Source organism: Hyalangium gracile (genome assembly GCF_020103725.1).
Lineage (GTDB): Bacteria > Myxococcota > Myxococcia > Myxococcales > Myxococcaceae > Hyalangium > Hyalangium gracile.
On record NZ_JAHXBG010000003.1, the window covers coordinates 287,137 to 344,807 of the forward strand.

Sequence of the window (57,671 nt, forward strand, 5' to 3'; positions counted from 1 at the left end):
CGGCCGGCTCCGGCAACGAGCCCGTCGGGTTGTGCGGGAAGTTCACCACCATCAGCCGCGTGTTCGGCCGGAGCGCCCGGCGCACGGCGTCCATATCCAGCGCCCAGCCGTCCTCCTCGCGCAGCGGCAGAAGCGTCACCTCCGCCCCCGTCGCCCGCGCCACCTCATATAAGGACTGGTAGCCCGGCCACGTCACCACCGCGTGGTCCCCCGCCCCCAGCAGCACGTTCACCAGGACGAACACCGCCTCCTCCGCGCCGGCGAACGTCAGCACCTGCTCGGCGGCCACCCCCGGGTAGAGCCCCGCGATGGCCTCGCGCAGGGCCGGCAGGCCGGTGGACTCGGTGTAGCCGAGCGTCAGTGACTCCCAGCGCGCCCGGGCCTCGGGGTCCGCCAGCGCCAGCAGGTCCGCCATGCGCCAGCCCTCGATGTCCGAGGTGCACAGCAGGTAGGGCGCGGAGAACTCCCACCGCGCGAAGTACCGCTCCAGCTTGAAGTCAGGGATGCGCACGTCCGGGCCTCCTGCGCCCTCAAGCCTGCTCGGCTGCTCGGGCGCTTCCTCTCCCCCTCCACCCAGGCAGGCGAGCCCATCCTGGCGCCGGCATGGGGGACGCCGGCCCCCGATGCATAGCTTGAGTCACATCCGGTCCAACGTCTTTTCGCGGAGCGTTCCCATGGCCTTGGATGATGAGCACTACGTCCCCCTCACGCTGCTCGATCCGGATGGGGGCTGGATCAACTCCCCTGTCCACGTCTCGCAGCTGCACGGTCGCCCGGTCCTCCTCCACTTCTGGTCCATGGACTGCGAGTCCTGCGTGGGCCAGCTCGCCCAGGTCCAGGAGTGGATACGCGACTACGGCCCCCGGGGGCTCGTGGTCATCGGCGTGGACGTGACGCACTCGGAGGCCGAGCTGAGGGACACCAACGCCGTGGAGGCCTTCGCGCGCCGCTACGGGCTGCGCCACCCCATCGCGGTGGATGATGGCTCCATGGCCCAGGCCTACGGCGTGGACTCGCACCCCGGCTACCTGGTCTTCGACACGCAGGGCATCCTCCGGCTGAACGCCTTCACGCCCGAGCAGCTGCGCGATGTCCGGATGATTCTCGAGCGCCTCACCGGGCCCGACGCGAACACCGGAGCGTTCGCCCCCTGAGCCGCAGCCACCACCCGCACACCCTCACGGAGCCTGACCCATGGCCGAGCGCCACACCAAGGAGTCCACCGGTTTCACCCTGGGCACACTGACCGCGGCCGGAATCGGCGCCGCGCTCGGCCTCCGGGCCCTGCTGCGCCCGCGGATGAGCTTCAAGGACAAGACGGTGCTCATCACCGGCGGCTCGCGAGGCCTGGGCCTCATCCTCGCCCGCGACTTCGCGAAGGAAGGGGCGCGGGTGGCCATCTGCGGCCGGGACGAGGCCACGCTCGAGCGGGCGCTGGCGGACCTGGAGCGCCTGGGCGCGGAGGTGCTCGCGGTCCCCTGCGACGTGAAGGACCCGGTGCAGGTGGAGGCCATGGTCGCCGCGGTGCACGAGCGCTTCGGCGCGGTGGATGTGCTGGTGAACAACGCCGGCATCATCCAGACGGGCCCGCTCGAGTCCATGACGATGGAGGACTTCAAGGAGGCCATCGAGACGCACCTGTGGGCCCCGCTGTACGCCACGCTGGCGGTGCTGCCGGAGATGAAGCGGCGCGGCGAGGGCCGCATCGTCAACATCTCCTCCATCGGCGGGAAGCTCGGCGTGCCGCACATGGTGCCCTACAGCGCCAGCAAGTTCGCGCTGGTGGGCCTGTCGGACGGCATGCGCGCGGAGCTGGCGCAGGACGGCATCCTGGTGACGACGGTGTGTCCCGGCCTGATGCGCACCGGCAGCCCGCCCAACGCCACCTTCAAGGGTGACCACGAGAAGGAGTACGCGTGGTTCTTCGTGAGCGACTCGCTGCCCGGCTTCTCCATGAACGCCGAGCGCGCGGCGCGGAAGATCGTCGAGGCGTGCCGACGCGGAGACGCCGAGGTGCTCGTCGGCCTGCCGGCGAAGCTCGGGGTGCTGGCGCGCGCGCTCGCGCCCAACCTCACCGCGTCCCTGCTGGCGTACGTGAACCGGTGGCTGCCGCAGGAGAGCTCCCAGGAGCGCTTCACCGGTAGCCAGAGCGAGACGCCGCTCACGCGCTCGTGGCTCACGGAGCTGTCTCGCCGGGCCGCCGAGCGCAACAACGAGACGGAGGTCTCCATCCACTGAGTGTTCCAGGGAGCCCCGACCCTCGGGACTTCCCGTCCTCTCGCGATCGGTGAGCCGCCTCCCTGGAGGTAAACGCTGCGCGGCCGGGTCCCCTTGGGCTATGGCTGCCGGCGGCCTAGCAGGGAGGCACCCATGAAGATCGGCATCATCGGTTCAGGACACATCGGCGACACGGCAGCGCGTCTCTTCGTCCAGGCGGGCCACGAGGTGGCGCTCAGCAACTCGCGGGGTCCGCAGTCACTGAAGGAGCGGGTCCAGCAGCTCGGGCCCCAGGCGCGCGCCACCACCGTGGAGGAGGCGGCCGCGTTCGGCGAGGTGGTGCTCGTCGCGATCCCCCTCAAGGCCTATGGCTCGCTGCCGCGCGCCCAGCTCGCCGGGAAGATCGTCATCGACGCGATGAACTACTACTCGCAGCGCGATGGCGAGCTCGACTTCCAGGGCCACACCTCGAGCGAGTTCATCGCCCGGTACCTGTCCGGCGCTCGGCTGGTGAAGGCGTTCAACACCATGTGGTTCAAGACGCTGGGCGAGGACGGCAAGCCAGGCGCCCCGCTGGACGAGCGCCTGGTGCTGTTCATCGCCGGCGATGACGCCGAGGCCAAGCAGGCCGTGTCCAGGCTCATCGAGCAGGTCGGCTTCGCGGCGGTGGACACGGGCACGCTGGCGGTGGGCGGCAAGCACCAGCAGCCGGGCGCTGCCGTCTACAACCGGCCCATGCGGCCGCCCCAGGCCCGCGAGGTGCTCGCCACGCTGTAGCGCCTCGCGGCCCGGCGGTCCGCTTCATCTACCTAATAGAGGTGGCGCGGTGCGGCTCCGCGCCACCTCGGCCTTCGTCAGCCGAAGATGATCTGGCAGACGTTGCTGCAGGCGTCGTTGTTGTTGGTGTTGCCGTCGTCGCAGTCCTCGCCACCCTCCGGCTGGACGACGCCGTCACCACAGCGCGGCCCATAGATGCAGCCCGGGGCGCACTGGCCGTAGCCACCGGTGTTCGTCCCGTTGTCGCACTGCTCGGGCGCCTGGACGATGCCGTCGCCGCAGGTGTTCTTGCACTCGGTGCGGCGGGTGACGAAGTTGGTGAGGGTGAGCTTGTAGTTGGACTGCGTGGTGTGGCGCTCGGCCTGGAACACCACGGCCTCGTAGACCTTGCCCACCGTGAGCCCCAGGTCCGCCCGCTGCGACAGCGTGACGCTGCCCGTCTGCGCCCCGTGGACACCGCCGAGGTCCACGGCCAGCTTCTTGTTGATGAACACCCAGACGTCATCGTCGCCGATGAACTCCAGCACCTCGGTGCCCTTGTACTCGAACCAGTAGCGCACCTCGCTGGTGAAGCTGAAGTTGTGGTTGTTGGTGAGGCGCTTCTCGTGCCCGGAGGCCACCCAGCCCAGGTTGTCGAGCGGGAAGAAGTTGTTGTTCGAGAACTGGTACGCGCCGCCGCTCTGCTGCCGGTCCAGCCTCAGCGTGGAGACGACGGTCTTGTTGACGTTCTGCGTGTCCACGTACCACTGCGCGAAGGACGCCGCGCTCGTGATGGTGCCGGTGCTGGAGCGAGCCAGGACCGGCTTGCCGTTCGCGCCGAGCTGGGTATTGACCGCGCCTCGATCATCGCCGCCCTTGGAGTTGAAGTCCGGGTGCACGAGGTTGTTACCGGTCACCTGGCTGTCCTGGCCGATGAAGTCCCGGTACACGATGGGGATCTCGACGAAGGCCGGCGGCTGCTCCTCGATCGTCTGACAGCTGAAGCCCGGCTCGTACTTGCACGTGGGCGAGCAGCCATCGTTGGGGCGCAGGTTGCCGTCGTCGCACTGCTCCGTGGTGTCACCGGGCAGGATCACCCCGTCTCCACACACCGCCGTGCAGGTGCCATCGTTGCAGACGGGCTCACGGACGCACAGCGGCGAGCAGCCATCGCCCATGTTGTTGTTGCCGTCGTCGCACTGCTCGGTCCCCTCCACCACGGTGTCGCCGCAGGTGGTGGTGACACAGGGCGAGCCGGGGGTCTCGCACTTGTAGCCGCGCTCCAGACGGCAGGTGGCGCTGCACCCATCTCCGGCGGTAGGCGGGTTGTCCCCGTCCTCGCAGTCCTCGTCACCGGCGATGATGCCGTCGCCGCACCTGGCGGCGTTGCAGCGGCCTCCGCCGGGCGGACACGTCCAGCCCGCCTCGATGGTGCACGTCGCGCTGCAGCCGTCGTTGGAGGTGGTGTTGCGATCGTCGCACGCCTCCGTCGACCCGGTGCGCCCGTCGCCGCACACGTTGCGGATGCACGATGCGCCCGCCGTGTCGCAGAACCAGCCGGACTCGATGGCCTTGCAGTCCGCCGCGCAGCCGTCGCCGCCGTTCTTGTTGCCGTCATCACAGGCCTCGCCGGCCTGGATCGCCCGGTCACCACACCCCAGGGGAATGGGCCCGCCATCCGGATTGCCGTTCGGGCCGCCATCCGGATTGCCGTTCGGCCCACCATCCGGGTTCCCGTTCGGCCCGCCATCCGCGCCGCTTCCCGGATCCAGATGAGGCCCGTCGGGAGGATCTCCCACGCAGCCCACCAGTGTAATGAGAAGAGAAGTCAGAATCAGTTTTGAGAGAGCAGATCGAGGGGACTTTCCAGGCATGGGGCCGATCGTGGAAGTCGGAAGCAGCGGAGTCAATCCGCACATGGATCCGTTTCATGGAGCCCTCGTGGGTCCGTGTCCTGGGATGTGGGTCCCTCCAGGGGAAACCCTGCGGCCCGAGGCGGAGACGCTAGGCTCCCGTCCATGAGTGCTTGTCCTTTCTGCCAGGAGCGGATGCGCGCCAGCTTTCTCAACGGGCTTGCGCGTGAGGACTGCGAGGCATGTGGCGCCGTCTGGCTCGAGAGTGAGTTCGTCGCGAAGGTGATGGGCCGCGCGGGCTCGGAGGCGCTGCCGCGGCGCGCGAAGGGGCAGCCCGGGGAGTGCAAGGGCTGCAGCGCCCGGCTCCAGTACGTGCCGAGCTGTCCCGAGTGCGGCCGCACGGCGCCCACGTGCCCTCGGTGTGGCAGCGCGCCGCTGGCCGTCCTGGAGGCGTTCGGCATCAAGCTGGACGTGTGCGGCGGGTGCGGCGGCGTGGCGCTGGATGCCGGCGAGCTGGAGCAGCTCCACGAGACCGCCGCGGTCCACCGAGACGACGGGCTGGACCCGAGCCCCCAGGTCCAACCCGCCGCGCCCTCTCGCTGCGCCACATGCGAGCGCCACCTCAGGCCCGAGCACGCCTTCGTCTGGGAGGGACGGGCCTACTGCGGAAGCTGTGCTCCCGCGGACGCAGCGCCCTTCACCGCGGAGCTGACGAAGGCGCGCCCCAGCGAGCAGTCGAACGTCGGTGGAGACCGGCTCGGCGACACCGCCACCGAGTCCGCCCTGGTGTGGCTGTTCTCCAGGCTCTTCCGCTGAGGAGCCGCCGCTACTTCTCGTCCTCTTCCTGCGCGGCGAGCGGGTACACCGTCACCACCTGCGTGTCCTTCTCGGGCGTGCTCCGCGCCGCCTCCAGCTCCTCGGGGTTGCGCGGGGCGCGCTCGGAGAAGTTGTCGTTGTGCAGGCTGCGCTGGCGCTGCTCGCTCGTGCCTCCGTAGCCCTCTCGAAGCTTCGGTTCCTTCACCATGGTGCCTCCCTCCTTCCCTGTCTGTCCGTTAACGGTTGGGACGACCGGGAGTCGCAGCAAGCAGGGAAGCCCCTCGGGCGTGACGATTCGAGGCGCGGCGGGCGCCTGTCCGCCTCCTCGCCGAGCGACGGGCGAGGAGGCCGCTGGCCCCTCCACGAGCCTCAGTCCAGCTCCGACATCTCCGCGCGCCAGTGGCCCCGGTGCTCGAAGGCGCGGGCGAGCTGCTCGCGCAGGGCGGCGAGGATCTTCGTGTTGCCCTCCTGCGCGTAGCCCTTCAGGGACTCCTGGCACGCCGGCACGCGGGACAGGAACTCCTTGAGCGCCTCCAGCGTGAGCTGCTTCGTGTACATCCCGTACCCGAGCTTCTCCAGGTAGAGCGCGTTGATCACCTGCTCGAACTGCCCCTCCACCGGGATGGAGAGCAGGGGCTTGCGCAGGTACACCGCCTCGCTCATCAGCGTGTAGCCGCCGCCGGCCACCACCGCCCGCGCCGTGCGCAGGTCATCGATGAAGCCCTTCTCGCTGAAGGGCCGGTACATCAAGTTGCCGTCCACCACGTCCTGGGTGATGTCCCGGCGCAGGCCGTAGATGCGGCACGGCAGCCCGCTCTGCTCGAGGATGGCCGGCAGCTGCGTGTTCGTCGTGGACGTCTGGTACACCAGCAGGTGCTCGCCGGGCTCGGACCTGGCCTCGAGGATCTCCGGCCGGAGGATGGAGGGCGCCAGCGTGGTGCGCTCCTTGCGCACCGGCGGATAGAAGAACGTGGTGACGAGGTAGTGGAACGCCCCCGGCAGCTTCGCCTTCACGATGGCCCGCGTGGCCTCGTAGGCGTCCTCCCAGCCCGCCAGCAGCTCCGGCTCGTGTTTGCAGCGGTTGATGATCTGCATGTTGTCCACGCTGATCACCGGCAGCCGGTGCATCTTGCCGAACATGTAGCTGAAGGACTCGAAGTCGCTGACCACCACGTCCGGCTCGAACTTCTCCACCAGCTCGAAGTACTGACGGATGTTCTGCGGCCAGCCCGTCACCGCGCCCTGCAGGTTCTGCAGGAGCGTCTGCCACTTGCTCACCGAGTTGCCTTCGTAGGCCAGGGTGTAGCCCCAGATGCCGTGCACGTTCTGGAAGCGCTTGGAGAGGTAGTCACGCGCCCGGCCGGAGACGACGATGTGGACCTCGTGCTCCCTGGTCAGTTCCTCCAGGAGCACCCGCGAGCGCGTCGCATGTCCCATGCCCTCGCCAACGACACCGTACAGGATTCGCATGGCCCGACAGCATACGGCAGGTTGTGGCGCTCGTGGCCGAGCGGTGATAGCTCCCAGGCATGAGCTCCGCTCCGGACAGCGCCAGCCAGCCCCCTGGCTCCTTCCTGGGCCGCGCCGCCTTCCTCGGGCTCGCGTCCGGCATGGTCATTGGTGGCTTCTGGCTGCTGGCCCTGGGACTGCGCGGTCTCTTCTTCCCGCTGGACTGCCTGGGCCTCAGCAAGAACGAGTGCGATCTGCAGAGCGAGGCCCTGGTCCACGTCGGCCGCGTGCAGACGCTGTGCGGCGGAGCCCTCATCGCCCTGGCGCTCGCCCTCTACGTCCTGCTGCGCCCCTACCTCGGCCCGCGCGCCGCTCGGCCCACCCAGCCCTGAGCCTGCTCGCCCCGAGAGCCGCTGGCCCCGGAGCCTGCGAGCGAGCGGCCGACATGGCGCGGTGGCGTAAGGAAAGCTAATTACCCCTAGCCTAATGCTCGCCCTTCGGTATAGGAGGCGCCCTTATGCAGCTTGAATCCCTGAAGATGTTCTGTGACGTGGTGGAGACGGGCTCGTTCTCGCGCGCCGCGCAGCTCAACCACGTGACGCAGTCGGCGGTGAGCCAGCAGATCCGCGCGCTCGAGAACCGGTACGAGCAGAAGCTCCTGTCGCGCAGCGCGCGCCAGGTGACGCCCACCCCCGCGGGCGAGCGCCTGTTCCGGGGCTGCAAGGAGATCCTCGCCCGCTTCGCCGAGGTGGAGGCGGAGATCCGCGAGCAGTCCACCGAGGTGCAGGGCACCTCCACCGTGTCCACCATCTACTCGGTGGGCCTGCACGAGCTGCAGAGCGTGCAGAAGCAGCTTCTCAAGACGCACCCCAAGGTGAACATGCGCCTGAACTACCGGCGCAATGATCAGGTGTACGACGACGTCATCCTCGGGGCGGCGGAGATCGGCATCGTCGCCTACCCGCAGCCGCGCGCGGGCGTGGACATCCTCCCCTTCCGCGACGACAAGCTGGCGATCGTGTGCGCGCCCGGCCACTCCTTCGCCAGCAAGGCGAAGGTGAGCCTCACCGCCCTGTCCGGCGTGCCCTTCATCGCCTTCGATCGCGAGGCCCCCACGCGCAAGGCGCTGGACCGGCTCTTCCGCGAGAAGAACCTGGACCTCAACCCGGTGATGGAGATGGACAACGTCGAGACCATCAAGCGCGCGGTGGAGATGGGGCTCGGGGTGGCCATCCTCCCGCTGTCCACCTGCCACGCGGAGGTGGCGGTGGGCTCGCTGGTGGTGAAGCCGTTCGCGGAGGGGCCCGTGTCCCGGCCCATCGGCCTGCTCATCCGCAAGGGCAAGTACCTGGACCGCGCGTCCGCGGCGGTGCTCGACGCCTTCAAGCTGGCGGCGCAGATCGAGGAGTAGCCCCCACCGGGGCCGGGAGCCCGGAGCCGCTCACTCCCGGAAGATGGCCACGAAGGGCGTGCCGTCCTCGCCCATGTAGCCGCGATACATGCCGGGGGAGTTGAAGGGCATGGCCACGTTGCCGTGCGCGTCCATGGCGATGACGCCGCCCTCCCCGCCGGCCTTCACCAGCACGTCCATCACCACGGCGTGGGCGGACTCCAGCAGCGGCAGCTGCTGGTACTCCATGCGAGCGCAGATGTCGCGCGCCACGGTGTAGCGGATGAAGTACTCGCCGTGCCCCGTGGACGAGACGGCGCAGCGCGCGCTGGCGTAGGTGCCGGCGCCGATGATGGGCGCGTCCCCCACGCGGCCATAGCGCTTGTTCGTCATGCCGCCCGTGGAGGTGCCCGCCGCCAGGTTGCCCTCCTGATCGAGCGCCACCGCGCCCACCGTGCCGAACTTCTCCTCTCCGGTGGCCGGATCCCGGCTCGGCCCCAGGGTGGAGGGCGGCTGGCCCTGGGAGGCCTTCTCCTTCTCCAGCGCCCTCTGGAGCTGCTCCCATCGCTCCTCGGTGCGGAAGTACTCGGGCGGCACCAGCTCCACGCCCTGCTCCCTGGCGAAGGCCTCCGCGCCCTCTCCCACCATCATCACGTGCGGCGAGTTCTCCATCACCTTGCGCGCCAGCGCGATGGGGTTCTTCACGTGATGGAGCCCCGCGACAGCGCCCGCCCGCAACGTCCTGCCGTCCATGATGGAGGCGTCCAGCTCGTTCCTGCCCTCGTGGCTGAAGACGGCGCCCTTGCCGGCGTTGAAGAGGGGCGAGTCCTCCAGGATGCGGATGGCGGCGCCCACCGCATCCAGGCTGGAGCCGCCTCGCGCGAGGACGGCGTGCCCGGCCTGGAGCGCCTCGGTGAGCTTCGCGCGGTAGGCAGCCTCCTTCTCGGCCGAGAGCGTCTCCCGGCGGATGACGCCGGCGCCTCCGTGGATGACGATGCCCCACTGGAGCTTGCGCGGCGCAGGTGCCTCGAGCGCCAGGGCCGCCTCGTCCCTCTCGGCGGCCTGCCGGGAGGCGCACCCCAGCAGCGGCAGCAGGACCATGAGCACGCCGAGCACGCGCGTGCGACAGAGTGATACAGACAGAGCAGGCATGTAGGGGTTATCCCACTCCACACATCCCCTGGCAGCCGAAATCACATCCAGGTGTCGCGGGACCTTGCGGTTGCTGGCCCAAGCGTCCGCTCCTGACCATGAGAGAAATCCTGCGTTGCAATGGCAGCGCAAAACCTCTCGCCGTCCTCCAGACCACTTGCGTGGTGATATCTCGTTTATGGATCATGATTTATCTGCGACACCGGGTTGCAGTCCATCCAGCGAGCACATCTTCAGATCATGGCAACTCATCCATCCCGTGAGCTGGATTCGCCCTCCCCCGGGGCGCAGCCCGCGCCCCGCGAAGAGAACTCGTGGCTCCTGAGACGGCTGGACTCGCTGCTCTCGCCGGAGCTGCGCAGGGCCTCGCCCACGGCTCTCGTCCGTCACCGCTTCCTCGTGGGGGCCGCCAGCTTCCTGCTGTTCTTCACCCTGGTGTACCTGCTGTCCGCCCTGGTCACGCCCTCCAAGGCGGTGCCGCCGCTCCTGGCCACCATGGGCTACCTCGCCACCCTGGTCGTGGCCCGCGGGGCGCGCACGCTCGTGGCCCCGGCGATGGTCCTCGTGGTGACGCTCGGGATCGGCATGGTGGGCTCCGTGTTCATGACCCTGTCTCCGAACGCCAGCGTGCACGCCACGACCATGCTGCTGCCCGCGCTGGCGGCGTACCTGCTCGGGCCCCGCCTGGGCCTGCTCATGACCGGGGTCTTCATCCTGGCCCTGATGGTGTGCTTCCCGCTCTACCTCCTGCACCAGGGCATCGCCTATGCGGCGGCGCCCACGCACATCGGGCCCTCGCACTTCTTCGGCGGGCTGGCCTTCCTGGGCGCCTGGTGGCTGGGCTCGCTCAACAGCACCGCTCGGGACGCGGCACAGCACTCGCTGGAGAGCACGCTGAGGGTGCTCCGTGAGAGCGAGGGCAAGCTGAGCAGCGTCATCGAGAGCACCGATGACGTGGTGATCTCGCTGGACGCCCAGGGGCGGGTGATCACCGCCAACTCCTCGGCGCAGCGCATGTATCAGCAGCGCCTGGGCACGCCGCTCCACCCGGGGCAGCCGCTGCTGCCGAGCGGACATGAGCGCGCCAGGCTCTGGGAGCTGCGCCTCTCCCAGGTGATGCAGGGCGAGCGCCTGCGCGTCGAGGAGGAGCACCTCATCGGCGAGCGCCGCGTGGCGCTGGACATCAGCCTCAGCCCCATCCTGGGCGAGGAAGGCCGGCCCGTGGGGATGACCATCTTCGGCCGTGACATCACCACCCGGAAGGAGGCCGAGGCGCGCCTGGGCGAGATGCACCGCACGCTGGTGGATGTCTCCCGTCAGGCGGGCATGGCGGAGGTGGCCACCGGCGTGCTCCACAACGTGGGCAACACCCTCAACAGCGTCAACATCTCCGCCTCCCTCCTCACCGACCAGCTGCGCAAGTCCCGGCTCACCAACCTGGCCAAGGCCATCCAGCTGCTGCGCGAGAACACCGCCGACTTCACCGCCTTCCTCACGCGGGACCCCCAGGGCCGCAAGCTGCCCCACTACCTCATCGCCTTGTCGGATCAGCTCCAGGAGGAGCGCGAGTCCATGATCCACGAGATGGCCTCGCTGAGCGAGAGCGTGGACCACATCAAGTCCATCGTCAGCATGCAGCAGAAGCACGCGCGCGCCGCCGGCGCGGTGGAGGAGGTGGCCGTGCCTCGGCTCATCGACGAGGCGCTGCGCCTGCACGCGGTGTCCTTCGAGCGCCACGGCATCCGCATCGAGCGCGACTACGCCCAGGTCCCCTCCATCTCCGTGGATCGCCACAAGCTGCTGCAGATCCTCATCAACCTGCTGAGCAACGCGCGCCATGCGCTGATGGACAGCCCCCAGCAGGACAAGCGGCTGACCATCCACGTGCGGCGGGAGCCCGAGGGCGAACGGATGCTCATCCAGGTGGAGGACAACGGCGTCGGCATCTCCCCGGAGCACCTGCCCCAGCTGTTCACCCAGGGCTTCACCACCAAGAAGGAAGGGCACGGCTTCGGCCTGCACATCAGCGCCCTGGCCGCCACGGAGATGAAGGGCCGGCTCTTCTGCGAGAGTCCGGGCCCAGGCCAGGGCGCCACCTTCACGCTCGAGCTGCCACTGGAGACCTCTTGAAGCCGAAGGCTGCGCCGCCCACCGTCAGTACAGCTTGCGCAGGCGGGCGGCGAAGAAGCCATCCCAGCCCTCGGGCCCCGGCAGGGTGCGCAGCGAGGCCTGGTTCATGGGCAGCTTCACCCCGGGCAGCACCGGCGGCTCCGCCGTCCACTCGGGGTGGCTGCGCAGGAACATCTCCACCTGGTCCTGCCCCTCCTGCGGCTCCGTGGTGCACACGGCGTACACCAGCAGCCCTCCAGGCGGCACCACCTCCTGGCAGTTCTCCAGGATGCGGCGCTGGAGCGAGGCCAGCCGGCCGATGTCCTCCTCCTTGCGGCGGTAGCGCAGCTCCGGGTGGCGCCGCAGCGTGCCCAGCCCGGAGCACGGCGCGTCCACCAGCACCGCGTGGAACTCGCCCAGGTCCTCCGGCAGCGGCACCGTGGCGTCATGCGCCACCGCCCGCAGCCGCCCGGTGAGCCCCAGCCGCTTCGCCTCGGCCTCGATCTTCGGCAGCTTGTTGGCGTGCAGGTCCGTGGCCACCACCTCGTGCGCCTCGGCCAGGTGGCACGCCTTGCCGCCCGGCGCCGCGCAGGCGTCCAGCACGCGCGCCGTCTCCGGGATCGCTCCGTACACGCCCACCAGCTGCGCCGCCTCGTCCTGCACCTGCCAGAGCCCCTCGGAGTAGCCGTACACCTCCTCGAGGCGCCCCACCGGCGGAAGGATGATGCCCACCGGGGACATCGCCGTGGGCTGGGCGTCCAGCCCCACCTCGCGCAGCTGCGTCAGCAGGGCCTCGCGCGTCACCTTCGACGTGTTGGCGCGCACGACGATGGGCGGCGTCTGGTTGTCCGCCACGAGCATCGCCTCGGCGCGCTCGCGGCCGAAGTGGCGCAGCCACCGCTCCACCAGCCAGCGGGGGTGGCTCTCCCGGACGGAGAGGTACTCGGCGACGTCGCTCTCCGGCGGCAGCGGCTGGCCCGGCAGCTCCGCCAGCTTGCGCAGGATGGCGTTGACGAAGCCCGCCGCGCGCGCGACGCCCAGGTCCTTGAGGGCCTGCACCGTCTCGGCCACGGCCGCCCGGGCGGGCACCCGCGTGTGGAAGAGCTGGTAGGCCCCCACCCGCAGGGCGGCGAGCACCCGGTCCTCCATGGAGTCCAGCTTCCGGTCCGCGAACCGGGAGATGGCGTAGTCCAGCGAGAGCTGCCGCCGCGCGGCGCCGTAGGCCAGCTCCGTGGCGAGCGCCGTGTCGCGGGGATCCTTCAGCGGCCTCTCCGACAGCATCGTGTCGAGGACGACGTTGAGGTAGGCCTCGGTGGCGCGCACGCGCGCGAGCACCTGGATGGCGAGGGCTCGAGCGCTCATCCTTCGAGCTGGGTCATCATGTCCACCAGCTGCTCATCCGTGAGGCGGCTCGCGGGCAGGGTGGAGAGGGTGAGGGTCTGCAGGCTGTCCTCGAGCATGTCCCGGTAGCCGCTCTCGGCGGGAGCACCTCGCTGCACCTCCAGGTACTGCGTGCGCGCCCAGGTGGCCAGCCCGCTCGGGGTCAGCTTGCCGGAGAGCCGGTCGGCGATCTTCTGGCGGACCAGCTCGCGGGAGAGCAGGTTGGCCGCGGGCGTCTCCTTCGAGCCGCGCCCCAGGGTCTTCTCGCCCTTGGCGGGCTTGTCTGCCGCCTGGGACTTGCGGCCCAGCGTCTTGGCCACCCCGCCCGCCTCCGCCGTGCGTGCCAAGGCCCGGGCGGGCGCGACCACCAGCCCGTCCGACTTGCGCCCCAGCGTCTTGGAGGGAGCCTGCTCCTCGGGCTCGTCGGAGGCGTCCGCCTTGCGGCCGATCGTCTTCGCCTTCCCAGGCGCCGAGGCCTTCGCGCGCTCGCGGCCGGAGGCGGCCTCGCCCTGGGCGAGGCGATCGATCGCCTGGAGGTAGGCGTCGAAGCCCTTGCCGGAGAGCTGCGCCTGGCACACGTCCTTCAGCACGGACTGCTTCGCGCGCGCGCCGTCCAGGTGGACCTCGATGGCGGGCACGCCCACGGCCTCGAGGGCATCCCTCAGCGCGTACGAGCCGAAGAGCCCCGCGGGGTTCACCACCACGCCGGCGATGTTCCGCCGCTCGGCCTGGAGGGTGTCGATGAGCACGCCCTCGTGGTTGGACTGGACGATCTTCAGCTCGAGGCCGTGGCTGGAGGCCCGGGCGCGAAGCGCGCTGTCGAGGTCCTCGAACCGTCCGCCCGTGGTGCCCTCCCGCTCCCCGAGCAGGTTCAGGTTCGGCCCGTGCAGCACCAGCAGTCTCATCGCCATCCGCGCTTCTCCTCTCTTCACTCCAACACCCCTCAGCCCTTGCTCTCGACCGGAGCCGAGAACGGCTGGCTCCCCGGCGCCAGCTTATGGCCGGAGAGGAAATCGCCGGCGCTCATCACCCGCCTGCCCTCCGGCTGGACGTCCAGGAGCACGAGCGAGCCCTCGCCACAAGCCACCTCGAGCCCACCCGGGCCCGCCGCCAGGATGGAGCCAGGAGCTCCCCGCCCGGTGCCCAGCTTCGTCCGGTGCACCTTGAGCCGCGTCCCATTGAGCCCGGTGTAGGCGCCGGGCCAGGGCGTGAAGGCGCGCACCCGCCGCTCCAGCTCCGCCGCGGGGCGGGTGAAGTCCAGCAGCCCGTCCTCCTTCTGGATGATGGGCGCCAGCACCACGCCCTCGGAGGGCTGCGGCACGGGCTTCAGCTCCCCACGCAGATAGGCGGGGAGCGACTCGCGGAGGATCTCCCCGCCGAGCCGGGAGAGCTTCTCGTGGAGGCTGGCGCTCGTGTCGTCCGGGGCGATGGGCAGGCGCTTCATCGCGATCACCGGTCCGGTGTCGAGCCCCTCGTCCATGCGCATGAGGGCCACGCCCGTCTCGGAGTCCCCGTGGGCGATGGCCCACTGGATGGGAGCGGCGCCGCGGAAGCGCGGCAGCAGCGAGGCGTGCACGTTGACGCTGCCGTGGGGCGCCACCTCCAGCACGTCCTTGGGGAGGATCTTCCCGTAAGCCGTCACCACGCACACGTCGGGCGACAGCTTGCGCAGCTCCTCGGAGAACGGCGGGGTGCGCAGCTTCTGCGGCTGGAGCACCGTCACGCCGCGCTCGAGCGCCAGCGCCTTCACCGGGGAGATGGAGATGGCGTTGCCGCGGCCCTTGGGCTTGTCCGGCTGGGTGACGACGGCCACCACATCGCCGATGTCGAAGCAGGCCGAGAGCGACGCCACGGCGAACTCGGGCGTGCCCATGAAGACGATCCGGGGTCTGCTCATGCTGGCTGGGGTCCTGGTCCAGAGGTCATCGAGGTTCCGCGGACCATACCGCCCCGGGCCTGGAAATGGACCTTGGAACTGGCGGCGACCATCAGCCCCTGAACAGGCAGGCCCCCGCGCTCACCGCGAGGGCGCCACCGGGTGGCTGCCGCTGACGGGCTTGTTCACCGCCTCGCGCTTGCGCAGGTGCAGCTCCTCCAGCGTCTTGAGCGCGGCGCGGGCCTCGTCGCTCTGGGCCAGGGGCTGGAAGGCCGCCAGGGCCTGGCCGAGGACCTGGGCCTCCTCCGCCTCGCGCGCGCGGATGCGGTCCACCGCGTGGCTGAAGCGGTCGAAGAACTTCTTGAGCTCGTCGTACTTGCGCAGCGGGCGCAGCCGCGGGTAGTGCCCGGCCGCCAGCGCCTCCACATAGAGGTTCATGACGTGCACCGGCCCGGCCACGCGGTGGGTGAAGACCAGCCCGAACAGGCCGAGCGCCACCGCCGTGCCTATCACCGCCAGCACGGTGAGCCAGAGGATGGTCATCCCCGCGAAGCCCTCCGAGCCCGAGCCCGCTTCGAGCGCCGCGGTGTGCGCCCACCACGCCAGCGCCCCGAACAGGGCGATGCTGCCCGCTCCGATCGACGCCAGCATGAAGATGTACTTCAGCTGAAACTCTCGATCGATGAGGTACGTGCGGCGCTTCCAGGCGCGATTCTGTGAACCCATGACGGTTTCCGAGGGCATTGTCGTTGACCAGCCTACCTCAACCAACCCGGGGGGTTTGACCCGTTCTTTCAAGGAGGGGTACGACGGCAGCACCTCACCCGCCAGACCGCTGCCCAGGAGGCCCCATGCCCCGCTGCCTTGCCGCGTTGAGCGTCGTGCTCGCTGTCCTCGTCCTCTCGGGGTGCAAGGGCGACCCGAAGACACCCGAGTTCTGGGAGAAGAAGCTCGCCAGCGCGAAGCGGGCGGACGGACGGGTCCAGGTGCTGGAGTCGCTGCGCAGCTCCGGCAACCTCCAGGAGGGCTTCCTGCCCATGCTGCACGCCCGGCTGGCGGCGGAGAAGCGGCCGGAGGTGAAGGCGGCCCTGGCCCGGACGATTGGCGACCTGAAGAGCCCCACCTCCCTGGAGCCGCTGCAGGCCGCGCTGGACCCGAGCGCCACGGACAGCGACACCGCCCTGGCCAACAAGGAGCTGGCGGCGGCGCTGGGCAGGCTGGGAGACGCTCGGGCCGCCCCCGCGCTCACGGGGCTCTTGCGCGCCAAGGACAACTACACCCGCATCGAGGCCATCCAGGCACTGGGGCTCTTGCGCGCGCCCCAGGCGGTGGAGCCGCTGGTGAAGCTCGCCTCGGATGAGGAGACGGAGAACTTCCTGAAGAAGAAGGCCATCGAGGCGCTGGGCCGCATCGGCGACGCGAAGGCCGTGCCCGTGCTGATGCGGATGCTGACCCAGGAGCGCCAGGGCGTCTCCTTCTATGTGGAGAGCTCCTTCGCGCTCTACCAGGTGGGCACTCCGGCGGCGGACGCGCTGATCGCGGCGATGGAGGGCCGGGACACGGAGCTGACGAAGTGGGCCCAGCAGAACGGCGTGCACCCGGCCAGCTACGCCATGAAGGGCGCGCAGGTGCTCGGGGACCTGAGGGATCGCCGCGCGGAGGCGGCGCTCATCAAGCAGCTGTCGTTCACGGACTCCAATCCGCAGGTCCAGGCATTGGTGCGGATGCAGGCGGCGGAGGCGCTGGGGCGGATGCGGTCCACGGCGGCGGTGAAGCCGCTCGCCGCGCTGGCCACCGAGGAGGATCCCACGGTGCGCACCTCCTACGTACGGGGGCTGGTGCTGCTGGGCGGGCGCGACGCGCTGCCGTCCCTGACGAAGGCGGCGGGCCAGGGCGACTGGTACGCCCGAGAGGTGGCCATGCGGGCCGTGGCGCTGCTGGGCAACGATCAGGAGCAGCAGCTCTTCACGAAGTGGGCGCAGAACGAGCCGGCCCTGGCGACCAAGGAGTGCCAGGAGTACGGCGGGGACGGCTGTGACAACCCCGAGGCGCTCGGCATGAAGCGGGGGGAGACGATCCTCCGCTACGGCAAGGTGCTGGAGGCGGCGAAGGCGTGCGGCGCGGACCCGGGCTGCTGGGCGCAGAAGCTGGGAGACAAGGACCCGCGAGTGGTGGAGCGGGCGGCGCTGGAGCTGGGGCGCAAGGGCAGCCCGCAGCACGCGGTGGCCATGGCCGAGAAGCTCGCCGAGAAGGACCTGGACACGCGCTTCGCGCTCATCCAGGCGCTGGACTGGATGGTGGGAGACTCCAAGGAGGCCGCGACGAAGGCGCGCGAGGCGCTGCCGAAGATCCAGGCCCAGCTCGCCGACGAGAAGGGCAACTCCCAGTTCGTGAAGGTAAATGAGGATCTGCGCCGGCTCGCCTTCCGGCTCGAGCGGACCTGAGCGGGGAGGAGAACCGCCGCTCGCCTCCTCGCCTGCCCCACCCTGCCGTCCAGGAATGGATGCCTACCTTGCCTGAGGAACCATCCAAGGGACTGAGAGGAGGCACCATGACGCGGCAGGGATGGAAGGGTTTCGTGGTGGCGGGCCTGCTGGGGCTGACGGGGCTGGCCGTGGGCTGCACCGAGCGCGGCCAGGCCGAGGTGCGCGAGAGCGCGCGCGAGGTCGGCCAGGAAGTCGGCGAGGCCACCGAGGAGGTGAAGAAGGCTGGCAAGGAAGCCGCGGAAGGCTTCAAGGAGGGCTGGGGCGGCTCGGGCACCGACAAGCAGATCGGTGACGGCAAGATCGGCGACAAGCCCGGCGTCATCGATGACGGCGAGGGCCCGTTCGAGCAGGACGGTCAGCGCGGCGACGACAACGTCATCAAGGATGGCGAGGGCCCGCTCGAGGAGCGCAACTAGTCTTCCAGGGAGCACACCACGCCTTCCATGCTGATGCCGAAGTGGTGGCCCATTCGCGCAGCACGTCGTCGACGATCGCGACGGCGGTGTCGGCGTGCTTCCAGAGCATGATGCCCACTGAAATCCGCGACGACTCGTAGTCATCTTGACTGAGATCGGCGCAGGGTCCGACTTTGAGCCCGTTCGGTTCGATGCCTCGTTCCTTCAGGGCGCGAGCAGCGGCCGAACGAAGTGGCGCATGGGCTCCGCTATACCCCCTGATATACCCCCTGAGCGCTGGCGCCCCGAATCATGGTTGCGCCGCCCGCGCATGCAACACTCACGCGCGGAGGACTTCCCTCTTCCAGTAGAATGCTCCTCCCTGCTCCCTCACATGCCGCACGCTCCTCCCATGTCCGCCGCGCCAGCTCCCGGCACCCTCCTGGCAAGCCGCTTCCTGATCCAACGACTGGCGGGCCGCGGCGGCATGGGCTCCGTCTACCGAGCCGTGGACACCACGAACGAGCACGTCGTGGCCCTCAAGCTGGTGCATGCGGTGGGGGACTCCGAGACGGCGCGGCGCTTCACGCGGGAGGCCCAGCTGCTCTCCGAGCTGCGCCACCCCCGGATCGTCTCCTACGTGGCCCACGGCGTCACCGAGGAGGGTCAGCCCTTCCTCGCCATGGAGTGGCTGGAGGGTGAGGACCTGGCCCACCGGCTGGCGCATCAGCCCTTGAGCCTCTCGGAGTCGCTGCTGCTGGTGCGCTGTGTCGCCGAGGGCCTCGCCGCCGCGCACGCGCGGGGCATCGTCCACCGCGACATCAAGCCCTCCAACCTCTTCCTGCGCGGCGGCAGGATCGAGGACGTGGTGGTGCTGGACTTCGGGCTGGCCCGACTGGTGGCCTCCTCGCAGGCGCTCACCGGCAGCTCCACGGTGCTGGGCACTCCCGGGTACATGGCGCCCGAGCAGGCCTCCAGCCAGGAGGACATCACCCCGGGCGCGGACATCTTCTCGCTGGGGTGCGTGCTGTATCAGTGCCTCACGGGCAAGGCCCCGTTCCAGGCCCCGCACATGGCCGCGGTGCTGGCCAAGATCCTCTTCTCGGAGCCCGCGCGGCTGCGCACGCTGCGGCCCGAGCTGCCCGCCTCGCTGCAGGGCCTGCTGGATCGGATGCTGGCCAAGGCTCCCGCGCGTCGGCTCGCGGATGGCACGCAGCTGCTGCCCGCGGTGGAGGCGCTGGAGACCCTGGCCGAGGTCCCCGCCCCGGGCCATCCCCACACGCCACAGCCCACCAGCCTGGCGCACGCCGAGCAGCACCTGGTGAGCGTGCTGCTGGCCACGCCCTACGGAGCCGCCGCGAACGCGCCCACGCTCAACGCCGAGGACGCGGAGCACGCCCGCCAGCGGCAGGGCCCGTTGCTGCAGGAGCTTCGGGCGAACGGCGCGCGTGCCGCATTGCTGGCCGACGGCTCGCTTCTGGCCACCTTCCTGGTGGAGCGCGGCACCGCCACCGATCAGGCCGTCCTGGCCGCGCGCTGTGCCCTGACCGTCAAGGAGCGGTGGCCGGACAGCCTCGTGGTCCTCGCCACCGGCCTGACGCTCCGAGGCGAGGCGCTGCCCGTCGGGGAGGTGATGGACCGGGCCGGCGAGTTCCTCCGGAAGATGGAGCGGGAGCACGCCGTCGCCTCCCAGGTGGTGCTGGACACCACCACCGCGGGGCTGCTGGGCCCCCGCTTCCAGGTCGACAAGACGCCCTCCGGAGCCATCCAGCTGCGCGGCGAGCTGCTGAGCGTGGATGAGTCCCGCCCGCTGCTGGGCCGCCCCACCCCCTGCGTGGGCCGCGAGCAGGAGCTGGCCATGCTGGAGATGGCCTTCCACTCCTGCGTGGAGGACACCTCGGCGCGCGCCGTGCTGGTCACCGCGCCCCCGGGCACCGGCAAGTCCCGCCTGCGTCACGAGTTCCTCCGCCGCCTGGAGCACCGCGCGCAGCCGATGCTCGTGATGTTCGGCCGGGGCGATCCGATGAACGCGGGCTCCGCCTATGGGTTGATGGGCGAGGCGGTGCGCCGGCTGTGTGGCGTCCTCAACGGCGAGCCGCTGGAGTGCCGGCGACAGAAGCTGGCGCGGCGCGTCTCCCAGCACCTCGCCGCCGAGGAGGTGAAGGACACCGTCGAGTTCCTCGGCGAGCTGTGCGGCGTGGCCTTCCCCCTGGAGGACAGCCCCAAGCTGCGCGCGGCGCGCGAGGATCCGCGGCTGATGAGCGCCCAGGTGACACGGGCCATGGTCACCTTCCTCCGGGCCGAGTTGTCCCAGGGCCCGGTGCTGCTGGTCCTGGAGGACCTGCACTGGAGCGACAGCTTCACCGTGAAGCTGGTGGACGAGGTGCTGCGCGAGCTGACCGAGCAGCCGCTCCTGGTGCTGGCGCTGGCCCGCCCCGAGGTCCGGGAGCTGTTCCCGGGCCTCTGGTCCCAGCACCTCCAGGAGGTGACGCTGCGCGGCCTGAGCCAGAAGGCCTGCACCCGGCTCGTCCACGAGGTGCTCGGCCCCCAGGTGCGGCCGGCCGTGGTGGCTCGCCTGGTGGAGCAGGCCGCCGGCAACGCCCTCTTCCTGGAGGAGCTCATCCGCAACGAGGCCGAGGGACACGGCGAGGAGACTCCGGGCACGGTGCTCGCCATGCTCCAGTCCCGGCTCCAGCGTCTGGAGCGCGGCCCCCGGCGGGTGCTGCTGGCCGCCAGCATCTTCGGCCGCTCCTTCTGGCCCCGAGGCGTGCGGACGCTCCTGGAGGAGGAGATCTCCTCCGACGAGCTGGAGCACGGCCTGCGGAGCCTGCGAGAGCTGGAGATGGTGCAGCCCCAGGCCGGCAGCCGCTTCCCCGGAGAGACCGAGTACCGCTTCCGCCATGCGCTGGTGAGGGACGCGGCCTACGGCCTGGTGCCCGACAACCTCAAGCCCCTGGGCCACCAGCGGGCCGGGGCGTGGCTGGAGCAGGCGGGTGAGCAGGACGCGTGGGTGCTGGCGGAGCACTATCAGCTCGGGAAGAAGAAGGAGCGGGCGGTGCACTTCTTCACCCGCGCGGGCGAGCGGCTCTACGAGCAGCAGGACATCGCGGGCGCGCAGCGGTGCGTGCAGGCCGCCCTGGCGTGCGAGCCCACCGGCCCGGCGCTGGCGGAGCTGCGGGCTCTCGAGGTGATGATCAGCTTCTGGCAGGAGGACTTCGAGCACGGCTTCAGCGTGGGCACCAAGGTCCAGTCCCAGCTCCTCCGGGGCAGCGCTCCGTGGGCCCGGGTGACGGGGGCGATGATCCTCATGGGCGCCCAGTGCGGCCGGCACGCGGATGTGGCGCAGTTGGGTCAGCTCCTGCTGAGCACCAACCCCGCCCCCGAGGCCATCCCCTTCTATGTGGAGACGGCCGCCATCATGACGGCCATCAACAGCTGGTGCGGGCTGAGGGCTCCCGCCCTGCTCGTCCTGGAGCGGCTGAACGCGGTCGGGGCGGACATCCTGTCGAGGGATCCCGGCGCGCGGGGGTGGACCTGGTGCGGCAGGGCCTATCCCCGCCACTACCTGCAGCCTCACCCCTGGCAGGCCTGCATCGCCGGCGAGGAGGGGGTGAAGGCCTTCCGCGAGGTGAACTCGGAGCGCAACCGCACGGCGCCTCAGGCCATCTGGGGGATGGCGCTGGAGGCCCTCGGGGAAGGGGCTCGCGCCATCGAGGTCCTCCGGGACGCGGCGGAGACGTCCCGGCGGGCCGGCCAGACATATGCGGCGGCGGCCACGCAGATGCAGCTGCTGTACGTGCTGTCCAACAGCCCCGAGCCGACGCACCGCGAGGAGTCTCGCGAGCTGGCGCGCCGGGTGGCGGACGAGGCGAATGGCGACATGCTCCACCTGGGCATCTCCCAGCTCGCGCTGGCACGGGCAGCGGGGGCCGAGGGTCGGCACGCGGAGGCGGAGGCCCATGCCCGCAGGGCGTGCGAGCAGATCGGCGGGTTCCTGGCCTTCCAGCTCGTCGCGCGCACGTTCCTGTCGTCGACGCTGCGAGCCCAGGGGCGCATGCAGGAGGCGCGGGCGGAGGCGGCGGCAGGCGTACAGGTGCTGGAGCAGATCGGCGGCGCGGGCGCGGGCTCCGTGGGCGCGTGGCTGGCGCTGGCGGAGGCCTGCTTCGCGATGGGTGACGACACCGAAGGGAAGCGTACCCTGCGGCATGCCGTGCACTGCGTGAGACAGCGCAGCCTCGACATCCCGGAAGCCATGGCCCGCGCGCGCTTCTGGCTGTATGTCCCGGAGAATGCCCGGACCCTGGAGCTGGCGCGCCAGCGCCTCGAGCCGGACTGGGAGCTCGCCCCCCCTCCGTAGGGGCGCCGAAAGCAGAAGGGGTGGGAACCTGCGCCCCCACCCCTCCTCTACCTCAGTGCTGCGGCCCGCGAGGCGGTGGCCCCGCCTCCTGCAGCGCCCGGTACTCCGCGTCCTCGAAGACACGCGAGCGGATGAGGAAGCGGACTCCTTCCGGTGCCTCCACCGAGAAGCCGCTCCCTCGCCCCGGCACCACGTCCACCGTCAGGTGGGTGTGCTGCCAGTACTCGAACTGCGGACCGGAGATGTAGAACGGCGTGTCCACGATCGTCCCGAGGAACACGTCCTCCTGGCCGATCTTGAAGTCGCCGCGCGGGAAGCACATCGGCGCGCTGCCGTCGCAGCAGCCTCCCGACTGGTGGAAGAGCAGCGGGCCGTACTGCCCCTGCAGCTTGCGCAGCAGGGCCTCGGCCTTGGGCGTCACGGTCACTCGCTCCACGCTCATGGTGCCTCCCTGGGCTACGGCCTAGAAGAAGCCCATCGGCTTCGGGTCGTAGCTCACCAGCATGTTCTTCGTCTGCTGGTAGTGGTTGAGCATCATCTTGTGCGTCTCGCGGCCGATGCCCGACTGCTTGTAGCCGCCGAACGCCGCGTGCGCCGGGTACAGGTGGTAGCAGTTCACCCACACGCGGCCCGCCTGGATCTCCCGGCCCATGCGGTACGCCGTGTTCGTGTCACGCGTCCACACGCCCGCGCCCAGGCCGTACAGCGTCTCGTTGGCGATGGCCAGCGCGTCCGCCTGGTCCTTGAACTTCGCCACCGACACCACCGGGCCGAAGATCTCCTCCTGGAAGATGCGCATCTTGTTGTGGCCCTCGAAGATCGTGGGCTGCACGTAGTACCCCTCGGACAGGGCGCCCGACAGGCTCGCGCGGCCGCCACCGGTGAGCACCTTGGCGCCCTCCTTCTTGCCGATGTCGATGTACGAGAGGATCTTCTCCAGCTGATCGTTGGACGCCTGGGCGCCGATCATCGTGCTGGTGTCCAGCGGGTTGCCCTGGACGATCTTCCTGGTGCGCTCCACGGCCTTCTGCATGAAGGCGTCGTAGAACTTGTCCTGCACCAGCGCGCGCGACGGACAGGTGCACACCTCGCCCTGGTTGAGGGCAAACATCGCGAAGCCCTCGAGCACCTTCTCGGCGAAGTCGTCGTTCTTGTCGAACACGTCCGCGAAGAAGACGTTGGGCGACTTGCCGCCCAGCTCCAGCGTCACCGGGATGAGGTTCTCCGAGGCGTACTGCATGATGAGGCGGCCCGTCGTCGTCTCACCGGTGAAGGCCACCTTGGCGATGCGCTTGTTGCTGGCCAGCGGCTTGCCGGCCTCGATGCCAAAGCCGTTCACCACGTTGAGCACGCCGGGCGGAATCAGGTCGCCTACCAGCTCCATCAGCATGAGGATGGTGGCGGGCGTCTGCTCGGCGGGCTTGAGCACCACGCAGTTGCCCGCGGCCAGCGCCGGCGCCAGCTTCCAGGCCGCCATCAGCAGCGGGAAGTTCCAGGGGATGATCTGCCCCACGACGCCGAGCGGCTCCTGGAAGTGGTACGAGACGGTGTTCTCGTCCAGCTCGCCCAGGCTGCCCTCCTGCGCGCGGATGACGCCCGCGAAGTAGCGGAAGTGATCGATGGCCAGCGGCAGGTCCGCCGCCAGCGTCTCGCGGATGGGCTTGCCGTTGTCCCACGTCTCGGCGACCGCGAGCTTCTCGAGATTGGCCTGCATCCGGTCGGCGATCTTGTTGAGCATGTCCGCGCGGGTGGTGACGGACGTCTTGCCCCAGGCGCCCTTGGCCTTGTGGGCCGCGTCGAGGGCCTTCTCGATGTCCTCGTGGGTGGAGCGCGGAATCTCGCAGAACGGCTTGCCCGTCACCGGGGTGATGTTCTCGAAGTACTGGCCCTTGGTGGGCGGGACGAACTCCCCTCCGATGTAGTTGCCATAGCGGCTGGCGAACTGGACCTTGCTGCCAGGCTGATTGGGGGCTTCATAGACCTTGGACATCTCGGACCTGCCTTTCGTGTGTGTGAAGGCCATGCGCCAGCCCCGACGGGGGAGTGCCGGAGAGCGCAGTGCGCACGATACGAGCAAGAACGCCTGAACGGGTAGGCGCGCGCGAAGCAGAGGCTAGAGACCCGCACGGTAGGCCGTCGAACGAGGTGCCGGCCCACCCACCGGGAAGTGTTCAGAATCGGAGGAACCTCCGACAACCCCTCGGGGTCCAACGCCTCCGTGAGAACCGCCCTGCTCTGCCTGCTGCTGACCTGTGCGCTGAGCGCGCATGCCGAGGATCGCGTTGCCGCCGCGCGTCAAAACCGGACCCGGGCGCTCACCGAGCTGTTCGCCGCCGCGGGGCTGTCGTATCCGCCGGAGGAGTTGTACCTGCGCGCCTTCAAGGAGGAGCGGCAGCTGGAGGTGTGGGCGGGCGCCAGGGGTCAGCCGCTGGTGAAGGTGAAGACGTACCCGTTCTGCGCCGCGTCAGGCGAGCTGGGGCCCAAGCGCCAGCGCGGAGACCTGCAGGTGCCCGAGGGCTTCTACACCATCAACCTCTTCAACCCCCGGAGCAACTTCCACCTGTCCATGCGGGTGAGCTACCCGAACGAGTCGGACCGGCTCCTCGGCCGGAAGGACCCGGGGGACGCCATCATGGTGCACGGCAACTGCGTGAGCATCGGCTGCATCGCCATCGAGGACGAGCCCATCGAGGAGCTGTACGTGCTGACGCTGGACTCGCACGCGAAGATGGGCCGGCAGGTGCCCATCCACATCTTCCCGCGTCGGCTCGACGCCGAGGGCCTGGCCGAGCTGAAGAAGCTGCCGCATGCCACCGAGGCCCTCCTCGCCTTCTGGCAGGGCCTGGAGCCGGGCTGGAGGTTCTTCGAGGAGACGCGCCGTCCGCCCCAGGTGACGGTGGATCCGAAGACGGGCGCCTACCGGGTTCGAGCGGAGAAGCCCCGCGCCGCGACGTCCCGGACGCGGGCGGGGCGCGGGGGGCGTCCCTAGCCGGGATGGTTCCGGCAAATGCCCGGGCGGCTGTCGTCAGCGCTTGGGCGCGGGCACCTCGGCGGGCATCGCCCTCACCGCCTCGATGCGCCCCATCCGCTCGTAGGTGCTGGAGAGCATGCCCTGGAGCGCGACGAGATCCCGGCGCATCGTCACCTTCGGGAGCGCGGCCTCCAGGAGCGTGCGGAAGGCCACCGGGAGCGTCATCTCGGCGATCAGTCCGTGGAGCAGCTTCCGCTGGCCCGCGGTGAGCGGCTCCTTCTCCATGTCCTGGAGCGGCGCGGCCTCCGCCATCTCGCGGATGGCCTGCGCCAGCGCGCGCACCGAGTCCGGGTGGACGCCATCCCTGCGCATCGCGTAGGCCAGCCGCACGGCCGCCTCGGCGCGCACCTCCTCGCGCAGCGCATCGCCCACGAAGAAGCCGGAGCCGAACATCTCGGTGACGACTCCTCCCACCGCGCTGGCGGGCGTCTGCCTCTGCGTCACGACGTCCTCCCGTGCTGCGTTCCGAAGCCCTGGCCGATGGGTCCCTGCGCTCTCGTAGATTATCCCTTTCCCCTGGCCCGGGTTGCGGCAACCCACGCCTGGAATTGACGTGGAGTTTCCATCAGCGAGAGCGCGGTAGCGGCCGTTCGCCTCGCGGGCGCTGTCACCCCACCCGGCGCTCGGACACCTCGGAGGCCTCGGCGTCCAGCTCGGGCTCGGGAAGGGGCTCGGGCGCGGGCTCGTCCTGGAACGCGCTGGGCAGCAGGCTGAAGGGCAGCACCTTGGACAGCGCGATCAGGAGCAGCACCCCTCCCGGCGCGGCGAAGATCGCCAGCGCGGGAATGGCCTTGGCCACGTCGAAGAGCTGCGCTCGCATCCGCCGACGCTCGTCCCGCGTGAGCCGCTGTCCCCGGGCGGCCTTGGCCAGCAGCACCGCCAGGTCTCCCGTCTCCCGCACCTCCTGCATCACCCGGTGGAAGTTCTTCTCCAGCGCCTCCTGGATCCGGATGACGTAGTCCTCGCCCATCACCCCCGCCGCGGCCGACACCGTGAACACATCCACCACCGAGCGGTGCCGGGCGTAGAACTCGGCCATCTCCAGCTCCAGCCGATGCAGCTCCTCGTCCGGCACGTGCAGCGTGTCCGCCAGCTCCTGGATGAAGGCCCGCTCACCGCGAGAGCGCTGCCCATCCACCAGCGAGGCCAGCAGCGTCTGCTCCACGATGAAGTGCTTCATGTCCTTGCTGCGCACGCCGGCCACCACGGTGCGCACCGCCAGCCGATGCTCGAAGGACTTCTTCACCGAGGCCTTCAGCTCGGACTCGATGGCATCCGGCAGCGCCAGGTCCTCCACCTGGCGAAGAATGGCCCGGCGCGAGGCGTAGCTCGGCTCGCGGTCCGCGCAGGACAGCCCCGTCAGCACCTTCACGAGCAGCGCCTTCTGCCTGGCCGCGAAGTCGATGCGCCGCTGCGCCGCCGCTCGCTGGAAGCGCCCACGCGAGAAGTAGTCGATGGCCTGCCGGCCGAACATCTGCGCGTCCGCGTACAGCGCCCCGTTGTGCAGCACCAGCCCGTAGACCGGATCCCCCGCCAGCGAGATGGCCCGCCGCGCCAGCGCCGACTCCACCTTGCCCTGCATGCGCCGGGTGGCCTCCAGCCCGTCCTGGAGCTTCTCGTCGATGCCCTCGGCCACGCCCAGCTCGCCGGTGAACACGGCGAACAGCAGCAGCAGCTGGTCCTCGCGCGAGCGGAGGGGAGCGCCCGTGAGCAGCGCGATGTCCAGCGCCATCCGGGCCAGCGTGCGGACCACCGCGAGGAAGAGCAGCTCCTCGGGGGCGCGAGCCCGCTCTCCACCCTTCTCGCCGGGAGTGGCGCCCTCGGGGGTGCCCTCCATGGGCGTGCCATACAGCAGGCCCGAGGCGCGCAGCGTCTGGCGCAGGTAGGCGCGCGCCCGGGCACGACCGGAGGCGCTGTGCTCGGACAGGCCGGGGGTCACCGCGGGAGAGGACACACCGGAATGTGCCGCCACCGCCTCCTCGAGAATCGAGGAGAGCCAACCCGCTTTGCCGAGATCCATGACCGTGTCCTACCCGCGACGCCACACTGCCCGCGCTGCCCTGGGAATAACCTACCTGCCGCGCGGATGCCACCGCTCCCCTTCCCTGCTGCGAGGAGGGTGACAGTGCGCGCCTCCGCCCTGGAGGCCCCGGTCGCTCGCCTGGTCGCCCTCTTGTCCTTGCAGCGCCAAGGAAGCGAGGATGTTTCCATGCGTGGCGTGATCCTTCTGCTCGTGACCCTGACAGCCAGTCTTGCCTCCGCACAGGACGACTACGCCCCGGAGGACTACGAGGTCGAGGAGAACAAGCGGCTCGAGGGCACCAGCCGCATCTCCATCATGGGAGGCTGGCGGTACGCGCCCAACCTCACCTTCTACGACAACTACTACCTCGACCGGGACAACCGGGGCCTGGAGCGCTCACGGGGCTCCATCGGCGGTCCGCTGGTGACGGGCACCTTCGGGTACTCGGTGAATGACTTCATCGAGGTGGGCATCGATCTGTTCGCCACCTACGAGCGGATGGTGCTCACGAACAAGCCGGGCCTGAACACCGCCACCTATGGGGCCCTCGTAGGGCTGCGCTTCCAGAAGCGGCTGGAGCTGGGCAGGCAGGTGGTGATTCCGTCGGCTGGCGTCCTCGTCGGGCCCCTCATCGCCGCCGCCTACTTCGACGGTGGGCGCGCCGTGGAGCGCGGCGGACAGGCCCTGGGGTTCTCCGCGGGGGCCACCATGCGGCTGTCGCAGACGTGGGGGCTGAGCTTCGAGTTCCGACAGCTCTTCGCGGGAGGCGACGCCGAGGATGTCGGCTCCTACAACGCGGGCGGGAGCTGGCTCTCGGTGGGGATGACCTACGTCATCCCCTGGCAGTATGACGAGAAGAAGATCCGCGGGCGCCTGTAGCCCTCAGCGAGGCGTGGGCTCGCTCGAGTCCTTCCGGGACTCGCGAATCCAGGACATCATCTCGCGAAGGCGCCGGCCCACGTCCTCGATGGGGTGCTGTCGGCCCTGCTCGCGCAGCTTGTCGAACATGGGGCGGCCCGCCTGGTTCTCGAGGATCCACTCCCGGGCGAAGGCGCCCGTCTGGATCTCCTTCAGCACCTTCTTCATCTCCGCGCGCACCTGCTCGTTGATGAGGCGGGGGCCGCGCGTGTAGTCGCCGTACTCGGCGGTGTCGCTGATGGAGTGGCGCATCCAGCCCATGCCGCCCTCGTACATCAGGTCCACGATGAGCTTGAGCTCGTGCAGACACTCGAAGTAGGCGCTCTCGGGCTGGTAGCCCGCCTCCACCAGCGTGTCGAAGCCCGCCTGGACGAGCGCCGTGACGCCGCCGCAGAGCACCGCCTGCTCACCGAAGAGATCCGTCTCGGTCTCCTCCTTGAACGTGGTCTCCAGCAGGCCCGCCCGCGTCGCGCCGAGCGCCCGCGCGTAGGACATGCCCAGGGCCCGCGCCTGGCCGGTGGCGTCCTGGTGCACCGCGATCAGCGCCGGAGTCCCCTTGCCCTCCTGGTAGAGGCGACGCACCAGGTGGCCGGGAGACTTGGGCGCGATGAGCAGCACGTCCACGTCCGCGGGCGGGCGGATCTGCCCGTAGTGGATGTTGAAGCCGTGCGCGAAGAACAGGGCCTTGCCCCGCGTGAGGTGGGGCGAGATGTCCGCGTCGTAGATCTGCTTCTGGGTCTGGTCGGGCGCCAGGATCATGATGGCGTCGGCCCACTGCGCGGCCTCGGCGACCGAGGTCACCTTGAGCCCCGCGGCCTCGGCCTTGCCTCGCGAGCGGCTGGCGGCGTGCAGGCCCACCCGGACGTCGGCGCCTGACTCCTTGAGGTTGAGCGCGTGCGCGTGCCCCTGGCTCCCGTAGCCGATGATGGCGACCTTGCGGGCGCGGATGGGCTCGAGGGAAGCGTCCTTGTCGTAATAGATGCTCGTCATCTGAACGGTCCTTGTGGTTGGGAGGGAGCTACGGAGAACGGGGAGGGAGCGGAGGCGGCCGCGTCACGGCGCCCTCGGCGGCCGAGGAGACCAGGGCCGCGTACTTGGCGAAGACGCCCGAGGAGAACCGAGGCGGCGGAGGCCGGAAGCCGCGCAGGCGCTCGGAGAGCTCGGAGGGAGAGAGCGCCACGGAGAGCTGCCGGGCCTCCGCGTCGATGGTGATGATGTCTCCGTCGCGAACCGCCGCGATCGGACCGCCGACGGCCGCCTCCGGGGCCACGTGGCCCACCATGAGTCCGCGGGTGGCGCCGCTGAAGCGGCCATCGGTGAGGAGCGCCACGGAGTCGCCCAGCCCCTGGCCCACGAGCGCCGCCGTCACGCCGAGCATCTCGCGCATCCCCGGGCCGCCTCGCGGGCCCTCGTAGCGGATGACCACCACATCGCCGGGACGGATGCGGCGCTCCTGCACCGCGGCGAAGGCGTCCTCCTCGCGCTCGAAGACCCGCGCGGGACCTCGGTGGTACGGGCGCTCGTGCCCCGACATCTTCACCACGCAGCCTTCCGGAGCGAGGTTGCCGCTCAGGATGACCAGGCCTCCCGTGGAGCGGATGGGCTCGCTCAAGGGACGGATGACCCGCTGGCCCGCGGTCTCCGTGGCTCCCGCCGCGTGCTCGGTCCAGGTCCGCCCGTCGATGGTGCGAGCACTGCCCTCCAGGAATCCACCGGCCAGCATGCGCTGGGCGAGCAGCGGAACGCCGCCCGCGCGGTCCATGTCCACCGCCGCGAAGCGGCCCCCCGGCTTGAGGTCCGCCAGCAGCGCCGTGCGCCGGCTCACCCGATCGAAGTCCGCCAGGGACAGCGGCACGCCCACCTCTCGCGCCAGGGCGAGCAGGTGCAGCACCGCGTTGGTCGAGCCTCCCGTGGCCGCCACCGCCGCGATGGCGTTCTCGAAGGACACCCGCGTGACGATGTCGCGAGGGCGAGCGCCACGCTGGAGCAGCTGCATGATCAGCCCGCCGACCGCGACGCTCGCCTCCTCCTTGCCAGGCGCCTCGGCGGGGATGGTGGTGTACCCCACCGGCGTCAGGCCGAGCAGCTCGATGGCCAGCGCCATGGTGTTGGCGGTGTACTGCCCGCCGCAGGCGCCTGCTCCCGGACAGGCGACGTTCTCCAGCTCGGAGAGCGCCTTCGGCGACATCTTCCCGGCCGACACCGCGCCCACGGCCTCGAAGACATCCTGGATGGTGACGTCCCGGCCCTCGTAGCAGCCCGGGGCAATGGAGCCGCCGTAGAGCACCAGGGAGGGCAGATCCAGGCGCAGCAGCGCCATGGCCGCCGCGGGGAGCGTCTTGTCACAGCCCACCAGCGCCACCACGCCGTCGAACATGTGGCCGCGGCACATCAGCTCGATGGAATCGGCGATGACCTCCCGGCTCACCAGCGAGGCGCGCATGCCGTCGGTGCCCATCGTCACGCCATCGCTCACGGAGATGGTGTTGAACTCCATGGGCGTGCCGCCCGCGGCCCGGATGCCCTCCTTCACCTTGGCCGCCAGCCGGCGCAGGTGGAAGTTGCAGGGCATCGTCTCGGTCCAGGTGTTGGCCACGCCGATGATGGGCCGGGACAGGTCCTCGTCGGTGAAGCCAATGGCCTTCAGCATGGCGCGCGCGGGCGCGCGGCCGACTCCCTCGGTGATGGCACGGCTGTGGTGGCGCGGATCTCGGGTCATGGGGGTTCCTGGAGGGCGGTTCTCGGGCGGGAGCGCTACTTGCCGGGCACGTAGGTCAGCCACTCGGCGGAGCGCGGCAGCTCGCCTCGCACGGCCGACTGATAGGCCTGCTGGAGCTTCCGGGTGATGGGGCCCGTGCGGCCGCTGCCGATGGTGCGGAAGTCGATCTCGCGCATGCCGACGATCTCCGCGGCGGTCCCGGTGACGAAGACCTCGTCAGCCATGTAGAGCTGGTCTCGCGAGAGCGGCTGCGCGCTCACCTCCAGGCCCATCTCCCGCGCCAGGATCATCACCGTGTCGCGGGTGATGCCCTCGAGGATCTGCGCCTCGGGCGGCGTCATCAGCCGGTTGCCCTTGATGATGAAGAGGTTGGCGCCCGTGCACTCGGCCACCAGCCCCTGGGCGTCCATCATGATGGCCTCGTCGAAGCCCAGCCGGACGGACTCCGTCTTGGCGAGGAACGAGTTCGGATAGTTGCCGGCGATCTTCGCCTTGGTCATCGCCACGTTGGGGTGGTGGCGCGTGTACGAGGAGACGTTGGCCCGCACGCCGCGCTCGGCGGCCTCGGGACCGAGATAGGCGTTCCACGGCCACACGGCGATGCCCACGTGGGGCTGGCCGCCATCCAGGTTGAGGTTCCATCCTCCGCCCGCGAGGTAGATGAGCGGGCGCAGGTAGCACTCCTCGAAGCCGTTGGCGTGGACCGTCTCCTGGCAGGCCTCGATGAGCTGTCCCACCGTGAAGGGCAGCTCGCGCCAGCCCAGGACCGCGGCCGACTTGTGGAGCCGCTCGATGTGCTCGCGCAGGCGGAAGATCGCCGGGCCGTTCACCGCGCGGTAGCAGCGGATGCCCTCGAACACCGCCATGCCGTAATGCACCGCGGGCGTCATGAAGGGCATCTGCACCTCGCCCCCGGCCATCATCTTCCCGTTCATCCAGATGTACTTGCAGTCCATACGTGTTGCCTCTCTTCAGCGGCTTCGGATGACTTCTCTCTCAGGCGGTGTGCTCCGGCGGGTCGGTCCTCGCGTCGAGCAGGTCCGTGAGCGCGGACTGGGCTCCGCGGGCCATCGCCACGGCGCCGGTGCGCACCAGCTCGATGATTCCGTGAGGGCGCAGCAGCTCGATGAGCCCGTCGATCTTGTCCGGCGTGCCGGTGAGCTCCACCATCACCGAGGCGGGCGTCACGTCGATGGCCCGCGCCCGGAACACCTCGCAGACCTGCAGCACGTTGGGGCGCGTCTTCTCGTCGGACCGGACCTTGATGAGCGCCAGCTCGCGCGCCACCGTCCCCTGGTCCGTCACCTGCTCCACGTAGAGGACGTTGATGAGCTTGTAGAGGTTGGCCTCGAGCAGGCGCGCCTCGCGGTCATCCGCCTCCACCACCAGCGTGATGCGCGAGATGGCCGGGCGCTCGGTGCGCGCCACCGTGAGCGAGTCGATGTTGTAGGCCCGGCGCCGGAAGAGCGAGATGACGCGGTTGAGGACGCCGGGCCGGTCCTCGACGTGGGCGATGAAGGTGTGTTGGCGGGAAGGGTTCATGGCGGGGCTCCTCAGACGGCTCCACTGGTCCAGGGAGAGCTCCCGCCGGGCGCGCTGCCGGACGGAGGACGGCGGATCATGTCGTCCAGGTCCGCGCCCGCGGGCACCATCGGGTAGACGATGTCCTCCTGCTCCACCCGGAAGTCGATGACGGTGGTGCCGGGCTGGGCTCGCGCCTGCGCCACCGCCTCCGGAATCTCCTCTCGCCGGGTGACGCGCAGGCCGTTCAGCCCGTGCGCCTCGGCGAGCTTCACGAAGTCGGGGTTGCGCAGCGCGGTGGCGCTGTAGCGGTTCTCGTAGAAGAACTGCTGCCACTGCCGCACCATGCCCAGGTAGCCGTTGTTGATGATGGCCACGTGGACCTTGATGCCCTCCTGGGCGCAGGTGGACAGCTCGGCCGCCGTCATCTGGAAGCCACCGTCCCCCACCACCACCCAGAGCTCGTCGTCGGGCCGGGCGAAGCGCGCGCCAATCGCGGCCGGCAGCGCGAAGCCCATCGTGCCCAGGCCTCCCGAGGTGATGAGCTGCCGGGGGCGATCGTGCCGGTAGTACTGGGCCTCCCACATCTGGTGCTGGCCCACGTCGGTGACCATGAGCGCCTTGCCCTGCGTCAGCCACCACAGGTCATGGATGACGTGAGCGGCGTAGAGCCGGCCGTTGTGCGGCAGGTACTGGATGTCTCGCACCGCCGAGTCGCCCTTGAGCGCGCGGATGTGCTCCATCCACGGGGTACAGGTGCGCCGCTGGATGCGCGGGAGCAGCCGGGTCAGCGTCCGGCGTAGATCTCCCACCAGCCCCACGTCCACCTTGACGTTCTTGTTGATCTCCGACGGGTCGATCTCGATGTGGATCTTCCGGGCCTTGCGCGCGAACGTCTTCAGGTTGCCCGTCACCCGGTCGTCGAAGCGCATCCCCAGGGCGATGAGGAGGTCCGACTCCTGGATGGACGTGTTCACCCAGGCCTCGCCGTGCATGCCCATCATCCCGAGGCTGAGCGGGTGGGTCGCCGGGAAGCCGCCCAGGCCGAGCAGCGTGCTGGCCACGGGGATGCCGGTCTTCTCCACCAGCTCCATCAGCAGCGGCGCGGCCTCGGCCTTGAGCACGCCATGGCCGGCGAGGATGAGGGGCCGCTCGGCGGCGGCGATGAGCTCGGCGGCGCGGGCCAGCTCATCCTCGGAGGGTTGGTGCTCGGGACGGTAGCCGGGCAGCCGCACCGGCCGGGCCCGCCAGTCGTCCTCGGTGGAGGCCTGCTGCGCGTCCTTGGTGATGTCCACCAGCACGGGCCCGGGGCGCCCCGAGCGGGCGATGAAGAACGCCTCACGGAGGGTGGGCGCGATGTCCTCGACGCGCGTGACGAGGTAGTTGTGCTTGGTGATGGGCAGGGTGACGCCGGTGATGTCCGTCTCCTGGAAGGCGTCGCTGCCGAGAAGCGTGGAGGAGACCTGCCCGGTGATGCAGACGATGGGCGAGGAGTCCAGCATCGCCGTGGCGATGCCCGTCACCAGGTTGGTCGCTCCCGGCCCCGAGGTGGCCAGGCACACGCCCACCTTCCCCGAGGCGCGCGCGTAGCCGTCCGCCATGTGCGCCGCGGCCTGCTCGTGGCGCACGAGCACGTGGCGGGCCGAGCGCTGATGCATGGCATCGTAGATGGGCATGATGGCCCCACCCGGATAGCCAAAGACGACGTCCACGCCCTCGCTGGCGAGGACGTCCCAGACGATCTCGGCGCCGGTGCGTCTGGCCGCGCCGGAGGTGCGCTCCGGGGCGGGGGCTCCCAGCGGAGCACCGGGTTCCATTTCAGGCTGTGTGGCCTTCGGGCCTGCTCCAGGTTTCGTCATTTGCGCCTCCACGGCGGACCGCGTGTGGATTGAGGACGCCGAAAAACGAAAACCCCGCCACCGTTTCCGGGGCGGGGTTTTTCGTTTCGGCCTGGGTGGGGTGATTCAACCAGGTGTCAAAACGGTGGCCCGCTCCCGTGAACGACGAGCAGCACGGCTACCAGCGCTACGCGAACGAAGCCCTGCACGCGCGAGACCGCACCGCGGCACGTCGCCGGGTGCTGGGTGAGCTCGATGCGGGAGGAGAAGTTCGTCATGGCTGCGTCCCTTCATCATGCGTCAACTGTCACGGCGAGTGCAAATCGCTCGACCGCTCTCGGGGTTTTCCCCAGCACACGCCGTCCGCGGCCCCAGAGGGGACGAACGCTCATGGTACGGTCCACGCGCATGAGTGCGGACCTGTTGGGTGACCTCGCGGCCGTGCTGCCACCCGCTGGACTCGTCACCGACGCCGATGTGCTCGAGGCGCATCGCCGGGACCAGGCCTCGTGGGCGGTGGCAGGCACTCCGCGCGTCCTCGTCCGCCCGGCCTCGACGAGCGAAGTCCAGGCCGTGCTCCGGGTCGCCTCCGCCCATCGGGTTCCCGTGGTCGCCCGAGGCGCCGGGTCGGGGCTGACCGGCGGAGCCAACGCCGTGGACGGCGGCATCGTCCTCTCGCTCATGAGGATGAACCGGATCCTCGAGCTGGACCGCCGAGGGCTGTTCGCCGTCGTCCAGCCCGGGGTGCTCAACGCCGCGGTCAAGGCCGCCGCCGCCGAGCAGGGGCTCTGGTACGCGCCGGATCCCGCGAGCTGGGAGTTCTCGAGCATCGGCGGCAACCTCGCCACCAACGCGGGCGGCCTGTGCTGCGTGAAGTACGGCGTGACGGGAGACTCCGTGCTGGGCCTGGAGGCCGTGCTCGCGGATGGCTCCGTCGTCCGCACCGGCGGCCGCACGCACAAGAACGTGGCCGGTTACGATCTCACCCACCTGTTCGTCGGCTCCGAGGGCACGCTGGGCATCATCACCGAGGCCACGCTGCGGCTCCGGCCACGCCCGCCTCCCGCCACGACGCTGGTGGCCTCCTTCCCGACGCTCGTCGCGGCCGGCGCGGCCGTCACGGAGATCATGGCCAGCACCCGCCCCTCGCTCCTGGAGCTGATGGACCGCGCGACCGTCCGCGCCGTCGAGGCGCACCGTCCCATGGGGCTGGACGTCGACGCCGCGGCGCTCCTGCTGGCGCGCTCCGATGCCGGAGGAGACCAGGGCGTCGCGGAGTGCACGCGGATGGCCGCGGCCTGCGAGGCCGCCGGAGCCACCTTCCTCGCGCAGTCCGCCGACGAGGCCGAGGGGGAGCTGCTGCTGGGCGCGCGCCGCCTCGCCTACCCCGCGCTGGAGAGACAGGGGAGCACACTGCTGGATGACGTGGGCGTCCCGCTCTCGCGCATCGTGGACCTGCTCGCGGCCGTCGAGCGCATCGCCGAGCAGCGCGGCGTGCTCATCGGCACCTTCGGACATGCCGGTGACGGGAACATGCACCCCACCCTCGTCTTCGATCGGAATGATCCGGATGCCGTCGCGCGGGCCCAGGCGGCGTTCGACGACATCCTCCTCGTGGTAGGCGAGCTGGGCGGGACGATCACCGGAGAGCATGGCGTCGGCCTGCTCAAGCGTCCCTACCTGGCCCGGCAGCTCGGCCCCGAGACGACGCGGGTCCACACGGCCATCAAGGCGGCGCTCGATCCGCTCGGCATCCTCAACCCCGGCAAGCTGCTCTGATCGCCAGACAGCAGGCCAGCTCCACCGTCGGCCCTCGCCGCCACGGCGGCCGGCGCGGCACGTGAGGCCGGCTCGGACATCCTGACGCCCCGCTGATACATGCCGTGACGGAATGTCACACTGCGTGCTATCCCTATCGGGCTCGCACTGCGTGGGGGACACGGGCACATGGCTTGCCTGCCTGCTCGGCGACCACCCTGCCTGGGCGCGCTTCCCGGAGGAGAAACTCGGTGAGCCATCTCGAGACCCGCAACCTGTCATCCCAACCGAGGCACCACCCTGTGCGCTCGAGCCCGGCGTTCCTCGCCGTGTGCCTGCTGCTGCTGCTTCCCGCCTGCGCGGCGAGAAAGGCCGGCATCTCGGGCGAAGTGAAGGGCACGGAGGGCACGCTGCCCTATGCCCAGGTCTTCCTCACCCAGCCCAACGAGAAGATCGCCAAGCCTCTGCGCTCCTCGGAGGTCCAGCCGGACGGAAGCTTCTGGCTGGAGGTGCCGGGCCCGGGCGACTACCTGCTGTGGCTCGCGGCTCCGGGCTATCCCGCCCAGAGCCTCTTCATCCCGGTGACGCCCGAGGAGCCCGCCGTGTCGCTCCAGGCGACCCTGGCGCCCTACCGCTACGTGGAGCGCTTCGAGAAGCCCTCCGTCATCGGGAGCTGGAACGACTACGCCATGGGCGCCGCCGAGCCGATGGTGCCCCAGCCGGATGGAAGCTGGCTCTTCGAGCGCGAGGTTCCCGGAGACAGCGTCACCTACCAGCTCACGGAAGTGGTGGCCGACGGGAGCACCGTCCCCGGCACCCAGGCGGAGGGCTATGTGATCGACTCGGGGGGCGACTACCAGTGCAAGGTCCGCACGCAGGAGGGCCGGGTCCGCATCCGCTTCGAGCCGGCGAAGCTGCCCCGGAAGGGCGAGGGAGCTCCGCTGCACGCCGTCTTCGAGGCTCCGCACGAGGAGCTGGGCCCCCTCAACGCACTCCACGCCGAGGCAGCCCACCGAGGCCAGGAGGCCCAGCAGGCCTTCGTCGCTCGCAGGGGCAACCCCAAGGTCCGGTCCTTCGACTACGGCGACTTCCCCAAGAAGCTGCTCGCCATCGCGCGGGACTCCAGCAAGTCCGTGCTCACGCGACAGGTCGCGGCGCTGGACCTGCTGGGGCTGCCCTTCTACGAGCCGGCGACGTATCACCCGGGCGCGGAGGGCGAGGCGCTCGCGGCGGAGCTGTTCCAGCTGCTGCCCATCGACAGCCCTCGCTGGGTGCTCTCGCCGCATGGGCCTCCGCGCCTGGTGGGCCTCACCGCCGAGGCGTCCCAGCCGGGGCTGCTGCGGCAGTTCGCCGACCGCAACCCGGAGCCGAAGGTCCGTGCCGGCGCTCTCGTCGCCCTCCTGATGCGAGCCCAGAAGGCGGAAGACACCGCGCAGGTCGCCGCGCTCAGCGAGGAGCTGAAGCCCTACGCCCAAGGCAACCCGCTGGTGCGGATGATGCTCTCGTCCACCCGGACGGACCTCAAGGTGACCAAGGGCCAGCCCGCGCCCTCCTTCTCCGCCGAGCTGCTGGGCGGACAGGGCACCGTCTCCCGCGAGAGCCTGGCGGGCCGCTTCTACCTCGTGGACTTCTGGGCCGTGTGGTGCGCGCCCTGCGTGGAGGAGATCCCCCGGCTTCACACCGCCTTCGAGCGGTTCCAGGGGCGTGGAGGCTTCACCATCCTGAGCGTCTCCCTGGACCGCTCGGTGGAGCAGGTGCGGCAGTTCCGCGAGAAGTGGAAGATGCCGTGGCTCAACGTCTTCGCGGGGGCCAGCTTCGAGTCACCGCTGCCCAAGGCCTTCGAGGTGCAGTCCATCCCCTCCGCCGTCCTGGTGGATGCCCAGGGCCGCATCGTCGCCAAGGACATGGAGCTGCGCGGAGAGCAGCTCGAGCGCACCCTGGACGCCCTCCTCCCCGCGAAGTAGGAGGCCGAGCAGGCGCACGTGGAGTGCGGCCGGCTGGGCTCCCCGCCTCCACCCCCGCATCTGACCCGCCAGTCAGTGCAGCGGGTGCGCTACGCTGCCCGGGACGTGGACCACCGATTCCAGATCAACCTCCGCGGGGTCATCGACCTCCTGTCCCACCACCTGTACAGCTCCCCCGGCGTCTACGTCCGGGAGCTGCTGCAGAACGCCACGGATGCCATCCGGGCCCGGCAGCTCCTGGAGCCCGGCCACGAGGGCACCGTCCGGGTGGAGCTCATCGAGAAGCAGGACGGCGGGCTGCCTACCCTGCTCTTCAGCGATGACGGCATCGGCCTGACGGAGGAGGAGATCCACCGCTTCCTGGCCACCATCGGCGAGAGCTCCAAGCGCGAGGCGCTGGCCGAGCGCCGCAACGACTTCATCGGCCAGTTCGGCATCGGCCTGCTGTCGTGCTTCATGGTGTGCGACGAGCTGCTCGTGGTGACGCGCTCGGTGAAGGGCGACGGGCGGACCATGGAGTGGCGGGGCCGGCATGACGGCACCTACTCCGTGCGGCCCTCCGAGCACCCGCTCGAGCGCCCGGGCACCCAGGTCTTCCTGGTGGCCCGGCAGGACGCGGCCGAGTTCTTCACCGTCGAGCGGGTGCGCCAGCTCGCCCTCCACTACGGCGGGCTGCTGCCCTTCCCCATCCTGCTCACGGCCGACGGCCGGACGAGCCGCATCAACACCGAGGGAGCCCCCTGGCGCCGCAAGTACGAGAGCGCGGGAGACCGGCGCGCGGCGCTGCTGGCCTACGGGCGCGAGGTGTTCGGCTCGGACTTCATCGACTGCATCCCGCTGAAGTCCCCCGCGGGAGACGTGGAGGGCGTGGCCTTCGTGCTGCCCTTCAGCCCGCACTACAACGCGAAGCAGAAGCACCGCGTGTACCTGAAGAACATGCTCCTGTCCGAGAGCGCGGAGAACCTGCTGCCGGACTGGGCCTTCTTCGTGAAGTGCGTGGTGAACGCCAACGAACTGCGCCCCACCGCCAGCCGCGAGTCCTTCTACGAGAACGAGACGCTGGGCAAGGCCCGCCAGGCCCTGGGCCAGGCGCTGCGGCGCTACCTCATCGAGCTGGCCAAGGACGACCCGCGCGCCCTGCAGCGCCTCATCTCCCTGCACGGGCTGTCGGTGAAGGCGCTCGCGCTGGATGACGATGACTTCTACCGGCTCGTCATCGGCTGGCTGCCCTTCGAGACGTCCATGGGGATGATGACGCTGGTGGACTACCGCCGCTCCAACCCCACCGTGCGCTACGTCTCCTCGCTGGACGACTTCCGGCAGGTGTCGCGGGTGGCCGCGGCGCAGGGCCTGTGCGTGGTGAATGCCGCGTACACCTATGACACGGACCTCATCGAGAAGCTGCCGCGCATCTTCCCGGACTCGCAGGTGGAGCCCTTCACCGCGGCGGAGCTGCCGCAGAGCTTCGACGAGCTGACGCTGGACGAGCGCGAGGAGGTGTTCCCGCTCATCAAGCAGGCCGAGCTGGCGCTCCAGCCGTTCCGCTGCGACGTGGCGGTGAAGAAGTTCCGTCCCAAGGAGGTGCCCACGCTCTACAGCGTGGACGCGGAGGGCTCCTTCCGGCGCGACGTGGAGCGCAGCCGCGAGGAGAGCGACGACCTGTACGGCTCCATGATGGACAGCATGCTCACCGGCGCCCAGGGCGGCGACCGGGCCCTGCTGACCTTCAACTTCCTCAACCCGGTGGTGCGCAAGCTGGCGGGGGTGGCGGACCGCAAGCTGATGAAGCTGTCGGTGGAGATGCTGTATGTGCAGGCGCTGCTGCTCGGCCACCGCCCGCTGAGCGCCATGGAGATGGCCCTGCTCAACCAGGGCCTGCTGGGGCTCATCGCGGGGCGGCTGGACGGCGGTGGGGGAGAGGACTCGGGCCGGGGAGGGATGCATTGACCGCGCGGGACTGGCGTGAGCAGGTGCAGGAGCTGAGGGATCGCGCCGCCCGCCTGCGACACGGCGAGGCCAAGGTCATGGCCTTCGAGGAGGCGGTGCGCCTGGCAGACACCCACGGCGACCTGGAGCTGGCCTTCGAGCTGCGGGACGAGCTCATCGACGCGGCCACCTTCGGCGGCTTCCCGGACAAGGCCCTGGTGGCCTTCGCGTGGTGCCGCGCCCAGACGAAGAAGAGCCCGGAGCGCTTCGACGCGGAGCAGCTCCTGTGGAAGCAGAAGTGGGTGGTGGGCCGGCTGGACGACTTCCCGCACATCACCCTCAAGCAGATCCACGACGCGCTGGACGACATCGAGCAGACGTACGCCAAGGTGGATGCCGGCAAGCGCGCCGTCCTCAAGCTGCGCTACCAGACGGCAAGGGACCTGGGCGACGAGGCCGCGACCCAGCGGTACTGGGACCAGTGGATCTCCGCGCCGCGCGACTTCCTCACCGACTGCCGCGCGTGCGACCTGGACGACGAGATCGACCACCACATCGACCTGGGCGAGTACACGAAGGCGCTGGAGAAGGCCCGTCCCATCCTCGAGGGCCGCAGCGGCTGCGCGGAGATCCCCCACCTGACCTACGGCAGCGTCCTCTACCCGCTGCTCAAGCTCGGGCGGCTGGAGGAGGCGCGGGACTGCCACCTGCGCGGCTACCCGATGATCTCTCGCAACCGGGACTTCCTGGCCTGCGTGGGCGAGCACGTGGAGTTCCTGGCGCTCACGGGCAACCTGTCTCGTGGGCTGACGCTGTTCGAGCACCACCTCGGCTGGGCGCTGGACCATGCGAGCTGGCGGGATCGCTTCACGTTCCACACCGCGGCGGAGTTCCTGCTGTCCCGTCTGCTGGCCGAGGGCCGCGACACGGTGAGCCTGCGGCTGCCGAAGGCCTTCGCGCTGCACCAGCGCCAGGGCACCTACGACACGCGCGAGCTCCATGGCTGGGTGGACACCCAGGCGAAGGAGATCGCCGCCCGGTTCGACAGCCGCAACGGCACGGACCGCTTCCAGAAGCTGCTGGAGCGCACGCGGCAGCTGGAGAAGGACGTGTGGCCGTTCCCCATCGAGACGACTACGGGTCCGAGCTAGACGGGCGCGGCGTGGAGAGGATGGGGACATAGCAGGCCCCCCTCCACTCGTAGGCGAAGTCCGGGCAGTCCGGGGGCAGCGCGTCGTGCTTCATCCAGCAGCCTCCCAGGATCTCCAGGGTCCCCAGGCAGGGAGGTCGCCGCTGGCCCGGCAGCGGCTCCAGGGGAAGGCCCGCGCTGAACACCCCGCCCCAGTAGGGGACGGGAGCCTCGAAGGTCGCTGAGGTGATGGGCACGCCGTCGCCCAGATCCACCTTTCCGCCATCCCGCGGATCCGCGTCGGGCCCCTCCGCTGTCACCATGAGCGGCGCGTCCAGGAGCACCTCGTTGCCGAACTCCGGTGGGGGAGACTTCGTGAGCAGGGGCATCGCCACCGCGGCTCCCGCCAGGCTCAGCCACACCCAGCGCGTCCGCCTCGAGACGCGGGACGGCTCCTTCCAGGAGCCTGGCTGCGCGGGAGCCGGCGGAGTGCTCGCGCGGGTGTCCCGTGGCGCCTCGCTCTCCGCGAGCTCCTCCAGGGCCTCGGCCAGCTCCCGGGCCGTGCCTCGCTCGTCGGGCTCCACCGCGAGCATCTTCAAGATCAGCGCATCGAGTCGCGGAGACACCCGGGGGTTGAGCTCCCGGGGAGGCCTGAGCTCCGCTCCCTCTCCGTGCCACACCTCGGAGCCGTCCACGCTGGGATCCGTGGGTGGCGGGTACTGGGCCGTGACCAGTCGGTAGGCCATGACTCCGAGCGCGAAGACATCACTCCTGGGCTGGGCGCCGTCGTGGACCCGGGGAGGGCCGCCATGGCTCCGGGCGAGCTGCCACGCCTCGGGGCTGCGGTAGGCGTGGTGGCTCGCGCCCAGGCCCGTCAGGACCACGCGCTCCCCCTCCCGCGTCACCAGCGTGGTGTCTCCGTGGATGTCCAGGGGGAGCCCTCCCACCACGTGCGTGGCCGCGAGCGCCCCCGCCACCTGCGCCAGCAGCCGGGCCACCTGGCACGACGAGGGCTCGTGCGCGGCGGCCCAGTCATAGAGGGGCGTCCCCTCTACCCACTCCAAGACGATATAGGGATAGAGGACGCCTCCCGGAGAGCGCCACACCCCGCTGTCTCGCAGGCTGGGGACGGCCGGGTGGTGGAGGCGGGACAGCAGCGCCACCTCGCGCTCGAAGTGGGGCTCCAGCTCCGTCAGCGCGATCTTCAGCGAGACGAACTCCGGGGGCTCCTGGCCCTCCTTCGCCGCGCGGTAGACGATGCCATGGCTGCCTCGGCCTCGCCTGCCCACCAGGCGCCACGGCCCCACGGACGTCCCCGGCCGGAGGAAGGCGGGGTGCAGATCCATCGAGCGAGGAACCTCCATCAGGGACGACCTCGCGGTGAGAGGGGCAGCCGGCTCATGACCGTCCAGCACCCTACTCCATCAGTAGGTCGCTGTCAGCCCTCCCTGATGGGTGGTCCTGGGGCCCGAGGTGCGTACTCGCGCCGCAGCACCTTCTTGTCCACCTTGCCCGTGGCTGTCCTCGGCAGCTCCGCCACGAAGTGCGCCGCGTCCGGCAGCCACCAGCTCGCCACCCTCGGACGCAGGTGCTCCACCAGCTCCTCGAAGGAGACGCGGGACTCCGGCTGGCGGACCACCACCGCCACGGGACGCTCGCCCCAGTGCTCGTGGGCCACGGCGATGACCGCCACCTCCTTCACTCCCGGGTGGGCCATCAGGTGGTTCTCCAGCTCCACCGAGCTGATCCACTCGCCGCCGGACTTCACCAGGTCCTTCGTCCGGTCCACGATGCGCAGCGCGCCGTGCGCGTCGAGCGTGGCCACGTCCCCCGTGCGCAGCCAGCCGTCCCGGAAGCGCTCCTCGCCCGCCGCGCCCCGGAAGTAGCGGCTCGCCCCCCAGAGCCCCCGCGTCTCCAGCTCTCCCACGGAAGTGCCGTCCCAGGGCAGCTCGCGCCCCGCTCCGTCCACCACCCGCAGCTCGATGCCCGGCACGGCGGCGCCCTGCGTCGCCAGCGGTGCGAGCCGCTCCTCGGGAAAGCCCTCCTCCCGGGCCCGCGCCATCGTCCCGCTCGGCCCCAGCTCCGTCATGCCCCAGGCGTGCAGGAACGAGATGCCGTGCTCGGCGAAGCGCTGGATGGTGCGCATGGGCAGGGGCGCTCCTCCACACAGGATGCGCCGCAGAGAGGACAGCTCGTGCTTGCCCTCGCGCAGCACCGGCTCGAAGGCGTTCCACACGGTGGGCACCGCGGCGGCCAGGGTGACGCGCTCCCGCTCGATGAGGCGGGCCACGGAGCCCGCGTCGAGCCTCGGCCCTGGCAGCACCAGCGCCGCGCCCGCGAAGGCCGCCGAGTACGGAAGCCCCCACCCGTTGGCATGGAAGAAGGGCGCCAGGGGGAGCACCACGTCGCGCTCCGACACGGCCATGGAGTCCACCATCAGCGCGCCCATGGCATGCAGCACGAGCGAGCGGTGCGAGTACTCCACGCCTTGCGGCCGGCCCGTCGTCCCGCTGGTGTAGCAGAGGCTCGCGGGCGTGCGCTCATCCACCTCGGGGAGGTTCTCGAGGGGCGCCTCGGCCGCGAGCAGCTCCTCGTAGCGGGGCGCTCCCGCGAAGGCAGGAGCCACCTCGGCCTCCTCGCCCATCACCACCCAGTGGCGGACGTGGCCGAGCCGGCTCCGCAGCTCCGCCAGCACCGGCGTGAGCGAGGCATCCACGAACACCACCGCGTCCTCGGCCTCGCGCGACACGTGCACCACGTCGTCCGGATGGAGGCGGACGTTGATGGGGTGGACGATGGCCCCCAGCAGGGGCACTCCCAGGAGCAGCTCCAGATGCTGGTGGTGGTTCCACCCGAAGGTGGCCACCCGCTCCCCCGGGCGAACCCCGAGCCGCCTCAGCGCACCGCACAGGCGCAGCGCGCGCTCCGTCACCTGCGCCCACGTGCGCCGCTCCCCTCCCTCCGGCCGGGCGGTGACCACCGGCCTGGCGCCGCCGATCCGGGCCGCGCGACGCAGCACGAGGGAGAGCGTGAGAGGAAGCTCGCTCATCTCCGCTCCCCTCGCGCGGAGACGTCACTCACGAAGGCCACGCTCGATTCCTCGGACATCACTCCTCCTCCCAGCGGGCCTCATCATCCAGGGCGGGAGCCGCCCAGGCACCGCGCGATGCTCGGCCCCCAGGCGCGGAGTGTTCCCTTTGGCACACGCCCCGAATGCCTCCAGGGTCCGACGAGACCCGAGCAGCGGCGGGGGCAGGCACTCCCTCGTCTTCTCCCGGAAGTCGAGCAGGCGTGAACGCGGAGGCTACCTATCTTCTTTGTGAGGTCTCTCATGCGTACTCGCAGACTTGGATGGTTGCTGGCACTGCTCGTGGTCGGGTGCATTCCCGAGCCCCGGCTGCAGCCACGTCCGGACGCCCGCGTCCTTGCGGGGGATGAGGGGGCCGCCGTCGCGGAGGCCAACGGCGTGCGGCTCATCGCGGACGGCGAGGCCTGGAAGGGCCACCCGTCGAACCTCGAGCGCCGCCTGACGCCCGTGGAGGTCCGACTGGAGAACCAGAGCGGACGGGCGCTGAGCATCCGCTACAGCGCCTTCGAGCTCCTCGGGGCGTCGCGCTTCGAGTACGCCGCGCTCTCACCGCTGGCGCTGGAGGAGGCCAACGCCTCGCAGCCTCGGTGCATCGCCGGGTACCAGCCCGGATACTGGCGCATGGGCGCCACCTGGGGACCCTACCGAGCGTGGAACCGTGGCTACGCCTGGGGCTCACCCTGGCGCTCACCCTGGTGGCCGAGCCCCTACTACGACCCGTTCTACGGTCCCTACGGCCCGCCGTACTCCGTCCGGTGCGAGGAGCCGCTCCCCACGCAGGACATGTTGGACGAGGCCCTGCCCGAGGGCACCCTGGAGAGCGGGGGCACCGTCGCCGGCTTCCTCTACTTCCCAGCGGTCGGCGAGCGCGAGCGACAGGTCATCCTGCAGGCCAGCCTGGTGGACGCCACCACGGGCGAGCGGTTCGGCCAGCTGAGCATCCCGTTCCAGGTGCGCCGCTGACGGACTGCGGGCGCGGGAGCGCACTCCCACGCCCGTCCAACACCTCAGGCCCTCTTGCCGAACTCCACCTCCAGCGTGGCCTTCACCGCGGGCCGGGCCGCGATGCGGTCCCGGAAGGCCTGCAGCGCGGGCCACGGGCTCAGGTCCATCCCCAGCGGCTGGGCCCAGCCGAGCATGACGAAGAGGTAGGAATCCGGCGCGGAGAACTGCTCTCCCATGAGGAACGGCTTGCCCTGCATCTTCTGGACGATGAAGTCGAAGCGCTTTCCCGCCCGCTCGAGGTTGGACTTCTTCTCGGCATCGGAAATGCCCGGCCGGAAGCATGCGGCGAGGGGCTTGTAGACCTCGGAGGCCAGGAAGGCGAGCCACTCCTGCAGGCGATAGCGCTCGAGCGTCCCGCTGGCGGGCGCGAGCTTCGCCTCTGGCTTCTGGTCGGCGATGTACTGGGAGATCGCGGGGTTCTCGGTGAGGATCTCCCCGTTATCCAGCTCCAGCGCCGGCACATAGCCCTTGGGGTTGATGCTGTAGTAGTCCGTGCCCTTCTCGGTCTTGTGCGTGGCCAGATCGACCTTCACCAGATCGAACTTCAAGCCTGCCTCTCGCAGCAGGATGTGCGGGTTCTGCGAACAGGAGCCAGGGGTGTAGTAGAGCTTCAAGCGGAGCCTCCTCCATATGGGTGGATGGGGGCTCCCTTATAAGAGTGCTTCGCCTGGCACGCACGACGACCGACACGATTCCTCGCCTCGAGTGTGGAGCGAGTCAACATCCCCCCACTCAGCGCTTGAGGTTGCGAAAGGGATTGTTGAATGGCTCGGGGCCCTTCTTGTCCGCCGGGGCAGGTTTGCTTCCGGAAGGACGCGCTGGCGGCGGCCCCTTTGCACCCGAGGGGCTCGTCGTCATGCGGCCCGCGCTCCCCGCCGGGGCCCGCCCCGAGGACGGCGCGGGCGCTCCTCCCTCCTGCACCGCTCGCACCGAGAGCCCCAGCCGCTTGCGCGCCAGGTCCACGGAGAGGACCTTCACCGTGAGCCGGTCGCCCACCTTCACCACCTCGGACGGGTCCTTCACGAAGCGCGTGGAGAGCTGGGACACGTGGACGAGCCCGTCCTGGTGCACGCCCACGTCCACGAAGGCGCCGAACGCGGTGACGTTGGTCACCACGCCTTGCAGCACCATGCCCTCCTTCACGTCCTCCAGCGTCTTCAGGTCATCTCGCAGCGCGGGCGCGGAGAAGTCTCCGCGCGGATCGCGGCTGGGCTTCTCCAGCTCGGAGAGGATGTCGCGGAGCGTCAGCTCTCCCAGGTCCGGCCCCAGGTAGCGCTTCGGATCGATCTTCCGCACCAGCTCCACGTTGCCCACCAGCGCGCCCACCTCCACGCCCAGGTCCTTCGCCATGCGCTCGACGACGGGGTAGCGCTCGGGGTGGACGGCGCTCGCGTCGAGCGGCTCAGGGCCGCGCACGCGCAGGAAGCCCGCCGCCTGCTCGAACGTCTTGGGCCCCAGGCCGCTGACCTTGAGCAGCTCGCGCCGCGTGGAGAAGGCGCCCTTCTTGCTCCGGTGCGCCACCAGCTTCTTCGCCAGCGACGGCCCCACGCCGGACACGTGCTCCAGCAGCTGCGGCGAGGCGGTGTTCACGTCCACCCCCACCGCGTTCACGCACGAGTCCACCACCTCGCCCAGCTTCTTCTTGAGCAGCCCCTGGTCCACGTCGTGCTGGTACTGCCCCACGCCGATGCTCTTGGGGTCGATCTTCACCAGCTCCGCCAGCGGATCCTGCAGCCGGCGGCCGATGGAGACGGCGCCGCGCAGGGACACGTCCAGCTCCGGGAACTCCTCGCGCGCCACCTCGGAGGCCGAGTACACGGAGGCGCCCTGCTCGCTCACGGAGACGATGGGCACCTTCGTCTCGAGCTTCTCCAGCACCTCGCGCACGAAGCCCTCCGCCTCGCGGCTGCCGGTGCCGTTGCCCACGGCGATCAGCTCGGGCTTGTGCTTCTGGATGACCGCGGCGAGCTGCCGGGCGGCGCGGGCGCGCTCGTCCGGCGAGCGCTCCGTGTAGAGGGTGGCCGTCTCCGCCACGCTCCCGGTGGCGTCCAGCATCACCATCTTCACGCCGGTGCGCAGGCCCGGGTCCAGCGCCACCACCGGCCGCGTGCCCGCGGGCGGGGCCAGCAGCAGGTGGCGCAGGTTCTCGCCGAACACGCCGATGGCCTGGCGATCCGCGCGCTCCTTGAGCTCGGCGCGCAGCTCCGACTCCAGCGACGGGCCCATCAACCGCTCCCAGGCGTCCGCCGCCGCGGCGCGCAGCTCCGAGGCGAAGAGCGCCTGCGGCCTCGTCACCACGCGGGACGTCAGCAGGCCCTGGGCCTCGTCATCCGGGAAGAGGACCTTCACCCGCAGCACCTGCTCGGCCTCGCCGCGCAGCAGCGCCAGCACGCGGTGGGAGGGGGCCTGGGTGAGCGGCTCCTCGTGCTCGTAGTAGGACTCGAACTTGGTCGTCTCGCCCTTCTTCGCGGGCGCCACCTCCGAGCGCAGGCGGCCCTTCTGGACGCACAGCTCGCGCGCGGCCCGGCGCAGCGGCGCATCCTCGGCGACGCGCTCGGCGCAGATGTCCCTGGCGCCCGCGAGCGCCGCCTCCAGGTCCGGCACGCCCTTCTCCGCGTCCACGAAGGGGCGCACCCGCGCGTTCCGGTCCTCGCCGCGCTGGCCCTCCTGCTTCCAGAGCAGATCGGCGAGCGGCTCCAGCCCCCGCTCCCGGGCGATGGCGGCCCGGGTGCGGCGCTTGGGCTTGTAGGGCAGGTAGAGGTCCTCCAGTTCCGTGCGCGTCCTGGCGCGCTGGATGGCCTTCTCCAGCTCCGGTGTCAGCTTCCCCTGGCTCTCGATGGTGCGCAGGATGGTGTCGCGCCGCGAGTCGAACTCGGCGCGCTCGGCGGCGCGGTCGAGGATCGTCTGGATCTGCACCTCGTCCAGGCCGCCGGTGGCTTCCTTGCGGTAGCGGGCGATGAAGGGGACGGTGGCGCCCTCGGCATTGAGCGCGAGGGTCTTGTCCACCTGCTCGGGCTTGAGGCCCAGCTCCTGGGACAACTCGACGGCGTAGGCGTGCATGGCGGGGGCAACCTATCACCCGCCGCCCTTCTTGCCTACTTCCACCCACACCCCCTCTCAGGAGGGCCTGGAGGACGGCGGTGCTTCCACGAGCCACCGCCTGTCCCGACCGGCGACTACTCAACCTTCACGGTGTATGCGCCCGTCGTCGAAGAGGCACTCTGCACCCGGAAGTAGTGCGTGCCTCCGCCCGAAACGGCGTTGAAGGTACGAGGGCTCGAGCCGGTGGAGAGCACCGTCGTCCTGTCCGGAGCGTACACGGTGATGGTGGTGGAGATGCCCGTCGTAATCACCGTATAGGTGGTGCCGGAGCCGAGCCCCATCGAGAAGAAGTCCACGTCTCCGACGACCTCGATGGAGCCCGAGACCGCGGTGCCCAGCGTGAGGGCCGTGGCTCCCGTGGTGGTGTCCGAGTGATCATCCGTTCCCAGGTCCAGCAGCTGGAAGGAGTAGGTGTTGGAGGTAGACCAGTTGGCGGCCACCGCTCGCGCGTAGTAGGTGCCCGCCGTGGCGAAGAGGTACCGGGCCCGAGCGCTCGTGTTGCTGAGGGTGTCCGAGGCCAGCGTCGTGCCTGCCGCGTCCGTCAGGTACACGTTGCAGTTGATGATCGAGGAGTTGCAGTAGAACTCGTAGAGGTGGCCGGCCTCGGCATTGAACGAGAACCAGTCCACGTCCCCTGACACCTCGAACTTCGCGGGCGCCTGCGTGGTGGACGGCACGATGGGCGTGGCCCCGGCCTGCGTGTCCGCGTGGTCATCCACCCCCAGGTCCGCCAGCTGGTATTGGTAGGTGTTGGTCCTGCTCCAGTCGGCGGCCACCACCCGCACGGAGTAGGTGCCCGCCGCGTTGAACTCCCAGCGCACCCGCGCGGACGTGTTGGTGGTGGTGTCCGACACCACCGTGGTGCCTGCCGCGTCCGTCAGGTACACGTTGCAGTTGATGGTCGAGCTGTTGCAGTAGAACTCGTAGACGTGGTCAGCCTCGGCGCTGAACGAGAACCAGTCCACGTCCCCTGACACCTCGAACGTCGCGGCCGTCAGCGCGGTGGACGGCACGATGGGCGTGGCCCCGGCCAACGTATCCGCGTGGTCATCCACCCCCAGGTCCTCCAGCTGGTATTGGTAGGTGTTGGTGCTGTTCCAGTCAGCGGCCACCACCCGCAGGTAGTAGGTGCCCGCCGCGCTGAACTCCCAGCGCTTAATCGACCCGCCGGTGGTGCAGTAGAACTCGTAGATGTGGCCGGCCTCGGCGTTGAACGAGAACCAGTCCACGTCCCCTGCCACCTCGAACGTCGCGTCCGTCAGCGCGGTGGACGGCACGATGGGCGTGGCCCCGGCCAGCGTGTCCGCGTGGTCATCCACCCCCAGGTCCGTCAGCTGGTAGCGATAGGTGTTGGTGGCTTCCCAGTCGGCGGCCACCACCCGCAGGTAGTAGGTACCCGCCGCGTTGAACTCGTAGCGCACCCGGGCGAACGTGTTGGTGGAGGTGTCCGCCACCACCGTGGTGCCCGCCGCATCCGTCAGGTACACGTTGCAGTTAATGTACCCGCCAGTGGTGCAGTAGAACTCGTAGATGTGGCCCGCCTCGGCGTTGAACGAGAACCAGTCCACGTCCCCCGGCACCTCGAACGTCGCGTCCGTCAGCGTGGCGGACGGCACGATGGGCGTGGCCCCGGCCAACGTATCCGCGTGGTCATCCACCCCCAGGAGCTGCAGCTGGAAGGAGTAGGTGTTGGTGGTGCTCCAGTCGGCGGCCACCACGCGCACGTAGTAGGTGCCCGCCGTGTTGTACTCGTAGCGCACCCGAGCGGTCGTCAAGGTGGCGGTGTCCGAGGCCAGCGTCGTCCCCGCCGCGTCCGTCAGGTACACGTTGCAGTTGATGTTGCCGCCGGTGCTGCAGGTGAACTCGTAGATGCGGCCGGCCTCGGCGGTGAACGAGAACCAGTCCACGTCCCCTGCCACCTCGAACGTCGCTGACGTCTGCGTGGTGGACGGCATGATGGGCGTCGCCGTGGCCAGCGTGTCTCCGTGGTCATCCACCCCCAGGTCCCGGACCCGATACGTGTAGGCGCCGAAGGTTGTCGTGCCTGGCTGGATGCGGAAGTAGTACGTGCCCCCGGTGTTCAGCTCGACCCGCACCCTCGCGGAGGTGGTGCTGGCGGTGTCCGAGGCAATCGTCGTCCCGGTCGAGTCCATCAACACCAGATCGCAATCGAAGGCCGAGGTGGTGCACTCCACCTCGTAGATGTGACCGGCCCCGGCGTTGAACGAGAACATGTCCACGTCCGCCGAGGAGTCGATCCTGCCGTTGCTGAAGGTGCTGGAGGGCGTCACCGGCGTGGCGTCCGCCAGCGTGTTGCCATGGTCGTCCGTCCCCAGGTTCTTCAGCTGGTAGGTGTAGTCGCCGATCGTCGCCGTCCCGCTGTAGACCCTCACGTAGAACGTGCCGGCCACTCGCACCAGGTACGTCACCTTGGCGCCAGCGTTGGAGCTGGTGTCGCTCTGCACCACGGTGCCGCTGGCATCGTAGAGCACCACGTTGCAGTCGATGACGCTGCTGGAGCAGCTGAACTCATACGTGGTGCTCAGCGCGCCCGAGAATGAGAAGTGGTCCAGATCTCCCAGCGTCTCGATGCGCCCGGTGGTGCTCGTGGTGGACGGGGTGATCGGCGTGGCGGTGGCAATCGAGTCCCCGTGGTCATCCACTCCGACATCCTTGAGCTGGTAGGAGTAGCTGCCCGTCACCGTGGTCGAGGCAGTCCCGAACCGCAGCCTCACGTAGTACGTGCCCGCTGTTCCCAGCTCGGCGACGATCTTCGCCGAGAGGCTGGACCCCACGTCCTGCACCACCACCGTCCCGCTGGAGTCCACCAGCGTCAGGTCGCAGTCGCCCGCGGCTCCCGTGCAGGAGAACTCGTAGATGCGGCCCGCGGTGGCGCTGAACGAGAAGACGTCGAAGTCCCCCGCCGTCTCGATCTGACCGGGCGCGGTGCTCGCCATCGGGGTGATGGGCGTGGCCGTCGCGTCGGTGTCCCCGTGGTCATCCATCCCCAGGTCCTGGACCCGATAGGAGTAGTTGCCGAAGGCGGACGAGCCCGACTGGATCTGGAAGCAGTACGTGCCCGCCGTGGCCAGCTCCCTGCGCACCTTCGCGCTGAGCGTGGTGCCGGTATCCGAGGCAATCGTCGCCCCGGTCGAGTCCATCAACACCAGGTTGCAGTCGAAGGCCGAAGTGCTGCACTCCACCTCGTAGATGTGACCCGCGATGGCGCTGAACGAGAACACGTCCACGTCCGCCGCGGCGTTCATCCTGGCGTTGGCGAAGGTGCTGGAGGGCGTCACCGGCGTGGCGTCCGCCAGCGTGTTGCCGTGGTCATCCGTCCCCAGGTTCTTCAGCTGGTAGGTGTAGTCGCCGACCGTGGCCGTCCCGCTGGACACCTTGATGAAGTAGGTCGCCGCCGCGCGGACCAGGTACGTCACCTTGGCGCTGGTGCTGCTGCCCGTGTCGGACTGCAGCACGGCGCCGCTGGCGTCATAGAGCACCACGTCGCAATCGATGGCGCTGCTGGAGCAGCTGAACTCGTACGTCGTATTCAGCACACCGGCGAACCTGAAGAAGTCCACGTCCCCGAGCGTCTCCACCCGACCCGTGCTGCTCGTCGTGGATGGCGTGATGAGCGTGGCGGTGGCAATCGAGTCCCCGTGGTCATCCGCTCCGACATCCTTGAGCTGGTAGGAGTAGCCGCCCATCACCGTGGTCGAGGCATTCCCGAACCACAGCCTCACGAAGTACGTGCCCGCCGTCCCCAGCTCGTAGACGATCTTCGCCGAGGAGGCCGGGGTCACGTCCTGCGCCAGCACCGTCCCGCTGGAGTCCACCAGCGCCAGGTCGCAGTCACCCGCGGCTCCCGTGCAGGAGAACTCGTAGATGCGGCCCGCGGTGGCGCTGAACGAGAAGACGTCGAAGTCCCCCGCCGTCTCGATCTGACCGGGCGCGGTGCTCGCCATCGGCGTGATGGGCGTGGCCGTCGCGTCGGTGTCCCCGTGGTCATCCACCCCCAGGTCCTGCAGCCGGTACGAGTAGCTGCCGAAGGCGGATGAGCCCGACTGGATCTGGAAGTAGTACGTGCCTCCCGTGGCCAGCTCGACCTTCACCCGGGCATTGCTGGCGCTCGTCGTGTCGGAGGCCACCGTCACCCCCGCCGCGTTCATCAGCACCAGGTTGCAGTCGAAGGCGGAGGTCGTGCACTCGATGTCATAGATGTGACCCGCCACCGCCGTGAACGAGAACATGTCCACGTCCGACACGACTTCGATGCTCGCGTTGCTGAAGGTGCTCGACGGCGTCACCGGGGTGGCGTTGTCGATCGTGTTGCCGTGGTCGTCGGGGCCCAGGTCCCTGAGCTGATACGTGTAGTCGCCCAGGGTCGGCGTCCCGCTGGACACCTTGACGAAGAAGGTCCCCGCGGAGCGCACGACATAGGACACCCGGGCGCTGGCGCTGGAGCGCGTGTCGGACTGCAGCACGGCCCCGTTGGCGTCATAGAGCACCACGTTGCAGTCGATCGCGCTGCTGGAGCAGGTGAACTCGTAGGTGGTGTTGCTCGCGCCGGGAAACGAGAAGAAGTCCTCGTCCCCGAGCGTCTCCGCCCGGCCCGTGCTGCTCGTGGCGGACGGGACGATGGGGGTGGCGGTGGCCCGGCTGTCCCCATGGTCGTCCACCCCGAGGTCCTGGAGCTCATAGGTGTAGGTCCCCAGCGCGCCGCTGCCGCTCGAGACGTGGAAGTAGTAGGTCCCCGCGGCGATGAACTCGAACGCGACGAGCGCGTTCGCCGAGGGACCGCTGTCGGAGGCCAGCACCGTCCCCGCACCGTCCCTGAGCACCACGTTGCAGTCGAACGCCGCCGCGCAGGTGAACTGGTAGATGCGGCCCTGCACCGCCTCGAAGGAGAAGACGTCCACATCGGTGGGGCTGTTCATCTTCCCGTCCCGCGGAGGGGCTCCCGGCGTCACCGGTGTCGCGGTGCCCGTGGTGTCGCCGTGGTCATCCAGCCCCAGATCCCGCAGCTGGTAGCCATAGGTCCCCGTGGCGCTGCCCGAGCCGCCTCCCTTCACTCGCAGGTAGTACGTGCCCGCGGTGATGAGCTGGAGGCGCACGAGCGCCGTCAAGCGGGAGGAGTTGTCCGCGATCAGCACCGTCCCCGTCGAGTGCACCAGCTCCACGTTGCAGTCGACAGTCGTGCCGGTGCACGTGAACTCGTAAAGGTGCTCGGCCGTTGCGGAGAAGGAGAACACATCCACGTCGCCCGCGAGCTCCAGCGTGCCATTGGCCACGGGAGCCCCGGCCGTGATGGCGGTGGCGCTGGCCAGGTCATCCCCGTGGTCATCCACGCCGAGATCCACGATCTGGTACGAATACGTCCCCGCCGAGCTCGAGGCGCTGGCGATCCGGAAGTAGTAGATCCCCGCCGGACCCACCTCGTAGACGACCCGCGCGTTGGCGCCACTGCTGGAGCCGAGCACCGTCCCCGTCCCGGAGAGCAGCTCGAGCGCGCAGCTCAGGTTGGTGCTGGTGCAGGTGATCTCGTAGATGTGGCCCGCGAGCGCGCTGAAGGAGAAGAGATCCACGTCCGTGGACGTGTCGATCCGTCCGCCCGCGGCGGGCCCTCCCACGACGACCGGGGTGGCGGTGTCGGTGGTGTCACCGTGCTCATCGGTCCCCAGGCCCACCAGCTGATACCCGTAGCTGCCGGTGGCCGTCGCCGTGCTCTTCACGTGCAGGAACCACGTCCCGGCGCGAGGCAGCCGGTAGGTGATGCTCGCGTTGGCGCTGGTGGAGGTGTCGGACGCCACGGTCGCCCCGCTGGAGTCCAGCAGGAGCACGTTGCAGTCGACGGAGGTGCCCGTGCAGGTGAACGTGTAGACCTCCTCGGCCAGGCCGCTGAAGGAGAAGGCATCCACGTCACCCGCGGTCTCCAGCGTGCCCGTGCCCGAGATCGGCGCGGTCAGGGACGTCGCCTGGCCCGAGGCGTCACCGTGGTCGTCCACGCCGAGGTCCTCCAGCGTGTACGAGTACGCACCCACCGCCGAGCCATCGGTCCGCACCCGGAAGTAGTACGCGCCGCCCGTGTTGAACTCGGAGGTGATGATGGCGGGAGTCTCGGGGCCGCTGGCGCTCCTGAGCACGGCGCCACCGGCATCGAGCAGCTCAACGTCACAGTCCAGGACGCTGCTGTCACACGTGAACCGGTAGATGTGCCCCGCGGTCGCGGTGAAGCGGAAGACATCCACATCCGTCGCCTCCTCCAGCGAGCCACTGAGCGTGCCACCGCCCGCGGAGATTGGGGTCGCCGCGTCGAGCGTGTTGCCGTGGTCATCCACGTGCTTGGACTCCAGCAGCCACGTATAGGAGCCCATGGCGCCCGCGGTTCCCGAGGAGATCCGCGCATGAAGGGTGCCCGCCGCGGTGAAGGTATGGGTGAGCTTCACGGAGCTACCGCTCGCCGTGCCCGAGGCGAGCACCGTCCCGGTGGCATCCTGCAGCTCCACGGCGCACGGGAAGGCGTTCGAGGCGCACGTGAAGGAGTAGATGGTATCGGCCTCGACGCTGAACTTCAGGAAGTCCACGTCTCCAGGCACCTCCAGCCGCGCCGGAGTGGGCGAGGCCGCCGGAGTGCTCGGCGTCGCCGTGGCCAGGGTATCGCCATGGTCGTCGAAGCCCAGGTCCTCCAGGCGGTACGTATAGGTCCCCACCTTGCCCGACGAGAGCCGGAAGTAATACGTCCCCGCCTGCGCGTACTCGTGGACCAGATAGCCCGTGCCCCCGTTGTTGTCGCTGGCCAGCACGTTGCCCGCCGCGTCCGAGAGGCTCACCTGGCAGTCCACCGCCCCGCCGCTCGGGTTGCAGGTGAAGGCGTAGATGTGGCCCGCCTGCGCCTGGAACGAGAAGAGGTCCACGTCATCCGGGCGCTCGAAGCCACCGTTCGCTGGCGGAGCGCCGATGACCACGGGCGAGGACTCCGGCGGAGCATCCCCATGGTCATCCACTCCCAGGTCCGTGAACGTGAAGGTGTAGGCCGCGCGCAGCTTCCCCGTGGGCTCCTGGATGCGCAGGTAGTAGTCCCCGCCGCTGGTGATGCGCGTGAGCGCCCCGGGCGCCACCTGCTGGCTGGAGACCACCACCGTCGTCCGGTCGGGCGCGATGAGCTCGAGCTGGAGCGAGGCCGTGCTCGTGGCGCTCCATGCCGCCTCGAAGCGGTAGCTGCGGCCGGCGCTGAGCGGCAGCTTCACCACGTCCCGATCCCCGTCGAACTGCAGCTCCCCGGGGACCGCCGTCCCGCTCGTCGCCGTCAGCGTCGTGGCCAGCGCGGGCTCGTCCGCGAAGTCATCCACGCCCACGTCCGAGATCGAGATGCTGTAGGCCCCCGTCTCGCCACTGGCGAAGGCGCGAACCCGGAAGAAGAGCTCCCCCGCGCCCGCCGCCTTGTGGAGGAGGCTCACCGTCGCCTGCCCGCCGTGGTCCGAGGCCAGCACCGTGGTGCCATCCGCGGCGTACAGGTCCAGGTGCAGCCGCTGGCCCGCCGCGCCCGTGGCCACGGCCTCGTAGATGTGCCCGGCGACCGCGGTGAGCTTGAACCAGTCCTCGTCCCCCGCGGGGCTCAGCGTGTGCGCCTCGTTCTGCATCCCACCAGCGCCCACGGCGCGCGCCAGCCCGGGGCACTCATCCGGCTCGAAGGAGTCTCCCGTGGTGTGCTGCCCCACGCAGGTGACGGTCTGCTCCGGCCTGCACCCGTCCCCCTCCGGGACATAGCCGCTCACGCACGCGCAGACCGGCTGGCCGTTCGCCACGCTGCAGTCCGTCTTGTTCGGCGCGGTGCAGGGGTTCGGCTCGCACGGATTGGGGACGACACAGACGCCGCCCTGCTCCTGCTTGCCCGGATCGCACGAGCACACCGCGCCGCCGTCCACGTTGGAGCACTGGCCGCGGCCCGGCTGCACGCAGGGGTTGGGCTCACAGGGGTTGCGAGGAGGCGTGTTGTCCTTGACGCACGTCAGCCCCTCCGCGTGATGGCCCGGCTCGCACTCACAGGCCGCCCGTCCGTCGCTGGCCACGCAGCGCCCTGGGCCACAGACGACCCCCTCGCACGGAGCCGCGGGCTCACTTCCCCCAGAACAGCCAGCGAGGTTCACCGTGAGTACAAGTGCGCAAACCAGGGTAATCCAGATTTTCATATGGGCGCTCACGACGCGACGTCGTGCCAGATATTCAAATAAACGACAAATCGGCGCGGACTCTCAGCGGGCCGACTGGCGTGCCGCCCACTCGGGCCTCAGCAGGCCCCAGATCTGCTGATCCATCCGCCGCTCCTGGACGATGCAGTGCTCGCGCAGCACGCCCTCCAGGACGAAGCCCAGCTTGCGCGCCAGCGCCTGCGAGGCGAGGTTCTCCGCCGTCGTGGCCAGCCAGACGCGGTGGAGCTCGGGGATCGTGAAGAGCCGATCCAGCATCAAGCCCACGGCGCGGGTGCCAATGCCGCGGCCCAGGGTCTCCTCGGCGAGCATGTAGCCCACCTCGATGCGGCCCTGCGCGCGGGACAAGTCACGAGCGGACACGGTGCCGACGATGCCCCCGTCGGCCTGCACCATCCACCGGAAGCTCCGAGCGCGAGGATCCGTCACGTCGCTGCTCGCCTCGCTCAGCCGCTTCAGCAGCGCCTCTCGGCTGTCCTCCTCCATGGAGACGAGCCGGCGCGCGGTGGCGCCGGCCCGGATGGAGATCCAGTCGTCCAGGTGCTCGGGGAGCGCGGGGACGAGCCGCACGTCGGGGGTGCTCATGGGAGGCGCAGCGTACCCCCGCGCCTCCCGAGCAGGAACGGACTACGCGGGGGTGATGGTGCCGTTCTGGACGCGGAAGGCCTGGGTGGTGAAGCGGCTCTTCAGCTCCTCGGCGCTCCGCACCGAGTAGTCCTTGTGGATCTCGCTGCTGGGGATGAGGTGGTAGGTGGCCACCGCCTGGTCCGCGCGGATGTCCACGATCATGAAGCCGTGGGCCTCCGAGTTGGCGAAGACGAGGCCCGGGTTGCCGGCCTTGAGCGTGGCGTCCATCTCGGCGACGGCGTAGCGGTAGATGGCGCTACCCTGCGAGTAGCCCGCGCCCATCACCGCCGTGCCCGCCAGCTCCTGCACCGTGCCCGAGGAGATGGCCGGCCCCGTCAGCGCGGGGATGCCGCCCTCCACCGACGCGTACGAGGCGTGGATGTCCCCGGACAGCACCAGAGTGTTCACGTTGTTGGCCTTCAGGGAGCCCAGCAGCTCCTTCTTCTTCGTCGGGAAGCCGTCCCAGTGGTCCACGTTGAAGTAGAAGCGCTGACGCAGCGAGGGATCCGGGATCTCCGACTTGGCGCGCAGGTCCCACACGAGGGACGTGAACGACACGGAGCTGACGACCACCTTCCA

General features: G+C 69.9%; 42 protein-coding genes and 1 pseudogene (2 of these 43 only partly in view). 17 read left to right on the forward strand and 26 right to left on the reverse strand.

Annotation, left to right across the window (positions count from 1 at the left end):
- Positions 1–511, reverse strand: partial view of an aminotransferase class I/II-fold pyridoxal phosphate-dependent enzyme gene (locus KY572_RS07860; protein ID WP_224241866.1) — the start only. Its footprint begins 611 nt before the window's first position; 511 of the gene's 1,122 nt are visible here — the first part of the coding sequence; the start codon lies at positions 509–511; its stop codon lies off the left edge, out of view.
- A 163-nt stretch (positions 512–674) separates the two neighbouring features.
- On the opposite strand from KY572_RS07860, the gene KY572_RS07865 reads away from it, so the two are divergent.
- The 3 genes from KY572_RS07865 (at position 675) to KY572_RS07875 (ending at position 2,994) form a co-directional block, all read left to right on the forward strand.
- Entirely contained in the window at positions 675–1,154 is a 480-nt protein-coding gene (locus KY572_RS07865) for a TlpA disulfide reductase family protein (protein WP_224241867.1), read from the forward strand.
- 40 nt (positions 1,155–1,194) lie between these two features.
- Positions 1,195–2,238 (forward strand): SDR family NAD(P)-dependent oxidoreductase, encoded by a 1,044-nt coding sequence (locus KY572_RS07870; RefSeq protein WP_224241869.1) that lies wholly within the window; start codon positions 1,195–1,197, stop codon positions 2,236–2,238.
- 132 nt (positions 2,239–2,370) lie between these two features.
- The gene (locus tag KY572_RS07875; RefSeq protein WP_224241871.1) at positions 2,371–2,994 is read left to right on the forward strand and encodes an NADPH-dependent F420 reductase; all 624 of its coding nucleotides are present in this window, start codon (positions 2,371–2,373) and stop codon (positions 2,992–2,994) included.
- Between the two features lie 77 nt (positions 2,995–3,071).
- Here KY572_RS07875 and KY572_RS07880 read toward each other — a convergent pair whose 3' ends face one another.
- On the reverse strand, positions 3,072–4,847 hold the full coding sequence (locus tag KY572_RS07880; protein WP_224241873.1) for a DUF4215 domain-containing protein: 1,776 nt from the start codon (positions 4,845–4,847) through the stop codon (positions 3,072–3,074).
- A 174-nt stretch (positions 4,848–5,021) separates the two neighbouring features.
- Here KY572_RS07880 and KY572_RS07885 point away from each other — a divergent pair, with 174 nt between their 5' ends.
- Positions 5,022–5,642 carry a TFIIB-type zinc ribbon-containing protein gene (locus KY572_RS07885; RefSeq protein WP_224241875.1) on the forward strand — a complete coding sequence of 207 codons (621 nt, stop codon included), beginning with the start codon at positions 5,022–5,024 and terminating at the stop codon, positions 5,640–5,642.
- Between the two features lie 10 nt (positions 5,643–5,652).
- Here the strand turns inward: KY572_RS07885 and KY572_RS07890 are convergent, their stop codons facing one another.
- Positions 5,653–5,850 (reverse strand): hypothetical protein, encoded by a 198-nt coding sequence (locus KY572_RS07890; protein WP_263451476.1) that lies wholly within the window; start codon positions 5,848–5,850, stop codon positions 5,653–5,655.
- Between the two features lie 161 nt (positions 5,851–6,011).
- Complete coding sequence (locus tag KY572_RS07895; protein ID WP_224241877.1) at positions 6,012–7,112, reverse strand: MJ1255/VC2487 family glycosyltransferase; 1,101 nt, start codon at positions 7,110–7,112, stop codon at positions 6,012–6,014.
- 59 nt (positions 7,113–7,171) lie between these two features.
- Between KY572_RS07895 and KY572_RS07900 the strand changes: the two genes are divergently transcribed.
- Both KY572_RS07900 and KY572_RS07905 read left to right on the forward strand, forming a co-directional pair.
- Positions 7,172–7,483, forward strand: a complete 312-nt coding sequence (locus tag KY572_RS07900; RefSeq protein WP_224241878.1) for a hypothetical protein — start codon at positions 7,172–7,174, stop codon at positions 7,481–7,483.
- 125 nt (positions 7,484–7,608) lie between these two features.
- Positions 7,609–8,502 carry a LysR family transcriptional regulator gene (locus tag KY572_RS07905; RefSeq protein WP_224241880.1) on the forward strand — a complete coding sequence of 298 codons (894 nt, stop codon included), beginning with the start codon at positions 7,609–7,611 and terminating at the stop codon, positions 8,500–8,502.
- A 30-nt stretch (positions 8,503–8,532) separates the two neighbouring features.
- On the opposite strand, the gene KY572_RS07910 is transcribed toward KY572_RS07905, so the two are convergent.
- Positions 8,533–9,633, reverse strand: coding sequence for an isoaspartyl peptidase/L-asparaginase family protein (locus KY572_RS07910; RefSeq protein ID WP_224241881.1), 1,101 nt, complete (start codon positions 9,631–9,633; stop codon positions 8,533–8,535).
- A gap of 240 nt (positions 9,634–9,873) precedes the next feature.
- Between KY572_RS07910 and KY572_RS07915 the strand changes: the two genes are divergently transcribed.
- Positions 9,874–11,763 carry a two-component system sensor histidine kinase NtrB gene (locus tag KY572_RS07915; RefSeq protein ID WP_224241882.1) on the forward strand — a complete coding sequence of 630 codons (1,890 nt, stop codon included), beginning with the start codon at positions 9,874–9,876 and terminating at the stop codon, positions 11,761–11,763.
- 24 nt (positions 11,764–11,787) lie between these two features.
- On the opposite strand, the gene rsmB is transcribed toward KY572_RS07915, so the two are convergent.
- From rsmB to KY572_RS07935, 4 genes are all read right to left on the reverse strand, one after another.
- Positions 11,788–13,104 (reverse strand): 16S rRNA (cytosine(967)-C(5))-methyltransferase RsmB, encoded by a 1,317-nt coding sequence (gene rsmB, locus KY572_RS07920; RefSeq protein ID WP_224241883.1) that lies wholly within the window; start codon positions 13,102–13,104, stop codon positions 11,788–11,790.
- Positions 13,101–14,027 carry a type II 3-dehydroquinate dehydratase gene (locus KY572_RS07925; protein ID WP_407659914.1) on the reverse strand — a complete coding sequence of 309 codons (927 nt, stop codon included), beginning with the start codon at positions 14,025–14,027 and terminating at the stop codon, positions 13,101–13,103. Before KY572_RS07925 ends, rsmB begins: the two co-directional genes overlap by 4 nt.
- Positions 14,028–14,065: 38 nt before the next feature.
- A complete protein-coding gene (fmt, locus tag KY572_RS07930) occupies positions 14,066–15,019 on the reverse strand; it encodes a methionyl-tRNA formyltransferase (protein WP_224241885.1) in 954 nt (317 codons plus the stop codon).
- A gap of 120 nt (positions 15,020–15,139) precedes the next feature.
- Complete coding sequence (locus tag KY572_RS07935; protein WP_224241886.1) at positions 15,140–15,724, reverse strand: signal protein; 585 nt, start codon at positions 15,722–15,724, stop codon at positions 15,140–15,142.
- Between the two features lie 125 nt (positions 15,725–15,849).
- On the opposite strand from KY572_RS07935, the gene KY572_RS07940 reads away from it, so the two are divergent.
- From KY572_RS07940 to KY572_RS07950, 3 genes are all read left to right on the forward strand, one after another.
- Positions 15,850–17,442: a HEAT repeat domain-containing protein gene (locus tag KY572_RS07940; protein ID WP_224241887.1), complete on the forward strand. Its 1,593-nt coding sequence runs from the start codon at positions 15,850–15,852 to the stop codon at positions 17,440–17,442.
- Between the two features lie 107 nt (positions 17,443–17,549).
- A complete protein-coding gene (locus KY572_RS07945) occupies positions 17,550–17,900 on the forward strand; it encodes a hypothetical protein (protein WP_224241888.1) in 351 nt (116 codons plus the stop codon).
- 391 nt (positions 17,901–18,291) lie between these two features.
- On the forward strand, positions 18,292–22,236 hold the full coding sequence (locus KY572_RS07950) for a serine/threonine-protein kinase (protein WP_224241890.1): 3,945 nt from the start codon (positions 18,292–18,294) through the stop codon (positions 22,234–22,236).
- A gap of 52 nt (positions 22,237–22,288) precedes the next feature.
- On the opposite strand, the gene KY572_RS07955 is transcribed toward KY572_RS07950, so the two are convergent.
- Together KY572_RS07955 and adh are read right to left on the reverse strand one after the other, a co-directional pair.
- A complete protein-coding gene (locus KY572_RS07955; protein WP_224241891.1) occupies positions 22,289–22,678 on the reverse strand; it encodes a DUF779 domain-containing protein in 390 nt (129 codons plus the stop codon).
- A gap of 21 nt (positions 22,679–22,699) precedes the next feature.
- Entirely contained in the window at positions 22,700–24,226 is a 1,527-nt protein-coding gene (adh, locus tag KY572_RS07960) for an aldehyde dehydrogenase (RefSeq protein WP_224241893.1), read from the reverse strand.
- A gap of 228 nt (positions 24,227–24,454) precedes the next feature.
- On the opposite strand from adh, the gene KY572_RS07965 reads away from it, so the two are divergent.
- Entirely contained in the window at positions 24,455–25,225 is a 771-nt protein-coding gene (locus tag KY572_RS07965) for a L,D-transpeptidase family protein (protein ID WP_224241895.1), read from the forward strand.
- A 36-nt stretch (positions 25,226–25,261) separates the two neighbouring features.
- Here the strand turns inward: KY572_RS07965 and KY572_RS07970 are convergent, their stop codons facing one another.
- Both KY572_RS07970 and KY572_RS07975 read right to left on the reverse strand, forming a co-directional pair.
- On the reverse strand, positions 25,262–25,711 hold the full coding sequence (locus tag KY572_RS07970) for a hypothetical protein (protein ID WP_224241896.1): 450 nt from the start codon (positions 25,709–25,711) through the stop codon (positions 25,262–25,264).
- Between the two features lie 163 nt (positions 25,712–25,874).
- On the reverse strand, positions 25,875–27,287 hold the full coding sequence (locus tag KY572_RS07975) for an LETM1/MDM38 family protein (protein ID WP_224241898.1): 1,413 nt from the start codon (positions 27,285–27,287) through the stop codon (positions 25,875–25,877).
- A 189-nt stretch (positions 27,288–27,476) separates the two neighbouring features.
- On the opposite strand from KY572_RS07975, the gene KY572_RS07980 reads away from it, so the two are divergent.
- Positions 27,477–28,169 (forward strand): hypothetical protein, encoded by a 693-nt coding sequence (locus tag KY572_RS07980; protein ID WP_224241900.1) that lies wholly within the window; start codon positions 27,477–27,479, stop codon positions 28,167–28,169.
- Positions 28,170–28,172: 3 nt separating this feature from the next.
- Here KY572_RS07980 and ilvC read toward each other — a convergent pair.
- The 6 genes and pseudogenes from ilvC to KY572_RS08010 all read right to left on the reverse strand — a co-directional run.
- Positions 28,173–29,204 (reverse strand): annotated as a pseudogene (ilvC, locus tag KY572_RS07985) (ketol-acid reductoisomerase); the annotation flags it as partial.
- Between the two features lie 22 nt (positions 29,205–29,226).
- Complete coding sequence (gene ilvD / locus KY572_RS07990; protein WP_224241904.1) at positions 29,227–30,927, reverse strand: dihydroxy-acid dehydratase; 1,701 nt, start codon at positions 30,925–30,927, stop codon at positions 29,227–29,229.
- Between the two features lie 35 nt (positions 30,928–30,962).
- Positions 30,963–31,883: a branched-chain amino acid transaminase gene (locus KY572_RS07995; RefSeq protein WP_224241905.1), complete on the reverse strand. Its 921-nt coding sequence runs from the start codon at positions 31,881–31,883 to the stop codon at positions 30,963–30,965.
- Between the two features lie 40 nt (positions 31,884–31,923).
- Entirely contained in the window at positions 31,924–32,469 is a 546-nt protein-coding gene (gene ilvN / locus KY572_RS08000; RefSeq protein WP_224241907.1) for an acetolactate synthase small subunit, read from the reverse strand.
- Between the two features lie 11 nt (positions 32,470–32,480).
- Positions 32,481–34,265, reverse strand: coding sequence for a biosynthetic-type acetolactate synthase large subunit (ilvB, locus tag KY572_RS08005; protein ID WP_224241909.1), 1,785 nt, complete (start codon positions 34,263–34,265; stop codon positions 32,481–32,483).
- A 158-nt stretch (positions 34,266–34,423) separates the two neighbouring features.
- The gene (locus KY572_RS08010; RefSeq protein ID WP_224241911.1) at positions 34,424–34,564 is read right to left on the reverse strand and encodes a hypothetical protein; all 141 of its coding nucleotides are present in this window, start codon (positions 34,562–34,564) and stop codon (positions 34,424–34,426) included.
- Positions 34,565–34,709: 145 nt separating this feature from the next.
- Between KY572_RS08010 and KY572_RS08015 the strand changes: the two genes are divergently transcribed.
- From KY572_RS08015 to KY572_RS08030, 4 genes are all read left to right on the forward strand, one after another.
- Positions 34,710–36,065: an FAD-binding oxidoreductase gene (locus KY572_RS08015; RefSeq protein WP_317987826.1), complete on the forward strand. Its 1,356-nt coding sequence runs from the start codon at positions 34,710–34,712 to the stop codon at positions 36,063–36,065.
- A gap of 230 nt (positions 36,066–36,295) precedes the next feature.
- Positions 36,296–38,008, forward strand: coding sequence for a thioredoxin-like domain-containing protein (locus KY572_RS47720; RefSeq protein ID WP_224241915.1), 1,713 nt, complete (start codon positions 36,296–36,298; stop codon positions 38,006–38,008).
- A gap of 105 nt (positions 38,009–38,113) precedes the next feature.
- Positions 38,114–39,955, forward strand: a complete 1,842-nt coding sequence (locus KY572_RS08025; RefSeq protein WP_224242130.1) for an HSP90 family protein — start codon at positions 38,114–38,116, stop codon at positions 39,953–39,955.
- Entirely contained in the window at positions 39,952–41,085 is a 1,134-nt protein-coding gene (locus tag KY572_RS08030) for a hypothetical protein (protein ID WP_224241917.1), read from the forward strand. The genes KY572_RS08025 and KY572_RS08030 overlap by 4 nt, the downstream gene beginning before the upstream one ends.
- Here KY572_RS08030 and KY572_RS08035 read toward each other — a convergent pair.
- Together KY572_RS08035 and KY572_RS08040 are read right to left on the reverse strand one after the other, a co-directional pair.
- Positions 41,069–42,409, reverse strand: coding sequence for a protein kinase domain-containing protein (locus KY572_RS08035; protein WP_224241919.1), 1,341 nt, complete (start codon positions 42,407–42,409; stop codon positions 41,069–41,071). The two genes, KY572_RS08030 and KY572_RS08035, sit on opposite strands and share 17 nt — an antisense overlap.
- A gap of 92 nt (positions 42,410–42,501) precedes the next feature.
- Entirely contained in the window at positions 42,502–44,112 is a 1,611-nt protein-coding gene (locus tag KY572_RS08040; RefSeq protein WP_224241921.1) for a long-chain fatty acid--CoA ligase, read from the reverse strand.
- A gap of 282 nt (positions 44,113–44,394) precedes the next feature.
- Between KY572_RS08040 and KY572_RS08045 the strand changes: the two genes are divergently transcribed.
- Positions 44,395–45,114 carry a hypothetical protein gene (locus KY572_RS08045; protein WP_224241923.1) on the forward strand — a complete coding sequence of 240 codons (720 nt, stop codon included), beginning with the start codon at positions 44,395–44,397 and terminating at the stop codon, positions 45,112–45,114.
- Positions 45,115–45,158: 44 nt separating this feature from the next.
- On the opposite strand, the gene gstA is transcribed toward KY572_RS08045, so the two are convergent.
- The 5 genes from gstA to KY572_RS08070 all read right to left on the reverse strand — a co-directional run.
- Positions 45,159–45,770: a glutathione transferase GstA gene (gene gstA, locus KY572_RS08050; protein WP_224241924.1), complete on the reverse strand. Its 612-nt coding sequence runs from the start codon at positions 45,768–45,770 to the stop codon at positions 45,159–45,161.
- A 118-nt stretch (positions 45,771–45,888) separates the two neighbouring features.
- Entirely contained in the window at positions 45,889–48,216 is a 2,328-nt protein-coding gene (locus tag KY572_RS08055; RefSeq protein ID WP_224241926.1) for a Tex family protein, read from the reverse strand.
- A gap of 116 nt (positions 48,217–48,332) precedes the next feature.
- Positions 48,333–56,327: a pre-peptidase C-terminal domain-containing protein gene (locus tag KY572_RS47725; RefSeq protein ID WP_224241928.1), complete on the reverse strand. Its 7,995-nt coding sequence runs from the start codon at positions 56,325–56,327 to the stop codon at positions 48,333–48,335.
- Between the two features lie 183 nt (positions 56,328–56,510).
- Positions 56,511–57,050, reverse strand: coding sequence for a GNAT family N-acetyltransferase (locus KY572_RS08065; protein ID WP_224241930.1), 540 nt, complete (start codon positions 57,048–57,050; stop codon positions 56,511–56,513).
- Between the two features lie 42 nt (positions 57,051–57,092).
- Positions 57,093–57,671, reverse strand: the 3' portion of a protein-coding gene (locus KY572_RS08070) for an alkaline phosphatase D family protein (RefSeq protein WP_224241932.1). It continues 1,548 nt past the right edge of the window; only the last 579 of its 2,127 coding nucleotides appear in the window; its start codon lies off the right edge, out of view — the gene reads right to left on this strand; it ends in the stop codon at positions 57,093–57,095.

What these genes read in the sequence shown, in the direction of transcription:
- KY572_RS07925 (WP_407659914.1), bottom strand. Translation starts at nt 14,027, where the DNA reads ATGAGACTGCTGGTGCTGCACGGGCCGAACCTGAACCTGCTCGGGGAG.
- rsmB (WP_224241883.1), bottom strand. Translation starts at nt 13,104, where the DNA reads ATGAGCGCTCGAGCCCTCGCCATCCAGGTGCTCGCGCGCGTGCGCGCC.
- KY572_RS08040 (WP_224241921.1), bottom strand. Translation starts at nt 44,112, where the DNA reads ATGAGCGAGCTTCCTCTCACGCTCTCCCTCGTGCTGCGTCGCGCGGCC.
- KY572_RS07955 (WP_224241891.1), bottom strand. Translation starts at nt 22,678, where the DNA reads ATGAGCGTGGAGCGAGTGACCGTGACGCCCAAGGCCGAGGCCCTGCTG.
- KY572_RS08010 (WP_224241911.1), bottom strand. Translation starts at nt 34,564, where the DNA reads ATGACGAACTTCTCCTCCCGCATCGAGCTCACCCAGCACCCGGCGACG.
- ilvB (WP_224241909.1), bottom strand. Translation starts at nt 34,265, where the DNA reads ATGGAACCCGGTGCTCCGCTGGGAGCCCCCGCCCCGGAGCGCACCTCC.
- KY572_RS08065 (WP_224241930.1), bottom strand. Translation starts at nt 57,050, where the DNA reads ATGAGCACCCCCGACGTGCGGCTCGTCCCCGCGCTCCCCGAGCACCTG.
- KY572_RS07915 (WP_224241882.1), top strand. Translation starts at nt 9,874, where the DNA reads ATGGCAACTCATCCATCCCGTGAGCTGGATTCGCCCTCCCCCGGGGCG.
- KY572_RS08055 (WP_224241926.1), bottom strand. Translation starts at nt 48,216, where the DNA reads ATGCACGCCTACGCCGTCGAGTTGTCCCAGGAGCTGGGCCTCAAGCCC.
- KY572_RS07895 (WP_224241877.1), bottom strand. Translation starts at nt 7,112, where the DNA reads ATGCGAATCCTGTACGGTGTCGTTGGCGAGGGCATGGGACATGCGACG.
- KY572_RS07870 (WP_224241869.1), top strand. Translation starts at nt 1,195, where the DNA reads ATGGCCGAGCGCCACACCAAGGAGTCCACCGGTTTCACCCTGGGCACA.
- adh (WP_224241893.1), bottom strand. Translation starts at nt 24,226, where the DNA reads ATGTCCAAGGTCTATGAAGCCCCCAATCAGCCTGGCAGCAAGGTCCAG.
- KY572_RS07890 (WP_263451476.1), bottom strand. Translation starts at nt 5,850, where the DNA reads ATGGTGAAGGAACCGAAGCTTCGAGAGGGCTACGGAGGCACGAGCGAG.
- KY572_RS07885 (WP_224241875.1), top strand. Translation starts at nt 5,022, where the DNA reads ATGCGCGCCAGCTTTCTCAACGGGCTTGCGCGTGAGGACTGCGAGGCA.
- ilvD (WP_224241904.1), bottom strand. Translation starts at nt 30,927, where the DNA reads ATGACCCGAGATCCGCGCCACCACAGCCGTGCCATCACCGAGGGAGTC.
- KY572_RS07880 (WP_224241873.1), bottom strand. Translation starts at nt 4,847, where the DNA reads ATGCCTGGAAAGTCCCCTCGATCTGCTCTCTCAAAACTGATTCTGACT.
- KY572_RS07910 (WP_224241881.1), bottom strand. Translation starts at nt 9,633, where the DNA reads ATGCCTGCTCTGTCTGTATCACTCTGTCGCACGCGCGTGCTCGGCGTG.
- KY572_RS07900 (WP_224241878.1), top strand. Translation starts at nt 7,172, where the DNA reads ATGAGCTCCGCTCCGGACAGCGCCAGCCAGCCCCCTGGCTCCTTCCTG.
- ilvN (WP_224241907.1), bottom strand. Translation starts at nt 32,469, where the DNA reads ATGAACCCTTCCCGCCAACACACCTTCATCGCCCACGTCGAGGACCGG.
- KY572_RS07905 (WP_224241880.1), top strand. Translation starts at nt 7,609, where the DNA reads ATGCAGCTTGAATCCCTGAAGATGTTCTGTGACGTGGTGGAGACGGGC.
- KY572_RS07935 (WP_224241886.1), bottom strand. Translation starts at nt 15,724, where the DNA reads ATGGGTTCACAGAATCGCGCCTGGAAGCGCCGCACGTACCTCATCGAT.
- KY572_RS07865 (WP_224241867.1), top strand. Translation starts at nt 675, where the DNA reads ATGGCCTTGGATGATGAGCACTACGTCCCCCTCACGCTGCTCGATCCG.
- KY572_RS08035 (WP_224241919.1), bottom strand. Translation starts at nt 42,409, where the DNA reads ATGGATCTGCACCCCGCCTTCCTCCGGCCGGGGACGTCCGTGGGGCCG.
- fmt (WP_224241885.1), bottom strand. Translation starts at nt 15,019, where the DNA reads ATGAGCAGACCCCGGATCGTCTTCATGGGCACGCCCGAGTTCGCCGTG.
- KY572_RS07995 (WP_224241905.1), bottom strand. Translation starts at nt 31,883, where the DNA reads ATGGACTGCAAGTACATCTGGATGAACGGGAAGATGATGGCCGGGGGC.
- KY572_RS07975 (WP_224241898.1), bottom strand. Translation starts at nt 27,287, where the DNA reads ATGGATCTCGGCAAAGCGGGTTGGCTCTCCTCGATTCTCGAGGAGGCG.
- KY572_RS07940 (WP_224241887.1), top strand. Translation starts at nt 15,850, where the DNA reads ATGCCCCGCTGCCTTGCCGCGTTGAGCGTCGTGCTCGCTGTCCTCGTC.
- KY572_RS08045 (WP_224241923.1), top strand. Translation starts at nt 44,395, where the DNA reads ATGCGTACTCGCAGACTTGGATGGTTGCTGGCACTGCTCGTGGTCGGG.
- KY572_RS07875 (WP_224241871.1), top strand. Translation starts at nt 2,371, where the DNA reads ATGAAGATCGGCATCATCGGTTCAGGACACATCGGCGACACGGCAGCG.
- KY572_RS07950 (WP_224241890.1), top strand. Translation starts at nt 18,292, where the DNA reads ATGTCCGCCGCGCCAGCTCCCGGCACCCTCCTGGCAAGCCGCTTCCTG.
- KY572_RS07980 (WP_224241900.1), top strand. Translation starts at nt 27,477, where the DNA reads ATGCGTGGCGTGATCCTTCTGCTCGTGACCCTGACAGCCAGTCTTGCC.
- KY572_RS07945 (WP_224241888.1), top strand. Translation starts at nt 17,550, where the DNA reads ATGACGCGGCAGGGATGGAAGGGTTTCGTGGTGGCGGGCCTGCTGGGG.